Genomic DNA, 57671 nt, shown 5'->3' on the forward strand with positions numbered 1-57671 from the left:
CGCTTATTTGGGTATTGTTTTACTTTGGGCCACAACACCGCTGGCCATTAGCTGGAGTGGTGAAGGCAGTGGATTCCTATTCGGTGTGACTGCACGCCTGACATTGGCTGCAGTCACCGCACTCATCGTGCAGCAGCTATTAAGATTTCGATTACCTTGGTCGGATGCGGCTAGAAACAGCTATCTGGCTGCTGGTGTCGGCTGTTATGTGAGTATGTCAGCCAGTTATTGGGCCGCGCAATTAATGCCATCAGGCTGGTTGTCGGTGATATTCGGCTTTACGTCGATCTTTACTGGGTTGTTTGCGGCTAAGTTGCTGGGTGAGAGGGCATTCACGCCAGCAAAGCTGTTGGGTACCGCATTGGGTATTATCGGACTAGTGGTTGTGTTTGGCTCTGCGATAGAGATGGGATCGGAAACGGTTTGGGGGATTGTCGTTTTGCTACTTGGTGTGGCCGCATTTAGTTTGAGCACCGTACTGGTGAAGCGTTTCGCGGGCGTTGGCGGCAAAGCCGTTTCCGGTATGGCGATCACTACCGGCGGGACTTGGGTGGCTGCGCTGTTGTTTCTCTTGACCTGGTTCATAACGGGTCAGACCTGGCCTGATGAAATCGGTGAACGAGCTATTTATTCGACTGTCTATCTTGGGGTTATCTCCTCTGTGTTTGGTTCGTTTGTGTACTTTTACGTGTTGGCCAGAATTGAAGCGACGCAGGTGGCCTTGATCCCTCTAATTACGCCTGTGTTGGCTCTTTTGCTAGGTAACTTGCTCAATGGTGAATCATTGTCGATAGATGTTTGGATCGGCACGGCGCTGATCCTTTCCGGTTTTAGCTGTTACCAGTTTGGTGGCCGAGTGTGGCGTTATCGACTGCGCTTTAGTTCTGGTCGTGCTTCTTAGCCACCGTTAGCAGAATGCCTAAAGAAAGAGTGCGCTTCCTCTATTTATTGGAAGCGCTTCAATCTTTTGGGATTTAATGCGTATTCCGCAGTGCGGACTGAGTCGTTACACTAGCCGCTATATTCTGATGTGTAGTTAAGTAGGGATACGCTTTATGTCTATTTCCATAACGAAAAGCGCCGTTTCATTGTGCGCTATTGCGGTTTTGGCCGCTTGTACCGCTTCGCCGACAGGGCGCGACCAAATATTGCTCTACTCTGATCAAGAGATGTCCTCTCTGGGCGGACAGTCGTTTGAGCAGATCAAACAGCAAGAGAAAATTTCTGGCGACAGTAGCCTTAACCGCTATGTGCAGTGTGTGGCGCGTCATATCACTGCGCAAGTACCACAACAGTATCATCAAGCTGGGTGGGAAGTGGTTGTGTTTGATAGTGAGCAAGCGAATGCTTTTGCACTGCCTGGAGGCAAAATTGGGGTTTATACCGGTTTGCTTAAAATAGCGCAAAATCAGGACCAACTGGCTGCGGTTATCGGCCATGAGGTGGGGCATGTTATGGCTGATCACAGTAACGAACGGTTAACTCACAATCAACTGGCTGGGGTAACTATGGCCGTGGCTGGCGCAGCGATTGCCGCATCGGATTCGGACGACTCAGCAATGTGGATGGCGGCGCTAGGGCTCGGTGTACAGGTGGGCGTGATGCTGCCTTACAGTCGTACCCAGGAGTCTGAGTCGGATGTGATTGGTTTGGATCTGATGGCACAAGCAGGCTTTGACCCGACTCAAAGCGTGGCGCTGTGGCGGAATATGGCGAAAGCTAGCAGTGGTCAACCGCCTGAATTTTTCTCTACGCATCCCTCCCATGACACACGAATTGCTGACCTTGAGTCAAATATGTCCAGAGCTCAGGGTATTGCAGCGAAAGCGCATAATAAGGGGCTTAACCCTAAATGCCGTTTGTAGTTGTTAGCAGGCAAAAAAAAATCCTCTACCAAAGGTAGAGGATCTGTATATAACAGACGGGGCATTGCCCGCTAAAAACACAAAGGACTTGGCTAACAACAAAACTTGTTCACAGAACCGTGATTAACGGGTCCAGGAAAAGTGGTAACGCTTAGTTACCGGAGCAGGTCTCTGCTGCTTGGTATCACGACCGCTGAGCAAAGTTTTCAGCGCGACGAGATCGTATAAATTCAACATGCTGATCTCCTTAACTAGTGGCTGTTGAAGTAATTCGTTTCGATGGAGGAATATTAATGTGATCTTCTTCACAAATCAACCTGTTTTGTAATTTAGTTACGAAATAATGTTACTGGACTGGGTGTGTAGAGTGTTTTTGCTTGATCTAAATCACTTTAAACAAGCTGTTTGGAAGTTTTGTGTAATTTATTTTCACTTTATCTTTGCCTGACGCTTGTCAGTTGATGTTTGAGAGTCAACGAAATGGCGATATAAGATGATGCCGCTTTCTAGTTGTTCAGTTTTTGAGAGCTTGAAGTTTGATCTGTCCACTATTGATGTATCGTAAAAGCATTCGTTCTGCTTTACTTAAATGAAATTGAACAGGAATACAGATTGATGACTTGTTATTCTCGCCGTTTTCTTTTTCCTGCGTTGCTTTGCAGTTTTGTTTTTGCAACAAGCAGCAATGCTGTGGAATTACCGCAAGCAAAAGTGGTGGGCGGTGTACCCTCTGAAATAGGCGCCACGGAATGGATGGCCAGCGTGCAGTTTCTGCCTCAGGGGGCAGATAACATATTTATCCCATCCCATATCTGTGGCGGTACGCTGATCGCACCTGGGTGGGTAATGACCGCTGCGCATTGTGTTGATAACGCGCAGCCTCTAGAGATAGTGGTTGTGCTTGGAATTGAGAATTTGCAAGCACAACGCCGAAGTGATCAGTTTAAAGTTGATCAAGTGCTGATTGGGCAAGATTTTAACGGTACAAGTTTAGATAATGATATCGCCTTATTACACCTGTCTAGTTTTTCCAATAGCCCACAAATAGCACGCGCATCACAATCCGAAACCAATACGCTAAGTAATCAGTTTCCTCTCAACTTGGTAGGCTACGGGATCACTGATCCGGATAGTGGTGAGGCGAGCGATCGCCTGCAAAGTGCGGTGCTCCCCTATCTAGCTACCTCGTTATGCCGCAGTGAATTTCCGTCAGGTTGGGTAACCGATAATATGATCTGTGCTGGCGGGGTTGTTGGTATCGATTCATGTAGCGGCGACAGTGGTGGCCCTTTGTATGAAGGAGAAGGCGATCAGGCGGTGCAATATGGCATTGTTAGCTGGGGACTTGGCTGTGATGTTGGCTCTCCTGGGGTGTATACGCGAGTAGCTAATTACAATGATTGGATTGATTCCACGATCACAGGCTTTAGTGTCAGCAATCCGGTGAGAATGCCGTTTATTGCTCATGGGATCCCGCAGCAGGTTAGCGTACCTTTGGTCAACAACGGCACGGATGCTCTGCTAATTAATAGCATAGTGACTGATGATGCCAGCGAATTTCAGCTTTCTCAAAACTGCCTGGGTGAACTGAGCGCTAACACCACTTGTCAGCTACAGATCACGGCTAATCCGCAATCTGCCGGTCAGCAGAATACAGATCTGCAGATAACAACCAATCAGCAAAGCTATGACAGTGAAGTTATTGCGCAAGTTTTACCTGAAGACACGTTTGACGGCGCCTTTGAACAGAGCGAATTACGCTGGTTCAACGGTGGTGATCGGAGTTGGCGGGATAGTGGTGTGGCAGGCCCAGCCGGCGGTGACTCACTTACTGCCAGCTTTTCTTCTATAGCATCAGGAAGTGCTGCGTTGATGGTGATGTCTGCTGAAGCGGGGCAGCTCACGTTCAGCTGGCGGCTGGAAGGGGATAGCCAATCGCTGCAGATGCTTAATTTGTATCAGCAGCCCGGTGATTTAGAGAGTGCTTTGATCTCTTTAGATAGTTGGCGCTCAGTGGTGACGACGTTGACTCCTGGGGTGCCGGTCACGATTGAATTTGTTTCTTCGGGTGATGGTACCGGCATCATTGCTGACGTCGTATTCACACCCGAAGGGCAAGTTATTGATCCTCCGATAATTACCGATCCCGTTGATAGTGACGGCGGCGGCGGTGGTGGTGGCCCCATAGGCTTACTTAGCTTATTCAGCTTGCTCGCTTTAAGTTGGTTTAAACGCGCAAAACCTTGATCCCTGCTGCCTGCATCCATAGACTAGCGCCTCATTTATATCGGCGTCACGTTGAGGTGTTGGGTGCAGGTTTCTGATTTTCATTTTGAATTGCCAGATGAGCTGATTGCTCGTTATCCGATGGCTGATCGGACCGCCAGCCGCTTACTGCATTTGGAAGGCACCGACGGTGCAGTGCATCATCGCCAATTCACTGATATTGAATCCTTAGTTGAGCCCGGTGATCTGGTTGTGTTTAATAATACCCGAGTGATCCCCGCACGCCTCCATGGCTGTAAATCCAGCGGTGGTAAAATTGAAGTGTTGGTGGAGCGGATCCTTGATGACCACCGCGTTCTAGCTCATGTTCGAAGTTCAAAATCCCCTAAAGCTGGCGCACAACTCCTGCTTGAAGATCAGATCAAAGTGGAGATGTTAGGACGTGATGATGCGCTGTTCGAACTTGAATTTGATCCCGCTAAAACGGTTTTAGAATGGTTGGAGCAATACGGTCACATGCCGCTCCCTCCCTATATCGACCGTCCGGATGAAGGCGCCGATCGTGAACGTTATCAAACCGTATATAACCAAAAGCCAGGTGCGGTTGCGGCGCCTACCGCAGGCTTGCATTTTGATGACGCCATATTGCAACGTTTGCAAGAAAAGGGCGTTGAACAGGCTTTTGTGACTCTGCATGTCGGCGCTGGTACGTTTCAACCGGTTCGCGTTGATCAAGTCACCGAGCATAAGATGCATAGCGAGTATGCTGAAGTGTCTGACGACGTGGTGGCAAAAATATTAGCCACCAAAGCAGCAGGCAAGCGGGTGATCGCTGTGGGAACCACCTCTGTGCGCTCACTTGAAAGCGCTGCGCAAGCATCGATTGCTGCAGGTCATGAGCAACTGCAACCGTTCGCCGGTGAGACCGATATCTTTATCTACCCTGGTTATTCTTTTCAGATTATTGATGCCATGGTGACCAACTTTCATTTACCTGAATCGACATTGATCATGCTGGTCAGTGCCTTTGCCGGATACGATGCGGTGATGAATGCTTATGCTGAGGCGGTTGCAGAAAAGTACCGTTTCTTTAGTTATGGCGATGCCATGTTTGTTACCCGCAAGCCGTAGTGATTTTTGTTACTATGAGCGGCTATTCACTTACTGTTTAATCAGCGCCGGACTGTATTTCCGGTGGCGGAGTCACTATGAAAATGCAATATGAGTTACTGGGTACGGATGGCCGTGCTCGCCGTGGTCGTTTAGTGTTTGAACGCGGCACGGTTGAAACCCCTGCGTTTATGCCTGTGGGCACCTACGGTACGGTAAAGGGGATGACGCCGGAAGAGGTCGCGGATAGTGGGGCTCAGATCCTTTTGGGAAATACCTTTCATCTGTGGCTGCGCCCCGGTGTCGAGATCATGGAAGCCCACGGTGATCTGCATGACTTTATGCAGTGGCAGGGCCCCATATTGACCGACTCTGGCGGTTTTCAGGTATTCAGTTTGGGTGATATTCGGAAGATCACTGAGGAAGGTGTGCATTTCCGTCATCCAATTAATGGTGACAAAATCTTTCTCGATCCTGAAACATCGATGGATGTGCAGTACTCCCTCGGTTCCGATATCGTCATGATCTTTGACGAATGTACACCATACCCTGCGACCCACGAGCAAGCTAAAACATCGATGGAGCTTTCGTTGCGTTGGGCGGCGCGCAGCCGTAATCGTTTCGATGAGGCGAATAATCCCAATGCCCTGTTTGGCATCATTCAGGGGGGGATCTACGAAGATCTTCGTGACCAGTCGTTGGAAGGCTTGATGGCAGTAGGGTTTGACGGTTATGCGGTCGGTGGCCTGGCCGTGGGTGAGCCGAAAGAAGAGATGCACAAAGTGCTGGAATATATCGTGCCTAAGATCCCAGAGGATAAACCCCGCTACCTGATGGGTGTCGGTAAGCCAGAAGATCTGGTGGAAGGGGTGCGTCGTGGTATTGATATGTTTGATTGTGTGATGCCGACCAGAAATGCGCGTAATGGACATCTGTTTGTTGACGATGGTGTGATAAAAATTCGCAACGCTGTGCATAAGACAGATACGGGCCCACTGGATCCGACCTGTGACTGTTACACCTGTAAGAATTATAGCCGTGCTTATCTGCATCACCTTGATCGCTGTAACGAGATCCTCGGTGCTCGTTTGAACACTATTCATAACTTGCGCTTTTATCAGCGGGTGATGGAAGGTTTACGCGGAGCAATTGAGCAGGGTAAATTAGACGACTTCGTCACAGAATTTTATGCCAAACGCTCAATGCCGGTTCCAGAGTTGAAAGACTGATAATTGGCCCCATATAAAAGAAAATTTTGCATTAGAAATAACCTAAGGAAAATCCACAATGTTTATCGCAAATGCTTACGCTGCTCCAGGCGCACAACCGCAAGCTGGTGGTTGGGATATGATCATCATGTTGGTGATCTTCGCTGCAATCTTCTATTTCATGATCTATCGTCCACAAGCCAAGCGCGTGAAAGAGCATAAGAACCTGATGTCTGCGTTGGGCAAAGGCGACGAAGTGCTGACCCAGGGTGGTATTGTTGGCAAAGTAGCCAAAGTCTCTGATGAGAAAGAGTTCATTGTCATCTCATTGGCTGACAATATGGATGTGACTGTTCAGAAGTCTGCTGTTTCCGCGATCTTGCCTAAAGGCACGCTGAAGTCCCTGTAATTTTCAACGCAAGGAATCGTTGCGTGTTAAATCGTTACCCATTGTGGAAATACCTGATGCTGATGTTTGTCCTCGGCATCGGGGCGCTCTACGCCGTGGCAAACCTGTATGGTGAAGATTTCGCTATTCAGGTATCAGCTCAGCGTGGTGCTGAAATAGATGAACAGGTACTGCTTGATGTTAAGCAAACCTTAGAGCAGAACGATATCGCTTACCGTGGCCTCTCAAATGAAGAGGGGCGTTTGTTGGTACGTTTGACCAAAGAAGAAGACCAACGAACGGCTCAGGACGCGGTTACTCAGGCGCTTGGCGCCAAATACGTAGTCGCGCTTAACCTGGCTTCAGCTCAACCTGAATGGTTGAAAGGCATTGGTGGGAACCCGATGAAGCTGGGTCTCGACCTGCGTGGCGGTGTTCACTTCCTGATGGAAGTGGATATGAAGTCGGTGGTGGCGAAAGCCGAAGAGAGTATGGTGGCAGACTTCCGTAGTTTGCTGCGAGAAGAGAAGGTGTATGGCGCTTCTGTTAGGCAAGTGGCTGGACAGGGTGTTGTTGTCCGTTTCCGTAAAGCCGAAGATGTGGAACGTGGTGAAGATCTACTGTCTGCCAAGTTTCGCGATCTGACCTTCTTTGAAGGTGCGGATGGCATGTCGCTACGCACTACGATGAGCGAACAGATGCTGAAAGAGCAGCGCGAATATGCTGTGCAGCAAAACATCGTTATTTTGCGTAACCGGGTTAATGCCTTGGGTGTAGCTGAGCCACTGGTACAGCGCCAAGGCGCCGACCGTATCGTGGTTGAACTGCCGGGTGTGCAAGATACCGCGCAAGCGAAAGAGATCTTGGGTAAAACAGCCACCCTTGAATTCCGCAAAGTAGATGAAAAGCATGATGTTCGTGATGCGTTGGAAGGTCGTGTACCAGCCGGTACACAATTGCTGCAAGACCGTAGTGGTCGTCCCTACTTGTTAGAGAAGAGAATTATTCTTGATGGTGCCCATATCACTGATGCCGGATCTGGCTCGGATGAATATGGTCGGCCTCAGGTAAATATCAGCCTTGACTCTAGCGGCGGCGGCAAGATGTCGAAGTTCAGTAAAGATAATGTCGGAAAGTTGATGGCGACCGTGTTTATTGAGTACCAGCCATCCGGCCGCGTCGATAAAGATGGTAAGCAGATCTTGGTGAAAACTGAAGAGGTAATCAATGCGGCGAACATCCAAACTCGTTTGGGCCGTAACTTCCGTATCACTGGTATCGATTCGCCCCAGGAAGCACATAACCTTGCACTGCTATTGCGCGCTGGCGCATTGATAGCACCGATCAGTATCGTTGAAGAGCGAACTATTGGCCCAAGCTTAGGTAAGCAGAACATCGATGCAGGTACACAGGCGATCCTGTGGGGCTTTATTGCCGTTGTATTGTTTATGTTGGCCTATTATCGCAAGTTTGGCATTGTTGCCAACATGGCGCTTATCGCCAACTTGGTTTTGATTGTCGCTGTGATGTCTCTGTTGGGAGCCACCCTGACACTGCCGGGCATGGCGGGTATCGTTTTGACGGTAGGTATGGCGGTGGACGCTAATGTACTTATTTTCGAACGTATACGCGAAGAGCTGAAAGAGGGGCGTTCACCGCAACAGGCTATCCATTACGGTTATGACAACGCGTTTTCTACTATTGCAGATGCGAACATCACCACGTTTATCACGGCGTTGATTCTGATGGCGATTGGTAGCGGCCCGATCCAAGGGTTTGCTGTCACGCTGGCGGTTGGTATCGCTACATCCATGTTTACTGCCATTGTTGGCACCCGCGCCATTGTTAATTTGGCCTGGGGCGGCAAGAAACTGGCTAAGCTGCCAATCTAGGAGTTGATGAGATGTTTCAGCTATTAAATTTTAAAGACACAGTCCAGTTTATGGCATTCCGCGGATTATTCCGTTGGGTGTCATTGATACTGGTGGTCGGCTCTATCGCCATATTGTCTGTGAACCGTTTGAATTGGGGCCTGGATTTCACCGGTGGAACCTTGGTGGAGTTGGGTTTTGAGCAACCGGCAGATATCCCTGCGATCCGTACCGTATTGGAAGCCAATAATTTTGCTGATGCTGTGGTGCAACATTTTGGCTCTAGTCGTGATGTTGTTATTCGTATGACACCACGTGATGGCATCGATGCGGCTAAAGTCGCTGATGACTTAGTGGCGGGTTTGAGAGCCAGTGATGTCGGTACGTTTGAGTTGCATCGTATTGACTTTATCGGTCCGACGATCGGGGCTGAACTGCGTGAAACGGGTGGCTTGGCGACCTTGGTGGCACTGCTCTGTATTCTTGCTTATGTCACGATGCGCTTTGAATGGCGTTTAGCACTGGGGGCCGTTGCGGCATTGGCCCATGACGTGATAATTACGTTAGGCGTGTTCTCACTGTTTAAGCTGGAGTTTGATACCACGGTATTAGCGGCGATCTTGGCGGTGATTGGTTACTCACTTAACGATACTATCGTGGTGATGGACCGGATCCGTGAAAACTTCCGCAAGGTGCGTAAAGGCGAAGTGGAGGAGATTATCAATATCTCACTCACACAAACCATGTCACGTACCGTGATCACCTCGTTGACTACGCTATTAGTGTTGATCGCTTTGTTCTACCTCGGTGGTGCATCGATTCACGGCTTTGCGACAGCATTGTTGTGTGGTGTATTGGTGGGTACATACAGCTCCATTTACGTGGCCAGCACTATCGCTATGGGCCTAGGTATTAGTCGTGAAGATCTGATGCCAACTGAAGTCGAGAAAGAGGGTGCTGATCAGGATCCTATGATGATGTAGCTGTCAGCTACTTATCTGATGTTATCTCGATAAAAAAGGGGGCCGTTAGGCCCCCTTTTAATTTGCTTACTCACTTACTGGCTTACTCTACAGTTGTTGCTGGCCTGTGCAATGCAGTAAAGCGCTCAGGGTGCTGCTCCATGGCTTCTGCGATGGCATACGGCTGTAGACCAGGGTCATCTGACATATCACTCAGTGCATCACTGGATTGCACAAAAACATCTTGTGCCAATTGATCGTCCAGCTCTACTAAAGCAAGCTCGGTCTGCTGTTCAATGACCTCTGCAATTGCTCGCTTAGATTGTACGATCACATCTTTATCCAGTTGATAATCCATCTCCAAAAGAGTTTGCTCAGTCTGCACTCTGACCACATCTCTAACTTGCTCTTGGTGAAGGACAACTTCATATCTCTGCACTGCCGGCTCTGCGTTTGCCACCGATGCTGCAAAAACTGTGGCGAGAAGTACCAGCGGGATCCTTGTGTTTTTCATTATTTCATCTCCTAACGCCTGCTTAGTGATCAGGCGTATGTGAATACTGGCTCTAAAACGGTATTAAAGCTCCACACGGAATGTAAAATTCTATGAATCTATATTCGTTATTTCTTCTAACTTATGGTTATTCATTAGAAAAATTAATTGTTAATAAACATTTCACTTAGAAAAACTTATTAATCCATTGAGTTAAAAGGTTTTTTTATAATATGAAGCAAAACTAAGTGATTAGACATTAAACCACAATATATCTATGGTTAATGTGGTGGTCTGATCTGTCAATTGGTTGCTACAGCCGTGGCAAATGAAATTGACGCGCAGTTTACCCTTCAGTTGACGGTTACTATAGTGGTGTGCTTTATGCAGGAGTGCAGAAACCCCATTGGTAATGGGGTGTGGGCGGATGAAACAAAAAAAGCCCGCTTGGTAGCGGGCTTTTGTCTAAATAAGGCTAAAAAATTACCGGCTAAGTGCGGGTGTCAAATGGGGGCGCATTCCCTGCAGCATATCTTTGACAACTTTTGGGCTACCCGCAACCACGTTGCCACTTTCGACATGATTATGGCCACCAGTAAAGTCTAAGACCAGTCCGCCCGCTTCTTTCACTAACAGTTCGCCTGCAGCGGTATCCCATGGCTTGAGGCCAATTTCCCAAAAACCGTCGTAGCGACCTGCGGCAACATAGGCGAGATCCAATGCGGCCGAGCCTGCGCGACGAATATCGGCGGCTTGGTTGAAGAAGGTGGTGAAAATATTCAGGTAATTTTCCAGATAATGCTTCTGCTTAAATGGAAAGCCTGTTGCTAATAGTGTGCCTGTTAACTCTTTGGCATTGCTGCAGCGCAGACGGTAACCGTTAAGCTGGGCACCCGCACCACGGCTGGCGGTGAATAGTTCATTGCGCATAGGATCAAAGACCAGCGCTTGATCTAGGCTGCCTTTGACCTTCAGGGCGATAGAGACAGAAAAGTGTGGTACGCCGCGCAAAAAGTTGGTGGTGCCATCGAGAGGATCGATGATCCATTGGTAATCGGAGTCCGCACTTCCATGAATGCCGCTCTCTTCGCCGATGATCTGATGATCTGGGTAGGCTTTGAGAATGGCATGGACGATCGCTGCTTCCGCTTCACGATCGACGTTTGTTACGAAGTCATTGCTGGATTTCTGCTCAGCTTCGACCAAGTCGAGCTGTTCATAAGCACGACAAATAATATTACCTGCACTGCGCGCAGCGCGCACAGCGATGTTCAGCATGGGATGCATAGCCGGTTACCACTTCTGTCAAAGAACAAGGAAAAGCGGGCGGATTATAGCAGAGCGGCCAGAACAGGCAATGATTCCTGCCATTTTACTCTCTCTATGGTACACTTTCGCTCCTTTTTTTCGCTAGTTTGAGAACACTAAGATGCTGGACAATATCCGCATCGTGCTGATAAGCACTTCGCATACAGGAAACATGGGATCCGCGGCGCGGGCAATGAAAACCATGGGCTTAAGCGAGCTCTATTTGGTGAATCCTGAATCTGAGCCTGATGGCAAAGCAACCGCGCTGGCTGCCGGCGCGAGCGACATCGTTCATTCTGCCAAAATCGTAGGCTCTTTAGATGAAGCGATTAACGATTGCGGTTTGGTGATTGGTGCCAGTGCCCGTTCACGCACCCACAGTTGGCCAATGCTTGAGCCGCGTGAATGTGGCGAGAAAGTTTTTGTCGAATCACAGAAACACCCTGTTGCTTTGGTATTTGGTCGTGAAAGCAGTGGTTTGACCAATGAAGAGCTGCAGCAGTGCAACTTTCACGTCCATATTCCTGCCAATCCTGACTACAGCGCACTGAACTTAGCGATGGCAGTGCAGGTGTTATGTTATGAAGTCAGGATGGCGATGCTGGCTTCGGCCCAGGCGCCGCAAAAGCAGGCGAGTGAGCTGGAGTATCCTTTAGCGAACGAGATGGAAGGCTTTTATCAACACCTTGAACAAGCATTGAAAGATACGGGATTTATTGTGCCCCAACATCCGGGTACCGTATTAACTAAGCTGCGTCGCTTGTTTAATCGTGCGCGACCAGAAGCGCAGGAGTTAAATATGCTTCGGGGCGTGTTGTCTTCCGTGCAGAAAGCGGCACGTAAGTAATTTGCGCCAGTGCCGGTCCTGAGATAAATCAAGAGTAACTTTGCGAGGACGCTAAGCAGATGTTTCAAAGGATTAAAGAAGACATCAATTGTGTGTTTGAACGGGATCCCGCGGCACGCAATGCCTTTGAAGTACTGACCAACTATCCTGGGCTGCATGCCATCTGGTTGCACCGTCTAGGGCATTGGTTTTGGAGCCGCCGTTTGTTTTGGCTAGGACGCACTGTCTCATCATTTAGCCGTTTCATTACCGGAATTGAGATCCACCCTGGGGCGACCATTGGTCGACGCTTTTTTATCGATCATGGCATGGGGATTGTGATCGGTGAAACCGCTGAGATTGGCAATGACTGTACCCTCTATCATGGTGTGACTCTTGGGGGAACCAGCTGGAATGCGGGTAAACGCCACCCAACCTTAGAAGATAATGTGGTGGTTGGTGCCGGCGCCAAAGTACTTGGTCCAATAACCGTGTGTACGGGCGCGCGAGTCGGCTCTAACGCCGTGGTTGTGAAAACGGTTAATCCGGAAGCGACCGTGGTCGGCATTCCTGGTCGCGAAGTGGTTCCAGCCAAGTGCAAAGAAGCGATGAAGGAGAAGCACGCTAAGCGTAGTGAGCTGGCGCAGCAGTATGGCTTTGACGCTTACGCTGTCTCTCCAGATAACCCCGATCCTGTCGCCAATGCGATCGGCCAAATGCTTGACCATATGCACTTGATGGATAAGCGTATGGGCGAATTGAGTAAGGCGCTGGTGGCAATGAATTGTGAGGTAAAGGTGAAAGATCTGCCTGAATTGGAGATCGAAGCGTTTGCCGAAGATGAGCAGAAAGCAGCGCTTGAGCGTAAGCAAGAAAGAGATGCATTCGACCCGAGTATTTAATACCTGAGTAAAATGGTTGGTTAAATACTTGACCTTAATAGTCGGGTATGTGATGATCTAAATCAAATAGTAACACAATTGGTATGTGATCATGAGACTAACTTCGAAAGGACGCTATGCCGTAACCGCCATGTTGGATGTGGCGCTGCATACTCAGCAGGGGCCAGTGCCGCTGGCTGATATCTCCGAACGTCAGGGGATCTCTTTATCCTACCTCGAACAGCTGTTCTCGAAGTTACGTAAACATGGCTTAGTTAACAGTGTACGCGGTCCTGGAGGCGGTTATCTGCTTGGACAAGAAGCGGATGCTATTGCTGTTGGCATGGTTATCAGTGCTGTGGATGAATCAGTGGATGCCACTCGCTGCCAGGGTAAGGGCGATTGTCAGGAAGGAAATCAGTGCCTGACACACTCCCTTTGGTGTGAATTGAGTGACCGTATCAGTGGCTTCCTCAATGGCATCACATTGGGAGAGCTGGTTGCTCAAAATGAAATTAAAGATGTGGCACGTCGGCAGGAGAATGGCCTTTCTCCGACGCTGAAGGGTCGCAAGATTAGTGTTAATTGCCAAGTTTGAATTTTAGCTGCCTAGCATAGGGCGGTTGTCACTGGAGACAATAATGAAGCTTCCTATTTATCTGGATTATTCAGCCACTACGCCGGTGGATCCTCGTGTTGCAACAAAAATGGCTGAGTGTCTGACCTTGGATGGGTGTTTCGGGAACCCTGCCTCACGCTCACACCGTTTTGGTTGGCAGGCAGAAGAGTTGGTTGATATTGCTCGCAACCAGATAGCAGAGCTAGTGAATGCCGATCCCCGAGAAATTGTTTTTACCTCGGGTGCGACAGAGTCAAATAATCTAGGGATTAAAGGCGCTGCTCACTTCTATAGCAAGAAGGGTAAGCACATCATTACCCTGAAGACCGAGCATAAAGCTGTGCTTGATACTTGTCGCCAGTTGGAGCGAGAAGGTTTCGAAGTGACTTACCTTGATGTCGAAAGCAACGGTTTGGTTGACTTGAATAAGTTGGCATCCGCAATGCGCGATGACACGGTGCTGGTATCCGTGATGCACGTTAATAACGAAATTGGCGTGATCCAGGATATTGCGACTATCGGTGAGATGTGTCGCGAACGTAAGATTATTTTCCACGTTGATGCCGCCCAAAGCACAGGTAAAGTCAAGATTGATTTGCAAAACCTGAAAGTGGACTTGATGTCATTTTCTGCCCATAAAACCTACGGTCCTAAAGGGATTGGCGCATTGTATGTGCGTCGTAAACCACGTATCCGTATCGAATCCCAGATCCATGGTGGTGGCCATGAGCGCGGTATGCGTTCAGGTACATTACCTGTGCATCAGATTGTTGGTATGGGCGAAGCGTTCCGTATTGCTAAAGAAGAGATGGTGGCGGAAAACGAGCGCTTGATGGGTTTGCGTGAACGCTTATGGAATGGTGTTCAAGATATTGATGAGGTCTATCTTAACGGTGACTTGGAGCATCGCGTTGCCGGTAATTTGAATATTAGTTTTAATTTCGTCGAAGGCGAGTCACTGATCATGGCACTGAAAGATCTTGCCGTGTCTTCTGGATCAGCCTGTACCTCTGCCAGCCTCGAACCATCATACGTACTCCGTGCGTTGGGGCTCAATGACGAATTAGCGCATAGCTCAATCCGTTTCAGTCTTGGCCGCTTCTCTACCGAGGAAGAGGTTGACTACGCACTGAAGGTGATCCACGACGCCATCGGTCGTCTCCGTGAGATGTCTCCGCTTTGGGAGATGTTTAAAGACGGTGTCGATCTGGAAAAAGTTGAGTGGGCACACCACTAAAGGTTTATGTCCTTAGGGCAAAGGAGTTATTACAATGGCTTACAGTGATAAAGTAATCGATCATTATGAAAACCCGCGTAACGTCGGTTCATTCGATAAGAATGATCCAAATGTTGCTACCGGTATGGTTGGCGCCCCCGCTTGTGGTGACGTAATGAAGTTGCAACTTAAGATCTCTGAACAGGGCGTTATCGAAGATGCCAAGTTCAAGACTTATGGTTGTGGCAGCGCAATTGCGTCAAGCTCTCTGGTAACAGAGTGGGTGAAAGGTAAAACCCTTGATGAAGCCGGTGAGATTAAAAATACCACCATCGCTGAAGAGTTGGCCTTACCACCAGTGAAGATCCACTGTTCAATTTTGGCTGAAGATGCGATTAAAGCCGCGATTGATGATTACAAACAGAAGCACAGCGCCTAAGTAGCAAGAGGTATTTAACGCTATGGCAATAACCATGACCGATGCGGCCGCAGAGCGCGTCACCACGTTTTTAAAAAATCGTGGTAAAGGCCTGGGCTTGCGCTTGGGTGTGAAAACCACCGGATGCTCCGGTCTCGCTTATGTTCTGGAGTTCGTTGATGAACTTCAGGAAGGTGACGAGACCTTTGAGGAGCAGGGGGTGACCATCATCGTTGATAAAAAGAGTTTGCTGTATCTTGATGGTACCCAGCTAGATTTTGTCAAAGAGGGGCTGAACGAAGGGTTTGAATTTACCAACCCTAACGTGAAGGATGAGTGTGGCTGTGGTGAGAGCTTTACCGTTTAATCATCATGGATTATTTCGAGCTATTTGATCTGCCGCACCGCTTTGACGTCAAATCCGCGCAACTGTCGGAGACGTTTCGTAAGCTTCAGAGTGCCGTACATCCTGATCGTTTTGGCGCGGCCAGTGAGCAGGATAAACGGATCGCTCTGCAGCGCTCAGCCCATATCAATGACGCCTATCAAACCCTGAAGCACCCGTTGTCTCGGGCTGTTTATATGCTCTCAACGGCTGGTCATGACCTAAAGTCAGAGCAAAAGAGCTTTTCTGATACTGCATTTTTAATGCAGCAGATGGAGTTTAGAGAGCAGCTTGACGATATCAAAGCGAACCAGGATATGGACAGTTTGCTGGCAATGCAGTCAGACGTCGATGCAGAGATAACGCGTTACCTTGCGCGTATCGGTGAGGCGCTTGATGCCCCAGCTAAAGGGGACTATGCCGATGTCGCTGATGAAGTCAGACGGCTAAAATTCTTCTACAAATTGAACGATGAACTCGCTGAGCTGGAAGACGCTCTGATTGATTTTTAACTCATCATAAGTAAATTGGATCCATGGCACTACTGCAGATAGCTGAACCAGGCTTAAGCCCTGAACCTCATCAGAAAAAGTTGGCCGTTGGTATCGATCTTGGTACCACAAACTCTTTGGTTGCGACAGTGCGCAGTGGTCTGGCAGAGCCTCTGCTAGATGAACTAGGCCAAGCCATGTTGCCTTCGGTTGTTCATTACATGGCCGATAGTATTAATGTCGGTGCAGATGCGTATCGGAACGCCAGTGCTGATCCGGAAAACACCATCGTTTCTGTAAAACGCTTTCTTGGGCGTACATTGGACGAAGTGCTTGCCCATTATCCGCATTCTCCCTACCAGTTCGGCAAGACCGAAAATGGCTTAGTCAGCATTGAAACGACACAAGGCATGGTGAACCCTGTTGAAGTGTCGGCTGAAATTCTCAAGCGTCTTAAGTTACGTGCAGTTGATGCGCTAGGCGGCGAGCTCGAAGGCGCAGTGATCACCGTGCCAGCCTATTTTGATGATGCGCAACGTCAGGGCACCAAAGATGCGGCCGAGTTGGCCGGGCTAAAAGTGCTTCGTTTACTCAATGAGCCAACCGCTGCCAGTATTGCTTATGGATTAGATGTGGGCCAAGAGGGCATTATTGCCGTATATGATCTTGGTGGCGGCACTTTCGATATTTCCATCCTTCGTCTAAGCCGAGGCGTTTTCGAGGTGCTCGCCACCGCCGGCGACTCGCAATTGGGAGGCGACGATCTCGATCATCTGTTAGCTGAGCATATTAGCCGGCTGGCTGGGATAACAGATGATCAAACTTCGGCGCGCTTAAAGCGCGAACTGATGCATGTGTGTCGCGACTGTAAAGAGCAGTTAAGTCATGCAGAGAACGCTTCTGTTACGCTGTCACTTGATGGCGATAAGCAGTGGCAAGGTGAGATCACCCGTACCGAGTTTGAGGCGCTAATCGCACCACTGGTAAAACGAACCATTCAGGTCAGCCGCCGGGCAATGCGCGATGCGCAAGTGACCACTGATGAGGTTATTGAAGTGGTGATGGTGGGCGGTTCCACCCGCGTGCCTCTGGTTCGTCAGCAGGTGGGTGATTTCTTTGGTCGCCAACCGCTCACTTCCATTGATCCAGATAAAGTAGTGGCGGTAGGTGCAGCGATACAAGCTGATATCCTTGCAGGCAACAAACCTGATTCTGATATGTTACTGCTGGACGTTACACCACTGTCTCTTGGACTCGAGACTATGGGCGGACTGGTGGAGAAAGTGATCCCCAGAAATACCACCATCCCTGTTGCTCGCGCGCAAGAGTTTACTACGTTTAAAGATGGCCAAACCGCCATGGCTATTCACGTAGTGCAGGGCGAACGTGAACTGGTGAGTGATTGCCGTTCATTAGCGCGCTTTGAATTACGTGACTTACCGCCGATGGCCGCTGGCGCCGCACATATTCGCATTACTTTCCAAGTGGATGCCGATGGTTTGTTATCCGTGACAGCGATGGAAAAGTCTACGGGCAAGAAAGCTTCCATTCAGATAAAACCCTCTTATGGGCTGAGTGATAATGAGATCGCCACGATGATCAAATCGTCTATGGAGCATGCAGAGGAAGATATGCAGGCGCGTATGCTGGCGGAGCAACGTGTCGAAGCCAAGCGTGTGGCTGAGTCTTTGCATGCTGCACTACTAGCTGACGGCGATGCGCTACTTGCTGAAGGCCAAAAACAGTTGATCATTGAAGGGCTAAATGAACTGTCCCTTAGCGCTGAAGGGAGTTGTCCTGAAGCAATAAAACGGGCTATTGAGAAAATGGATAGTCTGAGTCAAGATTTTGCTTCCCGCAGAATGGACCAATCGATCCGTAAGGCGCTGACTGGTAAAGCAATTGATTCAGTAGATAAGGTTTAAAGAGATGCCGAAGATTATTTTTCTCCCCCATGAAGAGTTATGTCCGGAGGGGATGGAAGTGGAAGCAGAAGAGGGCGTAACCGTACTGGATGCTGCGTTACAGAATGGTATCGACATTGAGCACGCCTGCGAAAAATCTTGTGCCTGCACGACTTGCCACGTCATTGTGCGCGAGGGGTTTGACTCTCTCGAGCCAAGCGACGAGCTGGAAGATGACTTGTTAGACAAAGCGTGGGGGTTGGAGCCTGAGTCTCGTTTAAGCTGTCAGGTAGTGATGGAAGATGAAGACTTGGTGGTTGAAATACCTAAGTACACGGTAAATATGGTGTCTGAACGCCATTAATTTAGTCGTTTATATTTGCGCTAGTTAGCCAAGGTTGCGAAGATGGGATTAAAGTGGACTGACAGTCTGGATATCGCCATTGAGTTGGTTGAATTGCATCCAGATGTGGATCCAACGCAAGTCAGATTTACCGAGCTGAGAGAGTGGGTCATTGCGTTGGATGAATTTGATGATGAGCCTGGGCATTGCGGCGAGCGAGTGCTTGAAGCGATCCAGATGGCATGGATTGAAGAAGCGGACTAGTTAACTTGATTTCATGATGTGAAATAGCGCACCATGATCCGCTTTCGTTCCATTGTCGAGCAGTGCTCTCTCACATATAATCCGCGCGTCAAAAAAAAGAGCCCACTGACTGGACCACTATAACTTTGGGAAAGCTAACATGGCATTACAGCGCACTTTTTCTATCGTCAAACCGAACGCAGTCGCAGATAACAATATCGGTGCTATCTATCATCGTTTTGAGACCGCGGGTTTAAAAATTATTGCATCAAAGATGCTTCACCTGAGCAAAGAGCAGGCCGAAGGCTTTTACGCTGAACATAAAGGGCGTCCTTTTTTCGCTCCATTGGTTGAGTTTATGACCTCTGGTCCGTTGATGGTGCAGGTACTTGAAGGTGAAGACGCGGTATCTCGTAACCGTGAGATCATGGGCGCAACTAATCCTGCGGATGCATTGGCCGGCACTCTGCGCGCGGACTATGCGACTGAGATGAGAGAGAATGCAGTTCACGGCTCTGATGCTCCAGAATCAGCGGCGAGAGAAATTGCCTATTTCTTCAGTGATGACGAAATCTGCCCACGCACTCGTTAATGGATAACGAGGGCTGGCAAAAGGGGGCTTAGGCCCCCTTTTCATTTGTTAGTAGTAAAAAGCGGCTAAAAAACGTACAATGCGCGGCCGCGTTAGATGTCATCAGTGCTGAGCACCGACGGCGATAAGTTTTTTGAGTTAATGCGTAGGGCGTGAGCTGTTCAACCTACGTATCTATTGAGGCAAAGCATGAGCAACCAAGCTAACAAGATAAACCTACTGGATCTGGACCGAGATGCACTGCGTGAGTTTTTCGCCGAATTGGGTGAGAAGCCGTTTCGTGCCGATCAGGTGATGAAGTGGATTTATCACTATGGCATGGAAGATTTTTCGCAAATGACCAACCTCAATAAGGTATTGCGCCAAAAACTGACTGAGCGCGCAGAAGTGCGGGCACCTGTCATCAGCCAAGAGCAACGCAGTAGTGATGGCACCATCAAATGGGCGATGACGGTCAGCGGTGGGCAGGAAGTGGAAGCGGTTTATATTCCTGAAGAAGATCGCGCAACCTTATGTGTCTCTTCACAAGTTGGTTGTGCCCTTGAATGTACGTTTTGTTCAACGGCTCAACAAGGTTTTAACCGTAACCTAAAAGTGTCGGAAATCATTGGCCAGGTGTGGCGCGCAACCCAGGTGATTGGTTTTATGGGCTCTGGTGGTAACCGTGCTATTACCAATGTCGTGATGATGGGAATGGGTGAGCCACTACTCAACGTTAACAACGTGGTACCCGCCATGAAGCTAATGATGGAAGATTTTGGTTTTGGTATCTCCAAACGCCGTGTGACGTTAAGTACCTCGGGTGTGGTACCTGCATTGGATCAATTGGCTGAGAAGATTGACGTAGCACTGGCTATTTCACTGCATGCGCCAACGGATGAGTTGCGTAATGAGCTGGTACCGATTAACAAAAAATATAATATCGAGACCTTTTTGCAATCGGTACGTAACTACGTCAACAGTTGTAATGCTAACCGCGGCAAGGTGACGGTTGAGTATGTGATGCTGGATCATGTCAATGACAGCACCGATCAGGCGCATGAGTTGGCGGAGTGTCTTAAAGACACACCAAGTAAAATTAATCTGATCCCATGGAATCCGTTCCCAGGTGCTCCTTACGGACGTTCCAGCAACTCTAGGATTGATCGTTTTTCTAAGGTGTTGATGGAAAAGGGGTTTACCGTGATTGTGCGGAAAACTCGTGGCGATGATATTGATGCAGCTTGCGGGCAATTAGCGGGAGATGTGATCGACCGCACGAAGCGAACCCTTAAAAAGCGGATGCAAGGTGAATCAATTTCAGTAACAATGGCTTAGCCTCCTTCAGTCACCCTATATCGATACAATTATGCTATTTCGTGTTATCGCTTTGCTTATCAGTCTCGCAGCCCTAACGGGTTGCGTGACCGAAACTGTCTACCCAGATCGGGATAATCCTACCGAACCTTCTGATGTTAATAATGTATCCGCTTCTCAAGCACGCGTAGCGTTGGGTTTGCGATATATGAAAGATGGTGACTATTCCCAAGCTAAGTTTAATCTGGTCAAGGCATTGGAACACTCTCCTAATAATGTCGAGGCCAATTACGCTATGGCGTACTACTACCAGGTAGTTAAAGAGACTGACCGTGCAGAGGAGTATTACCAACGCTCTATTCGTATCGCGCCAGGTGACGGTGATGTAAGAAACACCTACGGTGTGTTTTTGTGTGATTTGAAGCGTTTCGATGAAGCTAACGAACAGTTCATGGAGGCGGTTGCCTCACCAAGCTATTTTAAAGTGGCTGACAGCTATGAAAATGCTGCTCTGTGCGCGCGTCAGAATAAGAATGATGCGCTAGCTGCGGAATATTTCGAGAAAGCCCTTACTCACAACCCTAACCGACCTAAATCGTTGCTCGGTCTGGCAGAGCTTCGTTATGCGGAGAATGATCTCAAATCGAGTGAGCTGCTGTTAGATAAGTATATTAACCGCTATAGCTACAGTGCCCGAAGTGCCTATTTGGGGGTGCTGTTGTCCCATGCTAAGGGTGATGTGGTTGCGGAGAAAAAATATGGCGGTATCCTAACCGCTAAATTTCCTGCTACTGAGCAAGCGAAAAAGTACGTGTTGAGAGAGTACCGATGACAGACGAGCTGGTCGATGACATTGAAGTAGTCAGCCCGGGACAATTGCTGCGCGAAGCCCGTGAAAAAATGGGGTGGACTACTCAGGAAGTCGCTAATCGCCTAAACCTGCGCGCCGCAGTGGTGACCGCATTAGAGGCCGATAGTTACGACGATAGCATTGGCACCACCTTTATTCGTGGTTACCTGCGTACCTATGCCAAGTTACTTGGCGTTTCAGATGAACTCATTATGGCTAGCTATGAGCATCTAGGTGCTGCACAGATCCAGTATGCGGAGATGCAAAGCTTTAGCCGTCGCACCAAGCGTGAAGCCAGTGATAACCGTTTGATGATGCTGACCTACGGTATTGGCGTTGCCTTATTGGTGTTAAGTGTGATCTGGTATGTGCAGGAGAATGAGACACAGACGGATCCCATTGCAACGGCACTGGAACAAACTGCGGATGACAGCGGCGAAATAGTTGCTGACGAGCCAGTAGTATCTGTGGAAGTTAGCGAACCCGTGCGTGAGCTCGCGCCGCCAGCAATTGATACTGCGCCAGTGGAAGCCTCTCCGGCGGTGGTTGACGATCCAATGCCGGCTGATGAGCCTGTGGTTGAACCCGATTTAGAAGTGAGTGCCGTTGGCACCGCACTGACGTTGATCTTCAGAGATGATTGCTGGGTCAGTATCGAAGATGCTACTGGAGAGCGCTTAGCGTTTGGCATCAAACGTAAAGATTATGAAATGACCTTGGATGGCCGACCTCCTTATCAAGTTGTGTTAGGTGCGCCTGAGGTTGTAGATATCGACTTTGGTGGCCAACCATTCACCAAGCCAAAATTTAAGCCGGGGCAAAGAGCCCGCTTTACCATCCCTTCTCAAGAGTAAATTCTATGTTTAGCGAATCGCCTATTAGCCGCCGCCCGTCGAAGCGGATCATGGTAGGTAATGTGCCTATCGGTGATGGCGCGCCTATCGCTGTGCAGTCGATGACAAATACTGACACCTTGGATGTTGAGGCCACGGTGGCGCAGATCGAACGTTTGCAGAACGCAGGTGCTGATATTGTGCGCGTTTCTGTGCCGACGATGGATACTGCTGAAGCTTTTAAGCTGATTCGCCAGCGGGTCAGTTTGCCTCTGGTTGCGGATATCCATTTTGATTATCGTATTGCCCTGAAAGTGGCCGAATATGGCGTCGATTGCCTACGGATTAACCCTGGGAATATCGGTAAGGAAGATCGTATTCGTGCTGTGGTTGATGCCGCAAGCTACAACAATATTCCCATTCGTATCGGCGTAAATGGTGGCTCTTTGGAGCGCGATATTCAGGAGAAATACGGCGAGCCAACGCCTGAAGCCTTGCTTGAGTCAGCCATGCGCCACGTTGATATTCTCGATCGCTTAAACTTTGATCAGTTCAAAGTGAGCGTAAAGGCGTCCGATGTGTTTTTGGCTGTGGGCGCATACCGTCTGTTGGCAAAGCAGATTGAGCAGCCACTTCATCTTGGTATTACCGAAGCGGGCGGGGCACGTGCTGGTAGCGTTAAATCCGCGGTTGGCTTAGGCATGCTGTTAGCTGAGGGAATTGGTGATACGCTGCGGGTGTCGCTAGCGGCAGATCCGGTGGAAGAGATTAAAGTTGGTTTTGATATTCTCAAGTCGCTGCGTTTACGCTCTCGTGGTATTAATTTTATTGCCTGTCCTACCTGTTCACGGCAAGAGTTTGATGTGATTGGTACCGTCAATGCGTTGGAAGAGCGGTTGGAAGATATTGTGACCCCGCTCGATGTGTCGATTATTGGTTGCGTGGTGAATGGTCCCGGAGAGGCCTTGGTGTCTGATATGGGAGTGACCGGCGCCAATCGTATGAGTGGTTTCTATGAGGATGGGGTGCGTCAGAAAGAACGCTTTGACAACACCAACCTGATTGATCAATTGGAAGCCAAAATCAGGGCGAAAGTGGCGAAAGCTGACCCTGAAAATCAAATTGAAATCCGTTCTATCGACTGATTCCGCTGAATCGAGAGTAAACAACGGCCTGATCACCTCTCAGGCCGTTTTACGTTTCCTTGCAAACTCCCTATAATGCGCCCTCTTAATTGTATTCTGGAGTAGGGAACCCCTTCGTGGCTAAGCAGATCCAAGCGATTCGGGGCATGAACGACTGCCTCCCTGCAGATACCCCCGCCTGGCAACAGGTTGAAGCGAAAATCCGTCAGGTTGTCGCTAGTTTTGGGTACAGCGAAATTCGTTTTCCTATCGTTGAAAGCACCGACCTGTTTAAACGGGGTATAGGTGAAGTTACTGATATCGTTGAAAAAGAGATGTATACCTTTGACGATAGAAATGGCGATAGTTTAACCCTCCGCCCGGAAGGGACGGCCGTCTGTGTGCGTGCGGGTAATCAAGCCGGCCTGTTATATAACCAAGAGCAACGCCTCTGGTATATGGGGCCAATGTATCGTCATGAGCGGCCGCAAAAGGGTCGTTATCGTCAGTTTCATCAGTTTGGTATTGAAGCGTTCGGCATTTCAGACGCCGATATTGATGCCGAGGTGATCGCTTTATCGGCTGAACTTTGGCGTGTCTTTGGTATCGAAGACCAGGTTGAATTACAACTCAACTCTTTAGGTTCGAATGAAGCCCGGGCAGATTACCGTTCCGCGTTGACCGAGTTTCTCGTGGCCCATGAAACTGCGTTAGATGAAGATAGCCGTCGCCGGATGCACAGTAATCCGCTACGCGTACTCGATTCCAAAAATCCTGAGGTGCAAGCTGTTTTAGCCGATGCTCCAAGATTACATGACTATCTCGATGAAGAATCGAAGCAGCATTTGAGTAAACTGTGTGAGCTACTCGACGCTATCGGGATCCGCTATCAACTCAATGATCGACTCGTGCGTGGCTTAGATTACTATAACCGCACTGTTTTTGAGTGGGTCACCGATAGTCTGGGAGCGCAAGGTACTGTGCTTGCCGGTGGTCGTTACGATGGCCTCGTTGAACAACTGGGTGGTAAAGCAACACCGGCAGTTGGCTTCGCCATGGGTATCGAGCGTTTGGTGCTCATGTTGCAGTCGCTAGGCAAGCTCGAAGGTCTTCGTCCGGCGGTTGATGCCTACATGGTATTAGCCAACGATGACGCAGCAAAAGCGGGCGTCCAGGTTGCTCAACGTCTACGCCAGCAGTTACCGGATCTGCGTCTGATGATGCATTGCGGTGGCGGTAAGTTTCAAAAGCAGTTAAAGCGTGCTGATAAGGTTGGGGCCCAGGTGGCACTGATCTTGGGGCAAGATGAATTAGAAAACCAAACAATCACGGTAAAGTGGCTGCGTCAGGATGTGCCGCAGCAAACCGTGGCTCTGTCACAGGTGGTTAACCTGTTGAACGATTTGAATTAAGGAAGGGTATAGCAGTGGAAATGTACGACACCGAAGAGCAGCAGGTCGAGGCGATCAAAAGATGGTGGCAGGAAAATGGCAACTTTGTCATTGTTGGTATCATTGTCGGCTTAGCAGTCGTGTTCGGTTGGCGCTTCTATCAAGACAACGAGCTTTCTAACAAAGAAGCTGCGTCCAGCAGTTATCAAGCGCTCCAGACCAGTATTGATGCCAAAGGCTACGGCGCCGCTGCTGAGCTACAGGCTTATATCGACAGTAATAAGGGTAGCAACTACAGCTTCATGGCCGCATTGCAGCTTGCCAAGCTGGCAGTTGATGGCGATAAGTTTGCTGAGGCTGAGGCGCAACTGAGTTATGTGATCTCTGCTGCGGCTGCGAACAATCCATTACTCCCCGTTGCCGTTTTGCGTCTGGCTCGCCTACAAGTTACCCAAGCTAAGTACGACGAAGCTTTGGCTACTTTGACTGCGACCACTTTGGATGTTGCGTTCACTGCCACTGTTGAAGAGCTGAAAGGCGATATCTACGTTGCACAGAACGTTACAGAAAAGGCGCGCATTGCTTATCAGGCCGCCATCGATAATGGTGGTTTGGAAAATAACGCTGTTTTACAAACTAAGATTAACCAGCTGTCAGTGATTGAAGCTGCACAGTAGGGGGCTGGATGCGTCACTTGAGCAAAGCGCTGTTGTTTGCTGTCAGTTTGGTAGCCGTCTCTGGTTGCTCACTTTTTGGCGATGATGATGAAATTAAGATCGCAGAACTGCCAGATATTGAGATGCAGTTTGAAGCGGATGTCATCTGGGATTACCAAGTGGGCGATGGGGTCGGTGAATACTATTCACGACTGCGTCCTGCGGTTGCCTACGGTAAGCTATTTGCCGCTAGTCGCTTTGGTGACGTGGTAGCGATTGACTTAGAATCTGGTTATGAGGTTTGGCAGCAGGATGTTACCAAACGCAAGCCAGGGTGGCTGTTCGATGAACGCATCAATGCGATGATTTCAGGTGGCCTGACAGTTCGTTATAAACAGCTGTTTTTCGGTACTGAGAAAGGTCGAGTGATCTCCCTTGATGCGGAGACCGGTGAGGTGCTTTGGGACGTAGAGGTTGATGCTGAAGTATTGGCTCCGCCGACAGTCGATCAGAGTGTTGTGGTGGTTAATACCGGCAGTGGTAAGTTGTTTGGTCTGGATTCTGTCAGTGGCAAGCAGCTTTGGAGCTATCAGCAGGAGCTACCTTCACTTACCTTACGCGGTGTTAGCTCTGTTGCGGCTGCCCAGGGCGGTATTATTCTCGGTAAGGCCAACGGGAAAGTGGCTGCGTTATCTATCACCAACGGTATTGAGTATTGGGAGCAAGAGGCTGCGCCGCCGAAAAGTGGTAGCGATCTCGATCGTATTGTCGACGTTGATGCTGATCCTGTGATTTTAGCGGGAACGATTTATGCCGTTGCCTATAACGGCTACCTGCAAGCGTTGGATATACGCAGTGGCCGCGCCTTATGGCAACGAGAGTATTCTTCTTATCGTGGCTTTAGTATTGATGGCTTTAATCTTTATCTAAGTGACTTCCAAGGTCATATTTATGCGATTGATCGCCGTACGGGATTGGAGTTGTGGAGTAATCGCGATTTAGAGAACCGTGGAGTGACTGAACCGGTTCCTTTTGGTGATTATGTGGTTGTCGGTGATTTTGAAAGTTATCTGCACTGGCTTGACCCAAAAAGCGGCGCGTTAGTGTCGCGCATTGAAGTTGGAGACGATGGGCTCTACTCCTCTGCGGTGGTCGATGGTGATACGCTTTATGTGCAGTCGCGAGACGGTACGGTGAGTGCGGTAAAAATGCCCTAAACTGGGTGTGTACTCGCGCTCCAGACCCCGGCGATGCCGGGGTTTTTTGCTATTTAAATGAGGTTTTAAATGACTCCTGTGTTGGCTTTGGTTGGCCGCCCAAATGTGGGTAAATCGACACTGTTTAATCGACTCACGCGCACCCGTGATGCCTTAGTTGCTGATTTCCCTGGTTTGACTCGCGATCGTAAATACGGTCAGGCGAGCTACCGCGAAATGGAGTATTTGGTGATTGATACCGGCGGTATTCATGGCGGAGAAGAGGGGATCGATGCTGAAATGGCTGGTCAGTCTTTGCAAGCGATTGAAGAAGCCGATGCCGTCCTGTTCTTGGTTGATGCTCGTGCTGGCGTGACTAGCGCCGACGAAGCCATTGCCGGTCACCTGCGCCGATTAGAAAAGCCAGTTTTTCTGGTAGCAAACAAGATCGACGGTGTTGATGCTGACGTCGTGACAGCCGATTTCTATAGCCTTGCCTTGGGTGATGTGCATGGTATTGCTGCAGCCCATGGCCGCGGTGTCAATCAACTGCTGGAAACCTCAATGGCTCCGTTCCTTGCTGAATTGATTGAAGAAGAGGAACCGGAAGAGGAGCCTTGGCCGGATGAGGTTGAGGATGACGAAGCGGAGGAAGAGCCGGATGCGGATCGTCAGCCGTTTGAAGATATGCCGATCAAACTGGCTATCATCGGCCGTCCTAACGTGGGTAAATCAACACTCACTAACCGTATTCTTGGTGAGGAGCGGGTGGTTGTTTACGATATGCCCGGTACCACTCGTGATTCTATCTATATCCCGATGCAACGCGAAGAGCAGGATTATGTCCTGATTGATACGGCTGGTGTTCGCCGCCGTGGCAAGGTATCTGAAACGGTTGAGAAGTTTTCAGTGATTAAAACCTTGCAGGCGATTGAAGATGCCAATGTGGTGCTATTGGTGTTGGATGCCCGCTCTGGCATATCCGATCAGGATCTGAGCTTACTTGGCTTTGCTTTGAATGCCGGACGCTCATTGGTTATTGCAGTCAATAAGTGGGATGGCTTGGATCAAGTGGTTAAGGATGATCTCAAGCGTGAGCTGGATCGTCGCTTAGGCTTTATCGATTTTGCCCGTTTACACTTTATCTCTGCGTTACACGGCACGGGTGTTGGCCACCTGTTTGAGTCAGTAGAAGAAGCCTATAGCTCAGCGACGAAGCGGATCAATACCTCGATGTTGACGCGCATTCTTAAAGGCGCGGTTGAGGATCACAACCCACCGATGATCCAGGGGCGTCGTATCAAGTTGCGCTACGCCCATGCCGGTGGTTATAACCCGCCGATTATCGTGATCCATGGTAATCAGTTGAGTGGTCTACCTGAGTCCTACCGCCGTTATCTGATGAATTACTATCGTCGTTCATTGAAGATCATGGGCACGCCGATCCGTATTGAGTATCGAGAAGGTGACAACCCATTTGCCGGCCGCCGTCAGGAGCTGAGTAAGTCTCAGCAACATAAACGCCGCCGGATGATGAAGTTTCACAAGAAAAAATAGCGTTAAAACAAGAGCCACTGTTGTGGCTCTTGTTACACTTGGCTTAACTGATTGGATCTATGTTAGCCGAGGTAAACCCATGTCTTATACCCATCCCCATTGTCCCGAATGTCACGGTCTATTGCAGGCCGAAAACAAGCAACTGCATTGCCCTGCATGCCAGGCCGACTATGTCGAGAAGGTTTGTTGTGATGTGTGTGGTGAGCAGGTGGAAACATTAAAGGCGTGTGGTGCAGTTGATTACTTTTGTAATCACTGTAATAGCCTTAAGTCGAAGTCAAAAGTGGTTCGTTCTTATCACATGGTTAATCAATAAGTTTGCACCGATTAAACTCCTGTGTTAATAATTATGCATTATGACAGCATTAATAGTCACTATTTCTTCTGAGACCCGCCGACGTAGCAACGCCATTACCGCGTTGTTCGGCACTTAGTTCTACTTAGTTTTTTCGAACTGGACACCGCGGTTACATTTTTTGTACCGCGGTTTTTTTATGCCTGGAGTAAAGCTTATGTCGCTTGTGACACCTTTGATGAACCTAAACGAAAGACCGCCAGTTAAGTTTGTTTCCGGCAAGGGAAGTTGGTTGCAAGACAGCGAAGGGCGACGTTATTTAGATTTTATCCAAGGGTGGGCGGTGAACTGTTTAGGCCATAGCCCTTCAGTGTTGGTGGAGGCTATTTCGTCGCAAGCGTCGCGTTTGATGACACCGAGCCCGGCTTATCATAGCGAAACAACGTTGGCATTGGCGGATCGTTTACGCGCGTGCAGTGGTTTCGATCAGGTTAATTTAGTCAACTCCGGCGCTGAAGCAAATGAAGCTGCGATTAAGTTAACGCGTAAATGGGGGGCGCAGAATAAGGGCGGTGCATTTCGAATCATCACCTTTGAAAACGGCTTTCACGGCCGAACTCTGGCCACCATGTCAGCCTGTGGCAAACCCGCTTTTGATGCGCTTTACGAACCCAAAGTGCCAGGGTTTGATCGGGTGCCGTTTAATGATTTGGCAGCCGTAGAGGCCGCGATCAGCAAAGACACCGTGGCGATCATGTTGGAGCCTATTCAGGGAGAAGGCGGGGTTGTTGCCGCTACTGAATGTTTTTTACAGGGCTTAAGAGCGTTGGCGGATGAGCATCAGCTACTGCTGGTATTCGATGAAGTGCAAACTGGGATTGGCCGTACTGGTGAGTTGTTTGCTTATCAACTTTTTGGGGTGACGCCGGACGTGATCACCTTGGGGAAAGGGCTTGGTGGCGGCATCGCTATCGCTGCTATGTTGGCAAAAAACCATTGTTGCTGCTTCGAGCCGGGCGATCAAGGCAGTACGTTTGGTGGTAATCCGCTTTCAGCCGCTGCGGCGAATGCGGTTTTAGATATAGTCGCGAATCCTACGTTTCTCGCTCAGGCGCAAGCCAACGGTGCCGCGCTACGCCGTGTTCTGGAACAGGTGTCGCAGCGTTTTGGCTTAGGCGAAGTGCGGGGGCAAGGGTTATTGCTGGCGCTGAATACCCATGGCTCCTCCACTGTAGACGCGTTTCAATTAGAAGCCGCCTGTTTTGAATTAGGACTATTGGTGAATGGCTTGCGGCACAACCTATTACGAGTTATGGCCGCACTGAACTTTACTGTTGAGGAGTTACAGCTGTTTGAACAGCGACTTATCCAAGGGATCGAGCAGCTACTAGCAGAGAAGGATTGATGGCATGAATTGTTGCTTGCTTCACACTTTAATCAGGCGGTGCAGCAGTCTCAATTTGGCTTGATTTGGGTCAGTTTTATGGCGAACGAAATCGCTACGATGGCAGCATCATTCGCAACCGAGAACGAACATGGAACTCTGGATGGATCTGCTGTTTGGTGATGCGATTGGCCTCATGTCAATGGCGGTAGTGTTATCTACTGTGGTTATTATGGGTTATTACGTTTGGCTGTTTATCAGCCGAGCGTTGAAAGACCCAAACGATAAGTCTTGCTAACAGACCCTCCCTGGATCTGGCAATAGGGGGTTAACGGCTTGTCGCAGTGCCGTTAACCCCGCTTCGTTACTCTGCCTATTGGCGGCCTACTGGTGGTGCGTCTCCTCCTTTCTCATCCAACAATTGCTTTACCTTCTGCCGCTTGCCGCTACTAATTTGACTATGCTTACTGCATCTTCGTGGCTGAACCTCAGTCATGGTACAGGGGAGGGATGACTGTGCTGCCGATCAAATACAAGAAAGGCTACAAGTACCAACTGGTAGAAATCTTTGAAGTGAAGCTACCTTTGTCACCTGCAGAGGCGATTGACGATGGGCTTTTTCTAACGCTGTCGACGTTTGGCGTGCTCAGTATTAAAGCTGGCTATGCTTGGGACGGCCCATCTGGTCCGACGCTGGATACGGCCAACTTCATGCGTGGCTCATTGGTGCACGATGCGTTATATCAGTTAATGAGAAATGGCCACTTGGATAGAGGTGAGTATCGCGATATCGCAGACCGACTGCTGCAGCGCCAATGTAAAGAGGATGGCATGTCATCGCCTCGGGCGTGGTGGGTGTATTGGGGTGTGCGTTTATTTGGTGGTAAAGCAAGTCATGAAGACGCCGTGAAAAATGTGTTGAGTGCCCCGCGATAATGCACTGTCGCGCTTGTCATTGGAGTTGGTTGCAATAGACTGAGGCCGACTAATTTCTGTGGGATATGTCGTGGCAAAGCAACTCTTCTCCTCTTGTTATCTTTGTTTTAGCAAACCGGTTTGTTTTTACTGGTTACTGGCTGCCGTCTTATTACCGAGCAATGTCGGCGCTGTGGATCTGGTGGGGTTACACCAAGAGCCCAATTTTAGCCGTGCTATTCAACAGGTCGAAGATGCCCCCGCTGAGTCATTGTCGCAGTTAAGCCTTGCCATAGTGCGAGTCGATAGCACCGATAGAAAAGCGCGTATCAGCTATCTGATGGGACGGGCTAATATGGCGCTCGGTGCGCCCGATGCCGCCATCGTTAATTACCAAGATAGCCGCGAACTCGCGCTGGCGCTGGCTGATGATGAGTTGTTGCACCGTTCTGATTACGGTATCGCGTCTATCTACCTCTACCACGATAACCCTGTGCTGGCGTTGGATATTTTCAAGCGGTTACGGATCAATGATGAAAAGCGTGGCAACCTGAAGCGCCTGGGCTCAACACTTAATAATATCGGTGTCAGTTACCGACTGTTAGGCAAGTTAGACCTGGCGATGCAGTACTTTATTGAAGCTCTGGTCTATAAAGAGCAATACGAAAATCCGATATCCGTGGCACGAACTCTGACCAATATCGGTGAAATCGAACTGGACATGGGGCAGTTCGATGCTGCCAAGGCGCGTTTGCTACAGGCGGAGATGATATTTACGCAGGAAGAGCGTGGTAAAGACCTCATGCGCGTACTAAATCTGTTGGGTAATGTTGAAGCCAGCGCTGGTCAGTTTGATGCCGCAATGCGTCACTATCAAAAGGCGTTGGATTATTATCAGCGTCATGGGCCGGAAGCCGCATTGGCGCAATCCTATCAGAATATTGCCGATCTTTATGCGCGGCAAAATCAGCCTGATAAATCGATAGCCCTGTACGAAAAAGCGTTAGAACTATCAGATGATCTCAGTGATGGCGTGCTTAGTCCCGATATTGCTGTGCGGCTCGGCAACGCTTATTTTGATAAACAGCAGCCTGCCGTTGCCCTTGAGATCTATCAACAAGCGATGGCGCAAGTTGGAACTCGTACATTGGGCGCTTATGAAGGTCCGTTGTTGCTTGGTTTGTCCCGTGCCAGTGAAGCAATGGGCGATTATCAACAGGCACTCGCTTACCTGAAACAGTTTCAAAGCAGCACCCTGGGGTTACAGCATTCTGAAATGCGGATGCAGGCTCAGGAGTTGCACCAGAAATTTGGCGTGGCGGAGAAAGAGGCATCGATCCGTTTACTTGAGCAGGAAAATGCACTGCGTGAGTCGGAGCTTGCGGCGCAGGCGTATCAGCGAAACTTTTGGTTATCGGGCAGTTTGGTGTTGTTGTTGGGCTTCTCATTCCTCACCTACCGTCAACGCAGCCGACGTCTGCTGATGGCGGAAAAGGCCAGCGTAACAGAGACCATACTTGAGAAAAAACGTACCTTGTTTGCCAATATCAGCCATGAATTTCGTACGCCACTGACGCTGATCTTGGGCCCGCTGCATCAATTAAAGTCTGCCGACACGCCAGAGTTAAAAAGACAATCTCTATTGGCGCAGATCGAGCTGAATGCACAGCGTATGTTGCGCATGGTTGAACAGGTGTTACAACTGGCCAAGCTGGAAGCGGGCGAAGAGCGGGACGCCAAGCGTGTATTGTTAGACCAGCTAGTGGCGCAGACCACTCTGGAGTTAAGGCCTCTTTTTGAGCAAAAACGGATCCAGCTAACTACCGCTATTGCGCCGGATTGTTGCTTGATAGGTGATCACGACCTGTTAGAAAAAGTGGTGGTTAATTTGCTGAGTAACGCCGTGAAATACACCCCAGAAGGCGGGCGTGTGGCGGCGTCTTTAACAGCAGAGAACGAAAAACTGAAGTTGGTGGTCACTGACAGTGGTATCGGCATGACAGACGAAGCGATGAAACAGATATTTGAACGTTTCGTACGTGCCCATGTGGATGTTGAGGGCACTGCCGGTGTGGGGATTGGTCTGGCCTTGGTGAAAGAGGTAGTGGAGGCGCATAAAGGCGAAATCAGTGTCAGTAGCCGAGTCAATGAAGGGACGGTTTTTACCGTAGTGCTGCCCCGATATATGACGTTAGAAGCGCTCGCAACAAGTCTGCCCGCTAGTGAATCGGGGCAGGTGTTATCTGCAGCGCCATTACCTGCGACTCAATCTGCCGCAGCCTCGCCGGTGGCGTCGAATAGTGACAGCGAGCAAGCCTCGGCTGATGATAGCGTGCGCCCTAAGGTGCTTATTATTGATGACCACCCGGAGATCGTCGCCATGGTGGCTGATGTTTTAGCCAATCAGTACCACTGCATTACAGAGACCGACAGCCCTACCGCGGTACAGATCGCGATAGAGCAGGTACCGGATCTGATTATCACCGACCTGATGATGCCGTCGCTTGATGGTTTCGAAGTGAGTCGTTTAATCCGCGATAACCCCGCAACTAGCCATATTCCTTTGATGTTGCTCACCGCCAAAGGCGATGATGAAAGTCGCTTGAAGGCATGGCAAAGCGATATTGATGCCTACTTGTCGAAGCCATTTAACCCGGATGAGCTGCAACTGCGTTGCGCTGGTCTGATTAAAGTGCGGCGCTTGATTGCGCAAAAGCTGCAGTTGCGTGATCCGCAGCCGGAGCAGAGTGCAGAATCGAGTGGAACGCCGCAACCCAATCAAGAGAGTGCGGCGGGGCTTAATCAACGGGATCGTCAGTTTGTTGAAAAGCTGGAAGGGGTATTGGCGCAGCATTATTCACAGAGCAGTTTGGATAAAGCGCTGATCGCCAATGCCGTGGCAATGAGTGAGCGGCAATTGCAACGCAAAATGCAGGCCCTATTTGGCCAAACGCCCACGGATTACGTTCGCAGCTTCCGCTTAAAGTTAGCGGCTGATGCGTTGCAAGCGGGCGAAGCGGTAACACAAGTGGCCTCCGCTGTTGGTTTCTCTTCACCCGCTTACTTTAGCCAGTGCTTTAAGCAAAAATTTGGCATGAGTCCGAGCGATTTTGTGCGGCAACAAACTTCATCGGGCTAATTTCAGCGCGCGTCTCTTCAACATCTGCTTGTGGCTGGTAGTTTGGTATCAGCCACAAGCGCACTTTAGTAGCAATTATCGGCCAACCGTTCTCGATTATAGAAAATGGCCGATTTTTCACTGTATCCCATATCCGACACCGCTATTGTTTCTGCGACAGAGCTATAAATAACGGCCATTTTGGTGTCCGTTTTTTAATGCCACAAGCTTATTGTTGATTTTGTTTTTGACTTTATCTTATTGAAAATAAAGATTTTTAATAGGTTGTCCGTTATTTGGTGTTATCTGTCCGCTGATTGAATGCGCTTATCGATAGCAACTTCTAATCTTTGCTCAACGTTTCGCACTACTGATATGCAAGTCGTCGCATCACAGGTGCTTTGGGTAGGGAAAGACAATGAAGACACAATGGGTTTATCGCGGTGTATTGAACTGTTCAGCAGCCGTCGCATTTATTGGTTTACTGATGCTGTTTGGTGAAATAGATGATGTCACACGGGACTGTTCTGACAGCAGCCGGATTGTTGCAGCGAAAGAGATCGCTAAGAACAGCTTTTTTGGTGCCGCTGAAACCATTGACCCAAAGCAGATAACAGAGTGTCGCCAGAACGCTGAGGTTGTTGCTTTTCTATATGACCAACAACTGTGGGTTGATTGTAAAAGTAGCTGCTCATTATTGGTAACCAGCGACGGCCTGTCGGGTGATATGAGTGTTTTTCGCATCGACAGTCAGGATGAGCGCTGGGACGAGTTTCATACTTGGCGCAGTGCGTCGCTGAATATGCACCGGATCAATATGAGTGGTTCGCAGTATGACGACGTGATGGTGATAGATGACGACATGAGCCGTTGTATTGATGTGCGGATGGACGGGTTGCAGGGTAAAGACCTGCTGCAAGCGGGCTGTGGTAACGACCTCATATATGGCAGCGGCGGTAACGACATGATTATTGCGCAAACGGGTAATGATGAGATTTATGGTGGCACTGGTAACGACCGCATATGGGCGGGCCATGGTGCCGATGAGATCTTCGGCCAGGCGGGGCAAGACGTTATCCACGGTGCTGATGCACATGATTATGTCGAAGGAGTAGATGGTGAAAGCCTGTTTTTGGGCAAACCTAAAGGCCTTGATATCGCTGGTGTATTGGAAAACCAAGCGGTACGCCTGAAACAGCAACAGATGCTTTCATCCGTCGCCCTGTCAGGCTCTGAAAGTCTGGACTTTGAATAAGCGAAGAGAAGGAGAGCTTCAGCAACAGAACGTAACAGGCGCCCTTGGGGGAGCCTAAGCAACCGAATAATAACGATAAGAGTGATTCCACGCGAATTGAAGGCGGCCAAGGATGGCTGCCTATTTTTTTTGGCTGTTATTTAACCGTCCTTCATACATCCGCTGTTGCAACTGCGTACTCTGTCACAGAGTCTTAATGCTTGCCTGTATCGGCATGATCCAGATCTTTTTTAAATTCGTCTGACTGCACTATGCTCAATCGTAATTTCATTTCTTATAAGACCAACATTGATGGGATCGACTATGCCTTACACCGCCGACACAATCCAAGAGTTGAACATTTTGTGCCGCTTTAATCTCGATACAACGCTTGAAGGAATAAAAGTTCACCATGATGCAGCCCCTGAGGTGATTGAAGCCACTCAGCGATTACATGATAAAGGCTTAGTGACCATGCCAGATGGTGGCTATTTAACCGATTTAGGAAGAGAAACAGCAGAGCACGCGCAAGCGATGGCGTCGCTGCTGATGACCAGCTAGTCAGCTTTGTGTGTTAACCCCTTAAGCGCAAAGAAAAGAGGTCGTTTGCTGCTGATATAAGCCGCAGTGAACGACCGTTCCATCTGCATTTTCTCCCCTTAAAAAAACGCATTCTGGATTGCCCAATTGGCACTATCTGTGTAGTCTGCCACCCTCTTAACACCTAATACTTTTTCGTTCAATCCAGTCAATGGAGTTTTGTTGTGATCTCAACCGCCAATATCACCATGCAGTTCGGCGAAAAGCCGCTGTTCGAGAACATCTCAGTCAAATTTGGTGGTGGTAACCGCTACGGTCTCATTGGTGCCAATGGCTGTGGTAAATCCACCTTCATGAAGATCCTCAGTGGCGAGCTGGAAGCTACCTCCGGCAAAGTGATGTTGGATCCCAACGAGCGTTTAGCCAAACTGAGTCAGGATCAGTTTGCTTATGAAGAGTATTCCGTGATCGATACAGTGATTATGGGTCATGCGGAACTCTGGAAAGTAAAGGAAGAGCGTGACCGCATCTACTCCATGGCAGAGATGAGTGAAGAAGATGGTATGCGGGTGGCCGATCTGGAAACCGAATTTGCCGAAATGGACGGCTATTCCGCCGAAGCCCGTGCTGGTGAGTTGCTATTGGGTGTAGGCATTCCGGTCGAGCAGCATTTTGGCCCGATGAGCGAGATTGCGCCGGGTTGGAAACTTCGGGTACTGCTTTCTCAGGTGCTGTTTGCCGATCCTGATGTGATGTTGCTTGACGAACCGACCAACAACCTGGATATCAACACCATCCGTTGGTTGGAAGGGGTCCTGAATCAACGTAACTGCACCATGATTATTATCTCTCACGATCGCCACTTCCTGAACAGTGTTTGTACGCATATGGCCGATCTGGATTACGGTGAACTGCGCTTGTTCCCAGGTCACTATGACGAGTACATGGCGGCAGCTACTGCAGCACGCGCTACGATGATGGCCGACAACGCGAAGAAGAAAGCGCAGATCGCTGAGTTGCAGCAATTTGTTGCTCGCTTCTCTGCTAACGCTTCTAAGGCGAAACAGGCAACGTCGCGGGCCAAACAGATAGACAAGATCCAACTGGCAGAAGTAAAAGCCTCTAGCCGCCAGAACCCATTTATTCGCTTTACCCAGGAGAAGAAGCTTTACCGTAATGCCCTGGAAGTGAGCAAAATGGGACAAGGTTACGACGGTGAGCTGCTGTTTAAAGGCTTGGATCTGTTGGTGGAAGTGGGTGAACGTATTGCCGTGATCGGCCAAAACGGTGTTGGTAAGTCGACACTGTTAGACACCTTAGCCGGACGCAAAGTGCCGAAAGAGGGCACGATAAAATGGTCTGAGAACAGTCATATCGGCTACTACGCTCAGGATCACGCCAGTGAGTTTGAACAGGATATGAACCTCTACGACTGGATGGATCAGTGGGGCAAAGAGGCCGATGACGAGCAGGTGATCCGTGGTACTTTGGGTCGTTTGCTGTTTTCGCAGAACGATATCAAGAAATCAGTGAATGTGATCTCTGGTGGTGAGCAGGGGCGGATGTTGTTTGGTAAGTTGATGCTGCAAACGCCAAATATTCTGCTGATGGATGAACCGACCAACCACATGGATATGGAATCGATTGAATCCCTGAATATGGCGTTAGAGCAGTATGAAGGCACCCTGATCTTTGTCAGTCACGACCGTCAGTTTGTTTCCAGCTTGGCAACACGGATCATCGAGTTAACCGAAGATGGCGTGACCGATTTCCACGGCACTTACGACGAATACCTGAAGTCTCAGGGTGTCGAAGAGTAGATCGCAATCACCTGCGGTTAACGCTCAAAAAAGGCGCTGAACTCAGCGCCTTTTTCATGTTTTGCTATCGGTCACTTAGCTTCTAAGGCACCGCTGGTAGCTCTCTTCTTTTGTTTAGGAATATCAGAGCCGTTAAGCAAATCACGCCAGTCGCGATCCCTGCGGGTTGACTCATCGATTGCGGTAATCCAAGGCCGATACCTGCTGTTAAGATGTAAGAGACGGTGACACAGGTGCCGACGACTGCAGGCAAGCTGACAATCCAGTGGAATGCGTTTCGGTCGAATAGATACTTAGTCGCCAGCCACAATACGCTGGTGGAAAGCAGCATATTTGAGAACGCGAAATAGCGCCAGATCAGCGAGAAATCAATTTTAGTCATAAAGTAGGCGATGATCAGGATCGGTAAGGCTAGCAGCAGTCGATTGCGAATGCTCTGTGGGATCTTAAACGCATCAATGATGGTTAGACGCAGTGAGCGAAACGCAGTATCGCCAGAGGTAATAGGAAAGACTGCCACGGCGATAATTGCCATCACGCCACCAGCAACCCCCAGGTAGCTGGTCGCCACTTGATTCACTACTAAACCGGGACCTCCTGCGTCTAGAATGCTCTTCAGTTCAACGTAGCCACCTGGGAAAGCAGCGATGCCCGCTGTTGCCCAAACACACGCGACGAGCCCTTCCGACATCATTGCGCCGTAATAGACTGGGCGAACATATTTCTCATTGGTTAGGCAGCGAGCCATGATCGGTGCTTGCGTTGAATGAAAGCCGCTAATGGCCCCGCAGGTGATGGTGACAAAAAGCAGTGGCCAGACGGGTAGGCCATCGGGATTGGGCTCAAGTAGATCGCTGTTGTAGTGGCTGTGATCGAAGTAAGCAAAGATGTCACCCACCTCCGGCAGTTGCGGGGCGCTGATCAGCAGTGCGGCTGCAATAGAAACGGTCATTACGATCATCAGTAACCCAAACAGGGGGTAAAGCTTGGTGATGATTTTGTCGATGGGGAGTAGGGTAGCTAAAAAATAGTACCCCAGAATGACTAATACCCAGAAGGTGTTGTTGGCAAATATCGTACCTTCAAAAAACTCCAGGTTACTCAGTAAGCCGGCTGGGCTCATGATGAATACGACACCTACAAAAAACAGCAGCATTGCCGTAAACAGCAGCATGACGCCTTTGAAATAGACGTTAAAATAGTGTCCGGCAATTTCCGGTAAGCTCTTACCTTCCTCCTTAATACTCAATACACCAGAGAAATAGTCATGCACGGCACCACCAATAATATTGCCCAATACAATCCATACTAAGGCGATAGGGCCATAAAGCGCGCCGAGAATAGGGCCAAAAATTGGCCCAACCCCAGCCACGTTGAGGAACTGGATCAGGTAGGCTTTCACTGGGTGTACGGGCACGTAATCAACCCCATCACTAAATCGTGACTGGGGTGTTTTGGCGTTGATATCAATACCCGCCTGCTGTTCTACAAAGGGGCTATAGAACTTGTATGCCAAGAGTAGTAACGCGATACAGATAAAGAAGATAAACATGTTTTGCTGTCCATGCTGTTTAATAATTATCTTTTGAGTGTCATTCACACCGATTGCTTGGTCAAGCTTTCTCCTATTAGACCAAGGTCGGGGTTGTTAAGCCGGTATGATGGTGATAACCAATTGAAATAATTCGATAGTTAAAGTGGCACTTTGTTTTGTAACTAGGCACTCGATGCAGCCCGTGGGGCGATAAGCGCAGGCGCGGTGTAGCAAACCTTTGCTCATGGCTGCGCTATTTGGCGTATGATGCGGTAACTGAATTGAGTGCAGATAAACGTGACGATAAAGATTAAAAATATAGCTGAGCCTGAGATCACCTGTGCCAATTGCCAGGCTTGCTGCTGTCGTTTAGAAGTGATGTTAATCACCGACACTGGTGTTCCTGCTGAGCATATTTCGGTTGATCAGTTTGGTAGCGAAACCATGCTGCGTTTAGCTGATGGTTGGTGTTCCGCGTTAGATCGTGAAACCTTGATGTGCACCATCTACGACAATCGCCCCTGGATCTGTCGTGAGTTTGAGATGGGTTCCTATGAGTGCATTGTTGAGCGTACTGAAAACATGTAACGGACTTGTCGTTGCTATTAGCGAAGCAGATAGGCTGAATGTCGTATTGGCATTTTCGGTGTGTTAGGCGAAGCGTGCGCAAAGGTGATGATTTGTGCAACTAACGTGTTTGTAGAGCCGTTTAGGAGAATACCGCTGTCTTCAGGGATCGATATATGACGAGGAAGTATGTATGGGGTTAGATGCTGTTGAGCTGGTGATTGCATGTGAAGATGAATTTGGTATAGCAATACCGGATGAGGCGGCAGGAAGTATTACCACGCCTGGCATGCTTACTGATTATATTTATAAGCGTCTACGAACAGCTGAATCCTCGTTTTGCCCGTCACAGCATGGTTTTTATCATGTTCGACAAGTGATGATGAAGTCCCTCGGGGCGCGGCGGGAGCAGTTGCGCCCTGATTCGGAAATGAAGGCGTTTCTAGCTGGCGATATCGACATCAAGTCTGTTTGGCGGCAATTGTCTGAAGCACTGGGTGACGCAGATTTGAGTCCCTTGGAAATCAATCCAAAAGCCAGAATGACGCTGTTTTGGTTGTTCCCAGTGTTACTGGCAGGAACCTTGTATTTATGGAATATATCTTTGCCGCTGAGCGGTGTCGTTGGCGTTATTTACATGATGGTTGCTGAATTTATTGCGCAGTACTTTAGGGATACTATCCCGCAAAAATATCAGTATCTGAAGGATTTCATCCCTTACGTGACATCATCGAATGAGAAGCTTTGGCAAAGAGATGATGTTTTGGCCCGGGTGATGGAGTTGACCTCTGAACAATCAGGTGTGCCACTCGACTCAATTTTCTGAGTCTTCTCATTTTATCGACGATATCGGCTTAGATTAGGCACGCTTTCGTCAGTAAACAAAAAGCCCCATCAATTGACGGGGCTTTTGCTATTCAATCACGCAACAGCGAAGGCTTACTTCACCTCTTCACCGGCTGCCTGGCGGTCAGCGTGGTAGCTGGAGCGTACTAATGGGCCACATGCGGCGTGATCGAAGCCCATATCATCGGCTTTTTCACGGAACATGCTGAACTCATCAGGATGGACGTAGCGTTCTACCCGCAAGTGATGGCGGCTAGGTTGCAGATACTGGCCGATGGTCAGCATCGTGGCGTTGTGCGCCCGCAGATCCGTCATTACTTCAAGGATCTCTTCGTTGGTTTCGCCTAAACCCACCATCAGACCTGATTTGGTTGGTACATTAGGGAACATCTCACCAAAGCGCTTCAATAGAGTTAACGACCATTGATAATCCGCACCGGGACGCGCTTGCTTGTATAGGCGTGGTGCGGTCTCCAGATTGTGATTGAACACATCTGGTGGCGCTGTTGCCAGTGCTTCCAGCGCACGATCCATCCTGCCGCGGAAGTCTGGCACCAGAATTTCAATTTTTATCTGTGGGCTGAGAGCGCGAATTTCACGCACACAATCGGCAAAATGCTGGGCACCACCGTCACGCAGGTCGTCGCGGTCAACCGAGGTGATCACGACGTACTTTAGTTTCATGTCGCGGATGGTTTCCGCCAGTTTTTTCGGCTCTTCTGGATCTAAAGGCAACGGTTTGCCGTGGCCAACATCGCAGAATGGGCAGCGCCGTGTGCAGATAGCTCCCATGATCATAAAGGTGGCGGTACCGTGGTTAAAGCATTCCGGCAGGTTAGGGCAGGCAGCTTCTTCACATACGGAGTGCAGGCCATGGGCGCGCATTGCGCCTTTTATCTCTTCGATGCGTTGACTGGATGCGGGGAGCTTTACCTTCATCCAAGGTGGCTTGCGCAGCATCTCTTCTTTCTCAGTCGGTATCACTTTGACCGGAATGAGCGCCATTTTATCGGCATCACGGAGTTTTACTCCGGCTTCGAGGCGACGTGGTTTTTCACTCATAAGTTTTATCTGACTCGTCTATGACTTCTATCTGCTCGGCGGTTAAGCCCAGCTCGTCAGCTAATGCGTTAATCAGCACTGGCTGCAATTCATCTATGTTATCCGTGCCACCTAAGTCGGCGACCTGGGTCATCAGCAGTCCAGCATAACCACAGGGGTTGATGCGCTGGAACGGTGATAGATCCATATTGACGTTTAGCGCCAATCCATGGAACGAACAACCTTTGCGGATCCGCAACCCGAGGGATGCGATCTTATCGCCACTAACGTATACACCCGGCGCATCGGCCTTGGGATAGGCATCGATATCATACTGCTTGAGTGTATTGACGATGGCTTGTTCTATCTGGGTGACGAGTTCACGTACCCCCAGCTTTTTCCTGCGCAGATCCAGTAGGATATAGGCAACCAGCTGCCCTGGGCCGTGGTAGGTAACCTGACCCCCTCTGTCTACCTTAATCACCGGGATGTCACCGGGCGCCAGCAGGTGTTCTGCCTTGCCTGCCTGCCCCTGAGTAAATACTGGCGGGTGTTCTACCAGCCAGATCTCGTCAGTGCTGTCGGCGCTGCGGTGATCAGTAAAGTCACGCATCGCATCCCAGGTTTGCTGGTATGGGCGTTGGCCTAACTGACGGACGATAAGAGATGGGTTATTCAAATTGCAACTGCCTGCGTTGAACTGCAGGCATTATACTGGCTGGAGGGGCAAATACCAGCCAGCAAACGTAGGGGTATTAGAGGACGTGCTTAACGCCTTCGATCTCACCGAGTGCTTTATATAATGCTTCGATATGGGTTTGGCTGGTGACCGTGACACGGATAGAAACCGCGTGATAGTTGCCTTTGCTGCTAGGGCGAACCGTTGTGGTGTAATCACCGGGGGCATGTTTCTGTACCGCACTAACAACGCGCTCTGGCAGTTTCGGATCCGCTAATCCCATTACTTTGAATGGAAAAACTGAAGGAAACTCGACCAGTTCATCAAAATTGACTTTCATTATCGCTCGCACCCCGTATTTGCTGCTCGGAACAGGTTTTCTAAGGGCGGCTATATTAGTGGTTAGCAATTGCGCAATCAAGTTTTGTGACTAAGATCGCCATCTTGCTTTGGGGTGCTGTCTTGCTGATGATGGCGTCACGGCGGCCGTTGTAGCCGCTAAGGCCACAAAAAAGCCACCATTAACGGTGGCTTAGTTGGTTTTAAAACGGGTTATTCAAACCAGCTCATTACTAACTGTGTTAGGTAGTCGACGAGTTTGCTGAACCATCCGCCTTCTTCAATATCCTGCAGGGCAACGAGGGGGTACTCAGCAACTACTTTGCCATCTAGGCTAAATTGAATGCTGCCGACCTGTTCGCCTTTGCTGAGCGGTGCTTCCAGTGGGCGTTCTAAACCAAAATCAGCGCTGAGCTTATCAGCCTGGCCGCGGGGAATGGTGACTACGACATCATCCAATACACCCAACTCGACGTTTTCTTGGCTACCGTACCAGATACGTTGATTGACGATCGCGTCTCCCGCTTTTTTCGCGGTGACAGTTTCAAAGAAACGGAAACCATAATTCAGCAGCTTTTTGCTTTCTGCTTTACGGGCTTGCTCGCTGTTTGTACCCATCACGACCGAGATCAAGCGCATACCATCTTTGGTACCCGAGGTGACAAGGCTGTATCCCGCTTTCGAGGTGTGGCCAGTTTTAATGCCGTCCACATTCATGCTTTTATCCCACAGCAGGGAGTTGCGGTTGTACTGCTTGATGCCGTTGTAGGTGAACTCTTTTTCGGCGTAGATCGCGTACTCTTCTGGTACATCGCGGATCAAGGCTTGCGCCAGGGTCGCCATGTCCCGTGCGGTAGTGTAGTGATCTTCATGGTGCAGGCCATGACTGTTCATAAAATGGCTGCTACCCATACCGAGTTGTTCGGCATAAGAGTTCATCAGTCCGGCGAAGGCGTCTTCGGAGCCGGCAATGTGCTCTGACATAGCGACACACGCATCGTTACCTGATTGGATGATGATACCGCGATTAAGATCCGAGACTTTGACGTAGGTGTTCACCTCGATAAACATCTTTGATGAATCGGGGAAGTTCTTCGCCCAAGCATTTTCACTGATCAGTACTTTATCGTCTGGCGAGATATTGCCGCTGGCGATCTCACGGCCGATGATATAACTGGTCATCATCTTGGTCAGGCTGGCGGGCGCTAAGATCTCATCTGCGTTACTTTCAACTAACACCGCGCCTGAATGGTAATCCATCAACAGGTAGCCTTTGGCTGCGACATCTGGCGCTTTAGGAACAACCGCAGGTGCCGCGTTCGCGACAGAAAAAAGACCCACAGTAACGAATGTGGCGGAAATAAGCAGACGAGAGGAGAGTTTTTTGATTTTTCCCATGATGACGACTTGTGTTGTTAATCCTTGTTCGGGGGATACCCCATGAATGTTGGCTACTATATCAGAAAGTTAACTCAAATCTGAGATAACTCACTCGTTTGGCCGAATAAGAAAGGCATTAGGAAATGCCTCCGCTCTTAATTTTGCCAGTAGCGCTTCTGCTTGCTGAACATTGTTTAGTGGTCCGAGACGTAATTTATGTAAACCATCTTTTTCTAGGGTCAGGCTACCCACATCAAACTGGTCTGACAGTTGGCTGGCTAATTGGTTCGCTTTGCCTTCGTTGCCAGTGACCAACACTTGTACAAAGTAGGGCTCTATTGGATCCGGGTTGACTGGCTCAGAGCTATCTTCAGTGAGCGTTATAGCTTCAATTTTTACCTGCGCAGTGCCTGATTTGAGCATGTCTAACTTGTAGGCCGCGGCATACGAGAGATCAATGATACGGCCACCGTGGAACGGGCCACGATCGTTAACCCGTACGATCACCTGCCGCTCATTTTTCAGATTCGTTACGCGGACATAAGTCGGTAGTGGTAACGATTTATGGGCGGCACTGAGGCTGTACATGTCATAAATTTCACCGTTGGAGGTCAAGTGGCCGTGAAACTTAGCACCGTACCAAGAAGCTTCACCTTCAGCGCTAAACCCATCAGCGCTGTCCATCACCTGATATTGTTTGCCACGCACGGTATATTTTTTCATATTGCCCTGGCGGCTCTTCGGCTCATAACGCGGCACAGGGTCGCTGATGGCATCCAGATCCGGCGGTGAGCTGGGCGTGTGATCGTTGGCTATTTGATAACGTTGGCCGCTGCTACTGCCACATCCAGGCAGTAGCAGGCTACTAAGTACTAAGACGATGGCACCATGCCATGTTTTTAGTTTCACCTTATTTGGCCTTTGCTTTTGCGATCTCTTGGCTGAGTTGATAAACGGCCATGGCGTACAAGGGGCTATGGTTATAGCGAGTGATGACATAGAAGTTATGTAACGCGATCCAATACTCGTGACCCACTTCCAACTCAAACTTTAACAATTTGACCGGCGCAGGAAGTGTGGTTTTTGGCAGTTCGACTCCGTGACTAGCCAATTCTGCGGGTTGATGCCTGGGCTTTAGCGCCTTTTCTAGCAACGCTTGATACTTTTCTCCAGACACACTGGTGGCATAGGTGACGGCCTCGCCAGATTTCCAGCCATGCTCTGAAAAATAGTTGGCGACACTACCAATAGCATCGGTGGTGTTGTTGAAGAGATCGCGCTTGCCGTCACCATCAAAGTCGATAGCGTAATGGCGGTAGCTTGAGCTGATGAACTGACCTAAGCCCATGGCGCCAGCATAGGAGCCCATTGGTTGGGTGATCTCCCAGCCCTCTTCGCGGCTTAAGATCAGGAACTGTTCTAGTTCACTGCGAAAGAATTTGGCGCGTTTGGGATAGTAGAATCCCAGGGTGTAGAGTGCATCGAGAACGGGGTAAACGCCTTTGTGCTTACCATAAAATGTTTCGACCCCAATAATGGCGACAATGATCTCGGCTGGCACCCCGAACTCTTTTTCGGCTTTTTCCAGTGCAGCCTGATTCTCTTGCCAGAACTCAACGCCTTGGTCGATACGTGTTTGTTTAATAAAGATTGGACGGTATTGATACCAAGGTTTTGCTTCCCAGGGGCGAGCGATGGCATCGAGGATCTTTTGATTCTTACTGGCACCCGCTAATGCGTTTTCGATATAGCCAGCTTCAAACTGGTGTTTGCTAACCATTCGCTGGGTAAATTCTTCGAACTGAGTGTCGGCGGCAGCAACGGGTAAGCTTAAAAATAAGCCGCCAACAAGGGAACAAAACGATCGGTATAGGGACAAAATGACAACTCCGGTCAAGTGGCAATAAGGCGCCGATGTGTATGAATAGCCATCAGAATGCCAAATCCTGCCATCAGAGTCACCATTGATGTGCCACCGTAACTCACTAAAGGCAGTGGAACACCCACCACAGGGAGCAATCCTGACACCATACCAATGTTTACAAATACATAAACGAAGAAGGTTAGGACAATACTCCCCGCCAACAATCGGCTAAATGCCTGTTGCGCTTGAGAGGCGATCATCAGGCCACGAATAATAATAAATAGATAGATAGCTAACAGCGCCAGTACACCCATGAGGCCAAACTCTTCGCTAAAAACAGCAAAAATAAAGTCGGTGTGACGCTCAGGTAAAAACTCCAACTGTGATTGCGTACCATGACACCAGCCCTTGCCCCATAAACCGCCGGAGCCGATGGCGATCTTAGATTGAATGATGTGGTAGCCACTGCCTAAAGGATCGCTTTCCGGGTTGAGGAAAGTGAGTACCCGTTGGCGTTGGTAGTTATGCATGAGAAAGAACCAGAGCACGGGCACGAAAGCACCGATAGCGGCAAAAAAGAAGCTGATCAAGCGCCAGCTGGCACCGGCCAAAAATAGTACGAATATCCCTGAAGCGGCGATCAGTAGCGAGGTGCCTAGATCGGGTTGTTTGGCAATAAGCAGCGTAGGAAGAAGCACTAGCACGGCACCGACAGTGAGATCGCGCTTACGTGGCGGCAGTGGTTGCCTGGAGATAAACCAAGCGACCATTAATGGTACCGCCAGTTTCATGATCTCAGATGGCTGAAATTTCATCACCCCCAGGTCGAGCCAGCGCTGTGCGCCTTTGCCAACATGGCCAAAAACCAATACGGCGACTAATAGCCCTATACCGCAAGTGAAGGCGGGCAGGGCCCAGCGCTGGTAACTCAAGGGGTTAATCTGCGCGACAATAAACATCACGACTAATCCAATACCTAGGCGGGTGACTTGGCGTATCACCAAGGCTTTTTCCTGTCCCCCGGCACTGTAAATAACCAGTAGACCTATGGCCATCAATAGCATGAGGCCAATTAAAAGCGGCATATCAATATGCATACGAAACCATATTGATTGTTTACTTTGGGCTCCCTGGGTTTCGTTAGCGCTGCCTAGCATGGTTATAGCTCCGGCTTAAATTCAGGCAATAGGGAGGTGTTGTTCATATAGTAATCCATTAAGCGGCGGGCGATGGGCGCCGCATTTGAGCTACCGCCGCCGGCATTCTCAACGGCGACCGCGACCACAATGCGTGGTTCATTAACCGGTGCAAAGCCCATATACATCGCATTGTCGCGGTGCCTTTCATCGATTTTCTCGGCGTCATACTCAGCATCATCGGCGATCCCGATCACCTGTGCCGTACCGGTTTTACCTGCCGACTGGTACCAAGCGTCAGCAAACACTTTAAATGCCGTGCCTTTGATCTTGTGGTTAACGCCATACATGGCATCGATGACGGGCTGCCAATTACTTTCCTGCTTCAAAACCAAGGGGGGCTGCTCGTCCTTGGGGACGGCCAGGGTGCCGGTTGGTGTTTGGAATGATTTTAAGATCCGAGGGTTATAATGCTTACCCCGATTGGCCAAAATAGTAGTTGCAGAAGCAAGCTGGATTGGCGTCGTGGTCCAATAACCCTGACCGATCCCCACCGAGATAGTGTCACCTAAGTACCACGGTTGGTTGTAACGTGCGCGTTTCCAGCCCCTGGATGGCATGGTGCCGCGATTCTCTTCATGGATATCGATACCACTGTAATCACCGAAGCCGAACTTGGTCATAAAGTCGCTGATTTTATCGACACCGAGCTTATGCGCCAACTCGTAGTAATAGGTATCACAGGACTGACCGATGGCATGTTCCATGTCGACCCAGCCATGCCCCCACTTTTTCCAATCGCGAAAACGTCGATTCACATTCTGCGGCTGGTACCAGCCGGGATCCCAGATGCGGGTGGTTGGGGTGACGATATACTCTTCTAACCCGAGCAGAGCCAAATGGGGCTTAATGGTGGAGGCTGGTGGGTAAGTTCCCTGGGTGGCGCGGTTGATCAGTGGTCGATCTTTCGAGTCCAGCAGCTCACGGTATTCACGGCTGCTGATCCCATGGACAAACAGGTTGGGATCGTAACTCGGGGCGCTAACCATGGCGAGCACGGCACCGTCACGGGCATCCATCACGACAATGGCACCGCGGGAGCCAGCCAATGCCTGGTGTGCCAGTAGCTGTAGATTAATGTCGATATTCAGGAACAGATCCTGCCCCGCAACTGGCTCCTGGACGCTCAAGGTGCGTAAGATCCGCCCGCGGTTATTTACTTCCACTTCGCGATAGCCGACCTGACCATGGAGGAAGCGTTCGTAATATTTTTCTATGCCCTGCTTACCAATGTCCCGGGTGGCTTTATAGTTAGCCAGATCGCCTGATTGTTCGATACGTTGCAGGTCTTTACGGTTAATCTTGGCGACGAACCCCAGCACATGCGTGAGCACATCGCCATAAGGGTAATAACGGGTAGGGCGGGCTTCAATATAGACGCCGGGAAAACGATGTTGGTTGACGCTGAATATGGCGACCTGTTGCTCATTCAGTCGGGCTTTGATCGGAATGCGTTTGAAGCGTCGGCTAAAGCGACTACTTTCGAGAAATTTCTCCTGCTCTTCGACCGTGATCGGTAGCAGCTCGGCTAAGCCAGTGACGGTTTGCTCAATATCATCGACCTCTTCAGGGACAATTTCTAAGCTGAACACGGGGCGGTTTTCCGCTAACAGCACACCGTTCTTATCGTAGATAAGGCCGCGATTGGGCGCTATCGGTAGTAGGCGGATACGGTTGTCATTGGAGCGCGTTTTGTAAGTGCTGTATGAGTTGATCTGCAGATGATAAAGATTGGCTATCAGCACGAACAGCAGGACGATAACAGAGAATAACGACACCATGGCTCGGCGAGAGAACAGGCGCCCCTCTGCCACCGCATCATGAATTGCTACCCGTCTTCTCATCATCGATGGTTACTCTCGATGGTAAGGATGGTTGGCTGTTACGCTCCAGGCGCGATATAGCGCTTCCGCGAGCACAATGCGAACCATGGGGTGGGGGAGAGTCAGTGCGGACAATGACCAGCGCTGTTCCGATGCGGCGATGCAGGCGGGAGCTAAGCCTTCCGGCCCGCCAACCAGTAGACTGACATCACGACCATCCAACTTCCAGCGGTCTAACTGCTGTGCCAGTTGCGGCGTTGTCCAATCTTTGCCAGTCACCTCAAGGGTGACGATACGGTTACCTTTGCCGACAGCGGCAAGCATTTGCTCCCCTTCACGTTCGAGGATCCGAGCAATGTCGGCGTTTTTGCCACGCTTACCTGCCGGTACTTCGATCAGTTCGAATGCCATCTCGCGGGGAAAACGACGGGCGTATTCGTTAAAGCCCTGTTCTACCCAACCTGGCATTCGGCTACCGACGGCGACCAACTGCAGCTTCATTCGCCGTTACGGCCCCAAAGCTTTTCCAGTTGATAGAAATCGCGGGCTTTTTCCTGCATCACGTGCAGCACTAATTCACCCAGATCCACTAAAACCCATTCGCCTTCACTTTGTCCTTCGACGCCTAGCGGTTTCATACCGGCATGTTTGGCTTCAGTCGCCACATTTTCAGCAATCGACTGAACGTGACGTTTAGAGTTACCAGAAGCGATGACCATGGTGTCAGTGATAGTGCTCAGGCCTTTAACATCAAGGACCAGAACGTCGCGTCCTTTCATGTCATCAATTTTGTCTAATACAAATTTTGTTAGTTCTTCAGCTTGCAAAGTCAGTTTCTCGTCGAGGTTTTGGCAAAATAATCGCTGATCATACCATGAGCAGGTGGCTAGATAGAATCTTCACGCGAGATATAAGTTGATGTCGTTCAATGGCGGCGATAATGGCCGGTGGTATCCGGCACCGAGCACTTTAGTCTGCTTTGGTTGTTCGCCCATATCACCGGATGGTAAGGCGGTTAAGTTCTGGGGTGAGCTACGGATGTGTGGGGCGTCGTTTGGGGCTTGCCAGCGCGGCTAAAGGCTAAAACGGTAATAAAGCAAACCTGTTGTCATCACTTAATAGCTCCCAGCGTGGCGATCATTGTGCTAATTCGGCATCACTGATAAACAGCGGTTCTTGTTGCCATGGTTGACTAAACATCAAGCAAAGGTGGGCCAGCCATGTCCAAGGGTGCTGTATGGTTCCGCCTTTGAGCCCCTGGTCGAGCTCAGCGCAGCGATTGATCATCTGCCTTATCTGCTCCGCCGAGAGACGTTTTAGCGCCTGCTGAAACAGCGGCTGACGCTGTTGCCAGATCCCTAAACGCATCATGCCTCGACTATCTCCGGAGGGGAGTTCAGCCACTTTTTGCAGCAATAGCACCTCTTTACTTAGTGCCCAACTAATTATCACGGGCTCCAACCCTTCGCCCTGCAGACTGTCGAGAATCTTCAGACAACGGGGAAGATCATTGGCCAGCAACGCATCACTTAACTGGAATACATTATGTCTGGCGTGATTGCCTAAGCTGACTTGCAGCTGTTCCAGTGAAACTGGGGTATTGCCATAGAGCAGAGCCAGTTTTTGTAGCTCTTGATCGGCCGCTAATAGGTTGCCTTCGCACTGCTCCATTAAAAACAGCTTGGCTGCGGGTTGTAAAACCGCTTGGTGGCGCTGACAACGTCCCTCTAGCCAGCGTTGCAGTTGCTGCCCACTGAGTGGGTTGACGGTAATGCTGAGAGCCGCGCTTTGTAGTGCCTGGCACCATTTGGCTTTCTGTTTATCTTTGGCCAGTCTGGGGCCATGAACAATCAGGATCTGATCAGGCGTTGGTTGCGATACATACTGTTGTAGCCATTGCCCGCCATCACGCCCCGGTGCCGCAGTAGGCAGTTCTAACTCTATCAGTTCACCCTCTGAGAACAGAGACATTGTCGCCCCGGCGGCGTTGAGCTGTTGCCAATCAAAGCCATTGCCAGCAACGAAGCGTTGGCCATTATCAAAACCGAGTTTGGCGGCGGCTTTCCGGATCTCTGCGATCGCCTCATGCTTTTGCAATGGCTCATCGCCAAAGATCATGTAGATTGGCTGCAGCCTCTGCGCTAGCTTGGCTTGGAGTTGTTCCGGGTAGCATTGCATCAGCAGCTGCTATCGACTGTGGCTGGAGGAGATAATACGCAAAATACGATCGGCAGCTTCCGCTCGCATCTCACTGACCAGTAGCCGTTTCTCTTTCTCTTTTGCCAAGGCCCGGTTAGGGTCATCTTGATACTGGCGAACCACTTCTATGTTGTGTTGTACAGGATCTTTATTGGGCTCAATCAGGTCGAATTCAAAGCCGTATATCAACTGATATTCAGCGACCTGACCATCAGAAAACAGTGAGAGGTTACGTTCATTCAGATGATCGCGTTTCAGCAACAATATCGGGTGTTCCTGACTTGGATCTTTAAGTATTTCAACACTGTTTACCTTGAGTCTATCTTCGACCAAGCGGGTAAGCTCAGCGTATTCGTCCCAGCTGGCGATATGTACTTGTGTCATATTGGCGGGGATATCATAGCTTCCGCGCAGCCGGAACCCGCAACCAGTGGATACTAGCGTGATGGTGACGCAGAGTAGCAATGTCAGAATTCGATTCATAGGGATAGCTTTGGGCTTTGTTTGATTACAGTAAATGGTAACCCGACACGCTTTGCAACTGTCGGCGGTTTAAAGTGAGAGAGCAGTACCTATGCAGGTGCTGCTCTCTATGGTCACTTGGCCTGCTATGACCTTGTATGCCTTAGCTTAGTTGGCAACAATGTTAAGCAATTTACCTGGCACATAAATCACTTTACGCAGGGTTTTACCGTCGGTGAACTTAGTGACATTCTCTTCACCCATAGCAATGGCCTGTACTGCGTCCTGATCGGCGTCTGCTGCAACGGTAATACGGGCTCGTAGTTTGCCGTTCACTTGCACGATAATCAGCTTGCTGTCTTCGACCAAGGCGTTGGCATCAGCTTTCGGCCACTCGGCATCAACCACATCACCTTCATGGCCTAACTGAGTCCAAAGTACATGACTGGCGTGAGGGGTGATCGGGGCTAGCATCAAGGTCACCGCGGACAGCGCTTCTTGCATCAGGGCTTTGTCCTGAGCGCTCTCTAGCGGTGCTTTGGTCAGCTTGTTCATCAACTCCATGATGGCAGCGATAGCCGTGTTGAAGGTTTGACGACGGCCAAGATCATCACCGACTTTGTCGATGGTTTTGTGTAGATCACGGCGCAGATCTTTTTGCGCGTCATTCAACGCTGCGACATCTAACTGCGGTGCTGAGCCATTACTCGTGTGAGTATGTGCCAACTTCCAGAAGCGCTTGAGGAAACGCATTGAGCCTTCAACACCGGACTCTTGCCACTCCAATGTCAGTTCTGGTGGCGCAGCAAACATCATGAATAAGCGCACGGTGTCGGCGCCATAACGTTCAACCATTAAGCCGGGGTCGATACCGTTATTTTTTGATTTTGACATTTTGCTCATGCCAGCATAAATCAGCTCGCGACCGGTTTCCCGTTCGGCGGCAGCGACAATACGGCCTTTCTCATCGCGCTTAATGTCGACATCCACAGGGCTGACCCAGTTTTGCCCGCCACGCTCATCTTCGTAATAGAAGGCGTCGGCTAATACCATGCCTTGGCATAGTAAGCGCTTGAACGGCTCGTCACTGTCGACCAGACCCTCATCACGCAGCAGCTTGTGCATGAAACGGGCATACAGCAGGTGCATACAGGCGTGTTCGATACCACCGATATATTGGTCAACTGGCAACCAGTAATTCGCTTTGGCCGGATCCAGCATTGCGTCATCTGTGTGTGGTGAGCAATAGCGGGCGTAATACCAGCTCGATTCCATAAAGGTATCGAAAGTATCGGTTTCCCGGGTGGCTGGTTGACCTTGGTATTCAGTTTGTGACCAGCTGAGGTCGGCTTTGATTGGGCTTTTTACCCCATCCATCACCACATCTTCTGGCAACACAACCGGAAGGCTGTCGGCCGGAGCTGGCACTGTGTCGCCCGCTTCTGTGGTCAACATTGGGATTGGCGAGCCCCAGTAGCGCTGACGGGATACGCCCCAATCGCGCAGACGGAAGTTCACCGTCTTTTGGCCTTTGCCTAAGGAGGTTAACTTAGCGGCTATGGCATCCAGTGCCGCTTCAAATTCGAGGCCATCAAATTCACCCGATGCGAACAGTACGCCTTTTTCTGTATAGGCGGCTTCGCTCACGTCTTGGTCGCTGCCATTGGCTGGCTTAATCACCTGCACGATATCTAAGCCATATTTGCTGGCAAACTCGTAATCACGCTGATCATGGGCTGGTACGGCCATCACAGCGCCGGTGCCATAATCCATTAGCACGAAGTTAGCGACCCAAATTGGCACCTGTTTGCCGCTCAACGGATGAATAGCATAAAGGCCGGTTGCCATGCCTTTCTTTTCCATGGTCGCTAAATCTGCTTCAGCCACCTTGGTGTTTTTGCACTCTTCGACAAATGCTGCCAGTTCGGGGTTATTCTTCGCCGCTTGTTCTGCCAGTGGGTGCGCTGCAGCGACACCAACATAGGTTACTCCCATCAGGGTGTCTGGGCGGGTGGTGTAAACCGTAAAGTTCTGTTCGCTGTCGGCAACATTAAAGTCGATCTCGACACCTTCAGAACGGCCTATCCAGTTGCGCTGCATCGTGCGCACCTGATCCGGCCAACCACCCAGTTTCTCGATTTCGTCCAGTAACTCTTGGGCGTAGGCAGTGATTTTAATAAACCATTGCGGGATCTTCTTCTGTTCGACCAAAGCGCCTGAACGCCAACCGCGGCCATCTACAACCTGCTCATTGGCGAGTACGGTTTGGTCAACCGGATCCCAGTTAACTGTGGCCATTTTTTTATAGACTAGGCCTTTCTCATACAAGCGAGTGAAGAACCACTGCTCCCAGCGATAGTATTCAGGACGACAAGTAGCGAATTCACGACTCCAATCGTAACCAAAGCCCAGCTCATTGAGCTGACCTTTCATGTAGTCGATATTTTCGTAAGTCCATTTGGCTGGTGCGGTTTTGTTTTTAACCGCGGCGTTTTCTGCTGGCAGGCCGAACGCATCCCAACCAATGGGTTGCAGTACGTTTTTACCTAACATGCGCTGATAACGCGCGATCACATCACCAATGGTGTAGTTCCTCACATGGCCCATATGTAGGCGGCCACTGGGATAGGGGAACATCGACAGGCAATAGAATTTCTCTTTGCCCGGCTGCTCCGTGACTTCGTAGGTTTTATTTTCTTCCCAGTGAGCACGCACCTGAGGTTCGATTTGTTGCGGATTATATTGTTCTTGCATGCTAATTCGGCGCTGTCTTATGTGGCGTTAAAATTGAGATATCCCCATAGGATACCGCATCAGTGATCAAGCCAACAACAGGCGTTGTGCAGCTGACTATAATGAATTTGAAGATCTGGTGTTCAGGAGCGGACCATGAGTGACGAAAAAGCCCCCCATTCCGGCTATCAAAAGCTAGTTGACGAGTTGAAAGCGCAGATGGAAAAAGCTGAAAAATTCAGTGAAGAGGAGGTCCATGAGTGGGTTGAGAAGGCCACGGCTTACCTGCAAGCCGCGGGAGAGCTGTCGAAAGACGAGTTGCAACTGATGTCGACGTACCTGAAACGGGATTTTGCTACCGCCGCTGAGCGGATGAAGCATCTGCCTGATTCGTGGGGCGAAGGCCCGGCATTGGAATCATTTAAACAAAGTGCCTGGCGATGGATGTTGGAACTCACGGATCGAACGCAACTGGAGTGGTCTGAAGTTGCCGATGATTTAAAACATCAGGGAGTTTACAAAGTCGGGGAATGGATCAGTTTAGGGATCTTGATCTGCCATGATTGCGGCAAGGCTCAGGAGTTTTCGCACCCGGAACAGATTGATGCCTGTCCACATTGCGGGGGCGAAGCGTTTAATCGGCAGCCTTTCGATCCTTAAGTTGCACTAAGGCGACAAGGGCAAAGGTCAGCATGATAACTAGCCAAACAGGCCAATGACCCAATTGGCTAAATGGTGTTACCCCTGTCATCCGTTGTATCGGTAATCTAAGCACGTCTGCGCTAAACATAGGCAGGCGGGCGATCTCTTCACCATACGCGTCTACCGCTGCCGTCACCCCAGTATTGGTGGCTCTGAGCAATGGCCGTCCTAACTCTTTTGCCCGTGCCCGGGCGATCTCCATATGTTGCTGTGGGCCGATGGAGTCGCCAAACCAAGCGTCGTTACTGACAGTAAGGAGAAAGTCAGTTTGTTCATTGACGCTACGGCGTAGTTGCTCGGGGAAGGCTATTTCGTAACAGATCGCAGGGGCGATGGTGTAGCCGTTGGCGACCAGATTGGCTTGCGTATAGTCGCCACGAGAAAACGATGACATCGGAAGATTAAATAGCGGTGCAATTGGTCGCAATAGCTCACCGAAAGGGACAAACTCACCGATTGGCAGCAGGTGGTGCTTTTGGTAACGGTTAGCGCTGTGATAGCGATATTCGTAAAGCGGTTTCTGCTGCTTGCCCAAAACAATTAAGGTGTTGTAGAACTGCCTGGTATCAAAGTTGTAGTCGACGATACCTGAGACGACCGTGGTGTCATTGTGCGTTGCGACATAGTTGAGGTTATCCAGGTACTCTTGTGCCATTGGTTCTACCGCTGGCACGGCGGCTTCTGGCCAAATGATCAGGTCAGCTTCATAGTGAGGGCGAGTTAGATCCAAGTACTTCAACATCGTCGGCCACTCTTGATCAGGCTGCCAACGCAGTGATTGTTCTATATTCCCTTGTACCAGAGCGACGTCAACGGGGTCGCCGTTCGGGCTAATAAATTGGATAAACGAAAGGCTAAAGCTGCCACCCAGTGTGCACAGGGCAAGTGCCGCCGCAGGCCACTGCCTTTGAGCGACAGTAAGCGCTAATGCGCCGGCAACAATGGTTGTCACTAGTGAGACTCCAGCGACACCGCTGAGTGGGAACCAGGCTGAAAGCAGGCCATCTAGCTGGCTGTAACCTAATGCTAACCACGGGAAACCGGTAAGCAGATAGCCGCGGGCAAATTCACCTAGAACCCAGCAAGCGGCGAATAGCAGGATCTGCAAGTAGGGGTTACCGCAGGGGAACTTGCGAGATAACCAACATGCCAGGGCAGGGTAGAGCGATAGGTAAGCAGCCAGTAGCAACATTAAGGTCAGGGATACCGGTAAGGGCAGCCCACCAAACTGATCGATACTGATATGCACCCATGCGATGCCCACGGCAAATAACCCAAGGCCAAAGGCATAGCCCTGTCTGAATGCCTGCTTTGGCGTACTATCGTGCAGACAAAATGCGAGCACCGCCATGGATAACAACGCGGTTGGCCACCAGCTCCATGGGGCAAAGCCCAGCACAGAGAAGGCGCCAGCTGCTGCTAATAACAGTGGCTGGCGTAAGCGTTTTATCCAGCAGTTAAGGCGTGACTTTGAGGCCTTACTGGTGGTGACTGCATCTGCCACGTTAGAGCTCCGCTGCTTCACCACTTTTGGCATGGGTTGGCATGCGGACTTGCAGTTGGCGAATACGTCGTTTATCAGCTTGTACAACCTTAAACTGAATGCCGTTGAGCGTGATGGTTTCGCCACGACCAGGCATGTGGCCGAAAGCATGACTTAACATTCCGCCGACGGTATCAAACTCGTCATCACTAAATTCGGTGCCGAAATAGTCGTTAAAATCGGCAATTGGCGTCAGCGCCTGAATAGCAAAAACTTTGCGGTTGATTTGGCGAATATCGTGCTGATGATCATCAGCGTCAAATTCATCTTCAATTTCGCCAACAATCAGTTCAAGAATATCTTCAATAGTGACCAGTCCTGACACGCCACCATACTCATCAATGACGATTGCCATATGGTAGCGTTTGGAGCGAAACTCTTTCAGTAGAATATCGACACGTTTGCTTTCCGGCACGACCACGGCTTTGCGCAGTATCTTGGTAAAGTCGAACTGTTGATCGGTTTTTTTATAGGTGTAGGCGAGCAGATCTTTGGCGTGAAGAATGCCCTCGACATGATCTTTGTCTTCACCTATTACCGGAAATCGGCTGTGGGCACTGTCGACCACCAATGGCAGCAACTCTTCTAACGGCTGACATATTTCAATGGTGATCATCTGCGAGCGCGGGATCATGATATCTCTGACCCTGAGGTCTGATACTTCAAGAACGCCTTCAAGCATTTGACGGCTGTCCTGATTAATCAGGTTCTTTTCCTGAGCATGTTGTATTAACTGCACCAGGTCTTCGCGATTCTGCGGCTCTTCCTTAAATAGTTGGCTGATCTTATCAAGCCATCCTTTCTTGGAAGCGCCGTTACTAGAGTGAGGGTTGTCTTCGCTCATAGCGCCTTTTGTGGTTCCTTTGCCACTATTGAATTAGTTATCCAATTCTTTGTAGGGATCATCATAGCCGAGCTTAGCAAGGATTTGCGTTTCTAATCCTTCCATTTCATCGGCTTCTTCATCATCAATATGATCAAATCCAAGTAAATGCAAGCATCCGTGTACCACCATATGCGCCCAATGGGCCTCAGCCGCTTTATTTTGTTCCTCAGCCTCCCTGGCGACGACGGCGCAACAGATCACCAAATCACCCAGTAGCGGCAGCTCAATATGCTCAGGAACGTCAAATGGAAATGACAACACATTGGTCGGTTTGTCTTTACCACGATAGTCGTGGTTCAACTGCTGGCTCTCTTCGCTC

Annotated in this window: 56 protein-coding genes and 1 pseudogene (2 of these 57 only partly in view); 38 read left to right on the forward strand and 19 right to left on the reverse strand. The window is 49.8% G+C overall.

Going from position 1 to position 57671, the window contains the following annotated elements:
• From DU002_RS13345 to secF, 8 genes are all read left to right on the forward strand, one after another.
• On the forward strand, positions 1 to 901 hold the 3' portion of the coding sequence (locus DU002_RS13345) for a DMT family transporter (RefSeq protein ID WP_114338896.1). It extends 14 nt beyond the left edge of the window; the window shows 901 of its 915 coding nt (coding positions 15-915); its start codon lies off the left edge, out of view; its stop codon occupies positions 899 to 901.
• A gap of 154 nt (positions 902 to 1055) precedes the next feature.
• Positions 1056 to 1865, forward strand: coding sequence for a M48 family metallopeptidase (locus tag DU002_RS13350; RefSeq protein ID WP_114338897.1), 810 nt, complete (start codon positions 1056 to 1058; stop codon positions 1863 to 1865).
• 615 nt (positions 1866 to 2480) lie between these two features.
• Entirely contained in the window at positions 2481 to 4112 is a 1632-nt protein-coding gene (locus tag DU002_RS13355; RefSeq protein ID WP_114338898.1) for a trypsin-like serine protease, read from the forward strand.
• 63 nt (positions 4113 to 4175) lie between these two features.
• Positions 4176 to 5222, forward strand: a complete 1047-nt coding sequence (gene queA / locus DU002_RS13360) for a tRNA preQ1(34) S-adenosylmethionine ribosyltransferase-isomerase QueA (protein WP_114338899.1) — start codon at positions 4176 to 4178, stop codon at positions 5220 to 5222.
• An 83-nt stretch (positions 5223 to 5305) separates the two neighbouring features.
• Positions 5306 to 6430: a tRNA guanosine(34) transglycosylase Tgt gene (gene tgt / locus DU002_RS13365; protein ID WP_114339047.1), complete on the forward strand. Its 1125-nt coding sequence runs from the start codon at positions 5306 to 5308 to the stop codon at positions 6428 to 6430.
• A gap of 58 nt (positions 6431 to 6488) precedes the next feature.
• Positions 6489 to 6818 (forward strand): preprotein translocase subunit YajC, encoded by a 330-nt coding sequence (gene yajC, locus DU002_RS13370; RefSeq protein WP_114338900.1) that lies wholly within the window; start codon positions 6489 to 6491, stop codon positions 6816 to 6818.
• Between the two features lie 23 nt (positions 6819 to 6841).
• Positions 6842 to 8689 (forward strand): protein translocase subunit SecD, encoded by a 1848-nt coding sequence (gene secD / locus DU002_RS13375; protein WP_114338901.1) that lies wholly within the window; start codon positions 6842 to 6844, stop codon positions 8687 to 8689.
• 11 nt (positions 8690 to 8700) lie between these two features.
• On the forward strand, positions 8701 to 9651 hold the full coding sequence (gene secF, locus DU002_RS13380; RefSeq protein ID WP_114338902.1) for a protein translocase subunit SecF: 951 nt from the start codon (positions 8701 to 8703) through the stop codon (positions 9649 to 9651).
• An 82-nt stretch (positions 9652 to 9733) separates the two neighbouring features.
• Here the strand turns inward: secF and DU002_RS13385 are convergent, their stop codons facing one another.
• A complete protein-coding gene (locus DU002_RS13385) occupies positions 9734 to 10144 on the reverse strand; it encodes a hypothetical protein (RefSeq protein ID WP_114338903.1) in 411 nt (136 codons plus the stop codon).
• Positions 10145 to 10606: 462 nt separating this feature from the next.
• Positions 10607 to 11410, reverse strand: a complete 804-nt coding sequence (suhB, locus tag DU002_RS13390; protein ID WP_114338904.1) for an inositol-1-monophosphatase — start codon at positions 11408 to 11410, stop codon at positions 10607 to 10609.
• 142 nt (positions 11411 to 11552) lie between these two features.
• Between suhB and trmJ the strand changes: the two genes are divergently transcribed.
• From trmJ to DU002_RS13525, 27 genes and pseudogenes are all read left to right on the forward strand, one after another.
• Complete coding sequence (trmJ, locus tag DU002_RS13395) at positions 11553 to 12278, forward strand: tRNA (cytosine(32)/uridine(32)-2'-O)-methyltransferase TrmJ (RefSeq protein WP_114338905.1); 726 nt, start codon at positions 11553 to 11555, stop codon at positions 12276 to 12278.
• A gap of 56 nt (positions 12279 to 12334) precedes the next feature.
• Positions 12335 to 13159 (forward strand): annotated as a pseudogene (gene cysE, locus DU002_RS13400) (serine O-acetyltransferase); the annotation flags it as partial.
• 91 nt (positions 13160 to 13250) lie between these two features.
• Positions 13251 to 13736 carry a Fe-S cluster assembly transcriptional regulator IscR gene (iscR, locus tag DU002_RS13405; RefSeq protein WP_114338907.1) on the forward strand — a complete coding sequence of 162 codons (486 nt, stop codon included), beginning with the start codon at positions 13251 to 13253 and terminating at the stop codon, positions 13734 to 13736.
• 43 nt (positions 13737 to 13779) lie between these two features.
• Positions 13780 to 14994: an IscS subfamily cysteine desulfurase gene (locus DU002_RS13410; protein ID WP_114338908.1), complete on the forward strand. Its 1215-nt coding sequence runs from the start codon at positions 13780 to 13782 to the stop codon at positions 14992 to 14994.
• A gap of 34 nt (positions 14995 to 15028) precedes the next feature.
• Positions 15029 to 15412, forward strand: a complete 384-nt coding sequence (gene iscU / locus DU002_RS13415; RefSeq protein WP_114338909.1) for a Fe-S cluster assembly scaffold IscU — start codon at positions 15029 to 15031, stop codon at positions 15410 to 15412.
• A 22-nt stretch (positions 15413 to 15434) separates the two neighbouring features.
• Positions 15435 to 15758, forward strand: coding sequence for an iron-sulfur cluster assembly protein IscA (gene iscA, locus DU002_RS13420; RefSeq protein ID WP_114338910.1), 324 nt, complete (start codon positions 15435 to 15437; stop codon positions 15756 to 15758).
• 5 nt (positions 15759 to 15763) lie between these two features.
• A complete protein-coding gene (gene hscB / locus DU002_RS13425) occupies positions 15764 to 16288 on the forward strand; it encodes a co-chaperone HscB (protein WP_114338911.1) in 525 nt (174 codons plus the stop codon).
• Positions 16289 to 16311: 23 nt separating this feature from the next.
• The gene (gene hscA, locus DU002_RS13430; protein ID WP_114338912.1) at positions 16312 to 18192 is read left to right on the forward strand and encodes a Fe-S protein assembly chaperone HscA; all 1881 of its coding nucleotides are present in this window, start codon (positions 16312 to 16314) and stop codon (positions 18190 to 18192) included.
• Between the two features lie 4 nt (positions 18193 to 18196).
• Complete coding sequence (gene fdx / locus DU002_RS13435) at positions 18197 to 18535, forward strand: ISC system 2Fe-2S type ferredoxin (RefSeq protein WP_114338913.1); 339 nt, start codon at positions 18197 to 18199, stop codon at positions 18533 to 18535.
• Positions 18536 to 18577: 42 nt separating this feature from the next.
• Positions 18578 to 18778 (forward strand): Fe-S cluster assembly protein IscX, encoded by a 201-nt coding sequence (iscX, locus tag DU002_RS13440; RefSeq protein ID WP_114338914.1) that lies wholly within the window; start codon positions 18578 to 18580, stop codon positions 18776 to 18778.
• A 139-nt stretch (positions 18779 to 18917) separates the two neighbouring features.
• On the forward strand, positions 18918 to 19349 hold the full coding sequence (gene ndk / locus DU002_RS13445; RefSeq protein ID WP_114338915.1) for a nucleoside-diphosphate kinase: 432 nt from the start codon (positions 18918 to 18920) through the stop codon (positions 19347 to 19349).
• A 189-nt stretch (positions 19350 to 19538) separates the two neighbouring features.
• Positions 19539 to 20666, forward strand: a complete 1128-nt coding sequence (locus DU002_RS13450; RefSeq protein ID WP_114338916.1) for a bifunctional tRNA (adenosine(37)-C2)-methyltransferase TrmG/ribosomal RNA large subunit methyltransferase RlmN — start codon at positions 19539 to 19541, stop codon at positions 20664 to 20666.
• A gap of 31 nt (positions 20667 to 20697) precedes the next feature.
• Positions 20698 to 21477, forward strand: coding sequence for a type IV pilus biogenesis/stability protein PilW (gene pilW, locus DU002_RS13455; RefSeq protein WP_114338917.1), 780 nt, complete (start codon positions 20698 to 20700; stop codon positions 21475 to 21477).
• Positions 21474 to 22349: a RodZ domain-containing protein gene (locus tag DU002_RS13460; RefSeq protein ID WP_114338918.1), complete on the forward strand. Its 876-nt coding sequence runs from the start codon at positions 21474 to 21476 to the stop codon at positions 22347 to 22349. The genes pilW and DU002_RS13460 overlap by 4 nt, the downstream gene beginning before the upstream one ends.
• Before the next feature lie 5 nt (positions 22350 to 22354).
• Positions 22355 to 23473 (forward strand): flavodoxin-dependent (E)-4-hydroxy-3-methylbut-2-enyl-diphosphate synthase, encoded by a 1119-nt coding sequence (ispG, locus tag DU002_RS13465; RefSeq protein WP_114338919.1) that lies wholly within the window; start codon positions 22355 to 22357, stop codon positions 23471 to 23473.
• A gap of 116 nt (positions 23474 to 23589) precedes the next feature.
• On the forward strand, positions 23590 to 24864 hold the full coding sequence (gene hisS, locus DU002_RS13470; RefSeq protein WP_114338920.1) for a histidine--tRNA ligase: 1275 nt from the start codon (positions 23590 to 23592) through the stop codon (positions 24862 to 24864).
• 20 nt (positions 24865 to 24884) lie between these two features.
• The gene (locus DU002_RS13475) at positions 24885 to 25520 is read left to right on the forward strand and encodes a YfgM family protein (RefSeq protein WP_114338921.1); all 636 of its coding nucleotides are present in this window, start codon (positions 24885 to 24887) and stop codon (positions 25518 to 25520) included.
• Between the two features lie 8 nt (positions 25521 to 25528).
• On the forward strand, positions 25529 to 26716 hold the full coding sequence (bamB, locus tag DU002_RS13480) for an outer membrane protein assembly factor BamB (RefSeq protein ID WP_114338922.1): 1188 nt from the start codon (positions 25529 to 25531) through the stop codon (positions 26714 to 26716).
• 69 nt (positions 26717 to 26785) lie between these two features.
• On the forward strand, positions 26786 to 28252 hold the full coding sequence (gene der / locus DU002_RS13485) for a ribosome biogenesis GTPase Der (RefSeq protein WP_114338923.1): 1467 nt from the start codon (positions 26786 to 26788) through the stop codon (positions 28250 to 28252).
• Positions 28253 to 28274: 22 nt separating this feature from the next.
• The gene (locus DU002_RS13490; protein ID WP_325048498.1) at positions 28275 to 28568 is read left to right on the forward strand and encodes a zinc ribbon domain-containing protein; all 294 of its coding nucleotides are present in this window, start codon (positions 28275 to 28277) and stop codon (positions 28566 to 28568) included.
• A gap of 196 nt (positions 28569 to 28764) precedes the next feature.
• Positions 28765 to 29952 carry an acetylornithine transaminase gene (locus DU002_RS13495; protein WP_114338924.1) on the forward strand — a complete coding sequence of 396 codons (1188 nt, stop codon included), beginning with the start codon at positions 28765 to 28767 and terminating at the stop codon, positions 29950 to 29952.
• 130 nt (positions 29953 to 30082) lie between these two features.
• Complete coding sequence (locus DU002_RS13500; RefSeq protein ID WP_114338925.1) at positions 30083 to 30229, forward strand: DUF3149 domain-containing protein; 147 nt, start codon at positions 30083 to 30085, stop codon at positions 30227 to 30229.
• 212 nt (positions 30230 to 30441) lie between these two features.
• Positions 30442 to 30867, forward strand: coding sequence for a DUF1353 domain-containing protein (locus tag DU002_RS13505; RefSeq protein ID WP_114338926.1), 426 nt, complete (start codon positions 30442 to 30444; stop codon positions 30865 to 30867).
• Positions 30868 to 30937: 70 nt separating this feature from the next.
• The gene (locus DU002_RS13510) at positions 30938 to 33985 is read left to right on the forward strand and encodes a tetratricopeptide repeat protein (protein WP_114338927.1); all 3048 of its coding nucleotides are present in this window, start codon (positions 30938 to 30940) and stop codon (positions 33983 to 33985) included.
• Between the two features lie 397 nt (positions 33986 to 34382).
• Positions 34383 to 35219 (forward strand): calcium-binding protein, encoded by an 837-nt coding sequence (locus DU002_RS13515; RefSeq protein WP_114338928.1) that lies wholly within the window; start codon positions 34383 to 34385, stop codon positions 35217 to 35219.
• A 303-nt stretch (positions 35220 to 35522) separates the two neighbouring features.
• Positions 35523 to 35759 carry a TIGR02647 family protein gene (locus DU002_RS13520; RefSeq protein WP_114338929.1) on the forward strand — a complete coding sequence of 79 codons (237 nt, stop codon included), beginning with the start codon at positions 35523 to 35525 and terminating at the stop codon, positions 35757 to 35759.
• A 203-nt stretch (positions 35760 to 35962) separates the two neighbouring features.
• Positions 35963 to 37558, forward strand: a complete 1596-nt coding sequence (locus tag DU002_RS13525) for an ABC-F family ATPase (RefSeq protein WP_114338930.1) — start codon at positions 35963 to 35965, stop codon at positions 37556 to 37558.
• Positions 37559 to 37640: 82 nt separating this feature from the next.
• Here the strand turns inward: DU002_RS13525 and DU002_RS13530 are convergent, their stop codons facing one another.
• Entirely contained in the window at positions 37641 to 39110 is a 1470-nt protein-coding gene (locus DU002_RS13530) for a carbon starvation CstA family protein (protein WP_114339049.1), read from the reverse strand.
• A gap of 279 nt (positions 39111 to 39389) precedes the next feature.
• Between DU002_RS13530 and DU002_RS13535 the strand changes: the two genes are divergently transcribed.
• Together DU002_RS13535 and DU002_RS19645 are read left to right on the forward strand one after the other, a co-directional pair.
• Positions 39390 to 39680, forward strand: a complete 291-nt coding sequence (locus tag DU002_RS13535; protein ID WP_114338931.1) for a YkgJ family cysteine cluster protein — start codon at positions 39390 to 39392, stop codon at positions 39678 to 39680.
• Positions 39681 to 39852: 172 nt separating this feature from the next.
• Entirely contained in the window at positions 39853 to 40485 is a 633-nt protein-coding gene (locus DU002_RS19645; protein ID WP_407642948.1) for an acyl carrier protein, read from the forward strand.
• A 113-nt stretch (positions 40486 to 40598) separates the two neighbouring features.
• Here DU002_RS19645 and lipA read toward each other — a convergent pair whose 3' ends face one another.
• The 13 genes from lipA to leuS all read right to left on the reverse strand — a co-directional run bounded on the left by lipA (position 40599) and on the right by leuS (position 54242).
• Positions 40599 to 41567 carry a lipoyl synthase gene (gene lipA / locus DU002_RS13545; RefSeq protein WP_114338932.1) on the reverse strand — a complete coding sequence of 323 codons (969 nt, stop codon included), beginning with the start codon at positions 41565 to 41567 and terminating at the stop codon, positions 40599 to 40601.
• Positions 41560 to 42225, reverse strand: a complete 666-nt coding sequence (lipB, locus tag DU002_RS13550) for a lipoyl(octanoyl) transferase LipB (RefSeq protein ID WP_114338933.1) — start codon at positions 42223 to 42225, stop codon at positions 41560 to 41562. The genes lipA and lipB overlap by 8 nt, the downstream gene beginning before the upstream one ends.
• Positions 42226 to 42301: 76 nt before the next feature.
• Positions 42302 to 42568, reverse strand: a complete 267-nt coding sequence (ybeD, locus tag DU002_RS13555) for a DUF493 family protein YbeD (protein WP_233496507.1) — start codon at positions 42566 to 42568, stop codon at positions 42302 to 42304.
• A 209-nt stretch (positions 42569 to 42777) separates the two neighbouring features.
• Entirely contained in the window at positions 42778 to 43962 is a 1185-nt protein-coding gene (locus tag DU002_RS13560; protein ID WP_114338935.1) for a serine hydrolase, read from the reverse strand.
• Between the two features lie 90 nt (positions 43963 to 44052).
• Complete coding sequence (locus DU002_RS13565; protein WP_233496500.1) at positions 44053 to 44853, reverse strand: septal ring lytic transglycosylase RlpA family protein; 801 nt, start codon at positions 44851 to 44853, stop codon at positions 44053 to 44055.
• A gap of 1 nt (position 44854) precedes the next feature.
• On the reverse strand, positions 44855 to 45823 hold the full coding sequence (gene mltB, locus DU002_RS13570; protein ID WP_114338937.1) for a lytic murein transglycosylase B: 969 nt from the start codon (positions 45821 to 45823) through the stop codon (positions 44855 to 44857).
• A gap of 14 nt (positions 45824 to 45837) precedes the next feature.
• The gene (rodA, locus tag DU002_RS13575) at positions 45838 to 46965 is read right to left on the reverse strand and encodes a rod shape-determining protein RodA (protein ID WP_114338938.1); all 1128 of its coding nucleotides are present in this window, start codon (positions 46963 to 46965) and stop codon (positions 45838 to 45840) included.
• Positions 46966 to 46967: 2 nt separating this feature from the next.
• On the reverse strand, positions 46968 to 48851 hold the full coding sequence (gene mrdA / locus DU002_RS13580) for a penicillin-binding protein 2 (RefSeq protein WP_114338939.1): 1884 nt from the start codon (positions 48849 to 48851) through the stop codon (positions 46968 to 46970).
• A 6-nt stretch (positions 48852 to 48857) separates the two neighbouring features.
• Complete coding sequence (gene rlmH, locus DU002_RS13585) at positions 48858 to 49328, reverse strand: 23S rRNA (pseudouridine(1915)-N(3))-methyltransferase RlmH (RefSeq protein ID WP_114338940.1); 471 nt, start codon at positions 49326 to 49328, stop codon at positions 48858 to 48860.
• Positions 49325 to 49654, reverse strand: coding sequence for a ribosome silencing factor (gene rsfS / locus DU002_RS13590; RefSeq protein WP_114338941.1), 330 nt, complete (start codon positions 49652 to 49654; stop codon positions 49325 to 49327). Before rsfS ends, rlmH begins: the two co-directional genes overlap by 4 nt.
• Before the next feature lie 310 nt (positions 49655 to 49964).
• Complete coding sequence (gene holA, locus DU002_RS13595) at positions 49965 to 51005, reverse strand: DNA polymerase III subunit delta (protein WP_114338942.1); 1041 nt, start codon at positions 51003 to 51005, stop codon at positions 49965 to 49967.
• Positions 51006 to 51014: 9 nt separating this feature from the next.
• Positions 51015 to 51509, reverse strand: a complete 495-nt coding sequence (locus DU002_RS13600; protein ID WP_114338943.1) for an LPS-assembly lipoprotein LptE — start codon at positions 51507 to 51509, stop codon at positions 51015 to 51017.
• 147 nt (positions 51510 to 51656) lie between these two features.
• Positions 51657 to 54242 carry a leucine--tRNA ligase gene (leuS, locus tag DU002_RS13605; RefSeq protein WP_114338944.1) on the reverse strand — a complete coding sequence of 862 codons (2586 nt, stop codon included), beginning with the start codon at positions 54240 to 54242 and terminating at the stop codon, positions 51657 to 51659.
• 135 nt (positions 54243 to 54377) lie between these two features.
• Here leuS and DU002_RS13610 point away from each other — a divergent pair, with 135 nt between their 5' ends.
• On the forward strand, positions 54378 to 54881 hold the full coding sequence (locus tag DU002_RS13610; RefSeq protein ID WP_114338945.1) for a zinc ribbon-containing protein: 504 nt from the start codon (positions 54378 to 54380) through the stop codon (positions 54879 to 54881).
• On the opposite strand, the gene lnt is transcribed toward DU002_RS13610, so the two are convergent.
• The 3 genes in view from lnt to ybeY are tightly spaced (at most 33 nt apart) and all read right to left on the reverse strand, a layout consistent with a single transcriptional unit that may run on beyond the window.
• Positions 54856 to 56427 carry an apolipoprotein N-acyltransferase gene (gene lnt, locus DU002_RS13615; RefSeq protein ID WP_233496501.1) on the reverse strand — a complete coding sequence of 524 codons (1572 nt, stop codon included), beginning with the start codon at positions 56425 to 56427 and terminating at the stop codon, positions 54856 to 54858. The two genes, DU002_RS13610 and lnt, sit on opposite strands and share 26 nt — an antisense overlap.
• 1 nt (position 56428) lies before the next feature.
• The gene (gene corC, locus DU002_RS13620) at positions 56429 to 57310 is read right to left on the reverse strand and encodes a CNNM family magnesium/cobalt transport protein CorC (protein WP_114338947.1); all 882 of its coding nucleotides are present in this window, start codon (positions 57308 to 57310) and stop codon (positions 56429 to 56431) included.
• Between the two features lie 33 nt (positions 57311 to 57343).
• Positions 57344 to 57671: the 3' portion of an rRNA maturation RNase YbeY gene (gene ybeY / locus DU002_RS13625; RefSeq protein ID WP_114338948.1), read on the reverse strand. Its footprint extends 134 nt past the window's final position; 328 of the gene's 462 nt are visible here — the last part of the coding sequence; its start codon lies off the right edge, out of view; it ends in the stop codon at positions 57344 to 57346.

Source organism: Corallincola holothuriorum (genome assembly GCF_003336225.1).
Lineage (GTDB): Bacteria > Pseudomonadota > Gammaproteobacteria > Enterobacterales > Neiellaceae > Corallincola > Corallincola holothuriorum.

Coding starts and splice junctions, on each gene's coding strand:
- DU002_RS13350 (WP_114338897.1), top strand. CDS start 1,056: ATGTCTATTTCCATAACGAAAAGCGCCGTTTCATTGTGCGCTATTGCG.
- DU002_RS13355 (WP_114338898.1), top strand. CDS start 2,481: ATGACTTGTTATTCTCGCCGTTTTCTTTTTCCTGCGTTGCTTTGCAGT.
- tgt (WP_114339047.1), top strand. CDS start 5,306: ATGCAATATGAGTTACTGGGTACGGATGGCCGTGCTCGCCGTGGTCGT.
- yajC (WP_114338900.1), top strand. CDS start 6,489: ATGTTTATCGCAAATGCTTACGCTGCTCCAGGCGCACAACCGCAAGCT.
- secF (WP_114338902.1), top strand. CDS start 8,701: ATGTTTCAGCTATTAAATTTTAAAGACACAGTCCAGTTTATGGCATTC.
- DU002_RS13385 (WP_114338903.1), bottom strand. CDS start 10,144: ATGAAAAACACAAGGATCCCGCTGGTACTTCTCGCCACAGTTTTTGCA.
- suhB (WP_114338904.1), bottom strand. CDS start 11,410: ATGCATCCCATGCTGAACATCGCTGTGCGCGCTGCGCGCAGTGCAGGT.
- trmJ (WP_114338905.1), top strand. CDS start 11,553: ATGCTGGACAATATCCGCATCGTGCTGATAAGCACTTCGCATACAGGA.
- iscR (WP_114338907.1), top strand. CDS start 13,251: ATGAGACTAACTTCGAAAGGACGCTATGCCGTAACCGCCATGTTGGAT.
- DU002_RS13410 (WP_114338908.1), top strand. CDS start 13,780: ATGAAGCTTCCTATTTATCTGGATTATTCAGCCACTACGCCGGTGGAT.
- iscU (WP_114338909.1), top strand. CDS start 15,029: ATGGCTTACAGTGATAAAGTAATCGATCATTATGAAAACCCGCGTAAC.
- iscA (WP_114338910.1), top strand. CDS start 15,435: ATGGCAATAACCATGACCGATGCGGCCGCAGAGCGCGTCACCACGTTT.
- hscB (WP_114338911.1), top strand. CDS start 15,764: ATGGATTATTTCGAGCTATTTGATCTGCCGCACCGCTTTGACGTCAAA.
- hscA (WP_114338912.1), top strand. CDS start 16,312: ATGGCACTACTGCAGATAGCTGAACCAGGCTTAAGCCCTGAACCTCAT.
- fdx (WP_114338913.1), top strand. CDS start 18,197: ATGCCGAAGATTATTTTTCTCCCCCATGAAGAGTTATGTCCGGAGGGG.
- iscX (WP_114338914.1), top strand. CDS start 18,578: ATGGGATTAAAGTGGACTGACAGTCTGGATATCGCCATTGAGTTGGTT.
- ndk (WP_114338915.1), top strand. CDS start 18,918: ATGGCATTACAGCGCACTTTTTCTATCGTCAAACCGAACGCAGTCGCA.
- DU002_RS13450 (WP_114338916.1), top strand. CDS start 19,539: ATGAGCAACCAAGCTAACAAGATAAACCTACTGGATCTGGACCGAGAT.
- pilW (WP_114338917.1), top strand. CDS start 20,698: ATGCTATTTCGTGTTATCGCTTTGCTTATCAGTCTCGCAGCCCTAACG.
- DU002_RS13460 (WP_114338918.1), top strand. CDS start 21,474: ATGACAGACGAGCTGGTCGATGACATTGAAGTAGTCAGCCCGGGACAA.
- ispG (WP_114338919.1), top strand. CDS start 22,355: ATGTTTAGCGAATCGCCTATTAGCCGCCGCCCGTCGAAGCGGATCATG.
- DU002_RS13475 (WP_114338921.1), top strand. CDS start 24,885: ATGTACGACACCGAAGAGCAGCAGGTCGAGGCGATCAAAAGATGGTGG.
- bamB (WP_114338922.1), top strand. CDS start 25,529: ATGCGTCACTTGAGCAAAGCGCTGTTGTTTGCTGTCAGTTTGGTAGCC.
- der (WP_114338923.1), top strand. CDS start 26,786: ATGACTCCTGTGTTGGCTTTGGTTGGCCGCCCAAATGTGGGTAAATCG.
- DU002_RS13495 (WP_114338924.1), top strand. CDS start 28,765: ATGTCGCTTGTGACACCTTTGATGAACCTAAACGAAAGACCGCCAGTT.
- DU002_RS13500 (WP_114338925.1), top strand. CDS start 30,083: ATGGAACTCTGGATGGATCTGCTGTTTGGTGATGCGATTGGCCTCATG.
- DU002_RS13505 (WP_114338926.1), top strand. CDS start 30,442: ATGACTGTGCTGCCGATCAAATACAAGAAAGGCTACAAGTACCAACTG.
- DU002_RS13515 (WP_114338928.1), top strand. CDS start 34,383: ATGAAGACACAATGGGTTTATCGCGGTGTATTGAACTGTTCAGCAGCC.
- DU002_RS13520 (WP_114338929.1), top strand. CDS start 35,523: ATGCCTTACACCGCCGACACAATCCAAGAGTTGAACATTTTGTGCCGC.
- DU002_RS13530 (WP_114339049.1), bottom strand. CDS start 39,110: ATGTTTATCTTCTTTATCTGTATCGCGTTACTACTCTTGGCATACAAG.
- DU002_RS19645 (WP_407642948.1), top strand. CDS start 39,853: ATGGGGTTAGATGCTGTTGAGCTGGTGATTGCATGTGAAGATGAATTT.
- lipA (WP_114338932.1), bottom strand. CDS start 41,567: ATGAGTGAAAAACCACGTCGCCTCGAAGCCGGAGTAAAACTCCGTGAT.
- DU002_RS13560 (WP_114338935.1), bottom strand. CDS start 43,962: ATGGGAAAAATCAAAAAACTCTCCTCTCGTCTGCTTATTTCCGCCACA.
- rodA (WP_114338938.1), bottom strand. CDS start 46,965: ATGCTAGGCAGCGCTAACGAAACCCAGGGAGCCCAAAGTAAACAATCA.
- mrdA (WP_114338939.1), bottom strand. CDS start 48,851: ATGATGAGAAGACGGGTAGCAATTCATGATGCGGTGGCAGAGGGGCGC.
- rlmH (WP_114338940.1), bottom strand. CDS start 49,328: ATGAAGCTGCAGTTGGTCGCCGTCGGTAGCCGAATGCCAGGTTGGGTA.
- holA (WP_114338942.1), bottom strand. CDS start 51,005: ATGCAATGCTACCCGGAACAACTCCAAGCCAAGCTAGCGCAGAGGCTG.
- DU002_RS13600 (WP_114338943.1), bottom strand. CDS start 51,509: ATGAATCGAATTCTGACATTGCTACTCTGCGTCACCATCACGCTAGTA.
- leuS (WP_114338944.1), bottom strand. CDS start 54,242: ATGCAAGAACAATATAATCCGCAACAAATCGAACCTCAGGTGCGTGCT.
- DU002_RS13610 (WP_114338945.1), top strand. CDS start 54,378: ATGAGTGACGAAAAAGCCCCCCATTCCGGCTATCAAAAGCTAGTTGAC.
- corC (WP_114338947.1), bottom strand. CDS start 57,310: ATGAGCGAAGACAACCCTCACTCTAGTAACGGCGCTTCCAAGAAAGGA.